We start from the raw sequence: 41148 nt of genomic DNA, 5'->3' as shown, positions 1-41148 counted from the left end.
AACGGCGTGGAAGACTACGACGGCATGGACGTCGGACCGGTCGAGATCTGACCGCCCGTCGGGGGGGGGCCCCCCCCCCCCCCCCCCCCCCCGGGGGGGGGGGGGGGGGGGGGGGGCGCCCCCCCCCCACCGCGCCCTTCACGGTCAGCCCGAAATCGCCAACCGCTCCTGGTGGTAGCGGCGCACGGCCGCAAACCAGAGCACAGCCGCCAGGCCAAATCCGGCCGCCAGGTACACGCCCCACATCTGCGCACTGATGCTTTCCTGGCGGATGATCTTGAGCAGCATCTGGTTCTGCGCCAGGAACGGCACGGCGAACTGCCACAGCTCGCTCTTCAGCGGGTACACCATCAACGCATAGCTGGGCAGCATCGGCAGCAGCATCAGCCAGGTCATGTGGCTCTGCGCTTCCTTCATGCTCTTGGCCGCTGCCGAGAGGAAGGTCAGCAGCGAGGTGCCGATGAACAGCATCGGCGTCATGATCAGCAGCATCTGCACCATCGGCAGAAAGCCCATGTTGAGCTGGCGCCCGGGCCCGGTGGTGGACAGTTGCGCGCTGAGCTTGAACGCGAGCAGCGTGAGCAGCAGCGAGGCCATGCCCACCGCGCAGGCGGCGGTGATCTTGCCGCTGACGATGGCGCTGCGCGATGCCGGCGTGGCCAGCAACGGCTCCAGCGACTGCCGCTCGCGCTCACCAGCGGTGGTGTCCATCACCAGGTAGGCACCGCCCAGGAATGACGTGATGATCAGCAGCAGCGGCAGCAGCACCGACAGCAGGAGACCACGCTTGGCTTCGACTGTGGCCATGTCTTGGGTGGCGATGTCCAGCGGTCGTGCGACCTGGGCATCGATACCACGGGCAAGCAGACGCAACGCGCCCACCTGCTGGCTGTACCCGCCCAATGCGGCTTCCAGCCGCGAGCTGGGAATGTCGGCACTGCGACGCGTGCTGTCCTTGACGATCTCCACCAGCGCCGGGCGGCCTTCCTGCCAGTCCTTGGCGAATCCGGGCGAGATGCGCAGGGCGACGTCGATCTTCTGGTCGCGGATGGCGGTGGTGAGGTCGTCCGGTGCGGCCACCGTGTTGAGTCCCTGGGACGCCAGGAATCGCACCAGATTCGGGGCATGTTCGGCACCGATCGTGGCGATCTCCAGCGGTTTGTCGATCTGCGATTTGACCCGGCTTTCGGCCAGTTTGCCCATGCCCAGGAACAGCAGCGGGTACAGCAGCGGTCCCAGCAGCAGGGTCAGCGCAAGCGTGCGACGGTCGCGCGAGAGGTCGCGCAGTTCCTTGCGCATCACGATCCACAACGTAGCAAACGAACTCATGCGTGCAACCCCTCTTCCGAACCGATCGCCTTGACGAAGGCATCTTCCAGGTTGGTTTCCCCGGTCTGTGCGCGCAGCTCATCGGCGCTGCCGGCCGCCATGACCGTCCCCTTGGCGATGATCACAATGTGATCGCAGAGCGCGGCCACCTCCTGCATGATGTGGCTGGAGAAGATCACGCAGCGGCCCTCTTCGCGCAGGCCGCGCAGGAATCCGCGCAGTGCCCGGGTGGTCATCACATCCAGCCCGTTGGTGGGTTCGTCGAGGATGACGTTGCGGGGGTCGTGTACCAGCGCGCGTGCGATGGCGGTCTTGGTGCGCTGGCCCTGCGAGAAACCGTCGGTCTGACGGTCCAGGATGTCTTCCATGTCCAGCGCCTGCGACAGCACCCTGGTACGGTCGCGGATCTGCGCGGCACTCATGCCGTGCAGCTGGCCGAAGTAGGCGATGTTCTCGCGGGCGGTCAGACGTTTGTAGACACCGCGCGCATCGGGCAGCACGCCCAGCTGGCGGCGCACGGCCACCGGGTCCTTGGCCGCATCGATGCCATCGACCATCACCCGGCCCTGGTCCGGCGTCATCAGCGTGTACAGCATGCGCATGGTGGTGGTCTTGCCGGCGCCGTTGGGGCCGAGCAGGCCGGTAATGCGGCCATCCGCGGCGTGGAAACCGACGTTCTCGACGGCCTTGATCAGCCCGGTCTTGGTCTTGAAGGCTTTGTGCAGGTTGTCGGCGACGATCATGGTTCCCATCCGTTGAACGAGGTGAAGGCCGGCACCGGGCTCAGGGTGTCCAGGCAGCTGGCGTCGAGTGCCTTGGCATCGGCGCTGTCCACGAACTGGCCGAGCAGGCGTGGCATGCAGCCGGCGTTGATGGTGCCGTGGCCCTGGCCCTTGGCGAGCAGGTGACGGCCGTTGGGCAGTTGCTTGAGCACCTGCTCGGCGTAGCGCGGCGGCGTGACCGGATCGAACTGGCCCGACAGCAGCAGCACCGGCAGCGACGAGGCGAAGGGCGCTGTGAAGTCCTTCGGGCGGGTGCCCACGTTCCACACCGGGCAGGCCGCGAAGAACATCCGCGACACCTCCGGGCCCAGCAGGCGATCGGCAGCCGCCGGTTCCTGGTAGCGGTCGGCGTCTTCGGCACAGATCACCGACCACTGCATGCCGCGGTTCATCTGCACGCCGAGGCTGCGCCCGGCCAGCCGGCTGAGCGACATCAGCGGCGCGTAGCGGCCATGCCCCGCCTCGTCCAGCACCACCGGCAGCAGCGATGACAGCTCGGGCATGTACGAGAAGGCGAAAGCCAGGCCGGTGACGGTGTCGGCGGTCAGCACGTCAGTCTTGACCTCGGCAGTGCCCGGATCGCGGTACTCCACCTCGACCGGCGCCTTGGCGAGGGTGGTCATAACGTTGCGCAGCTGGGTCCGGGTATCCACCGGGAAACGCCTGGCGCAGGCAGCGTCCTTGCGGCACTGGGCCGACTGCAGCGCGATGGCATCTTCGAAGGTATTGGCGAAGTCCCCGCCGACCACCAGGTCGTTGGGCGCCACGCCGTCGATCACCACGGTGCGGGTGTGCTGCGGGTAGCGCGCGGCGTAATGCTGCGCGACGCGGGTGCCGTAGGAACCACCGACCAGGTTGACCTTGTCCACGCCCAGCGCGGCGCGCACGGCGTCGAGATCGCCGATGGCCTCGGTGGTGGTGTAGAAGCGCGTGTCGGCACGGTCCTTCAGTGATGCGGCACAGCGCTGCGCGTAGTCGGCGATCAGGGCCGGCGTGGGCGCTGCCGTTTCGTCCAGCGGCAGCTCCTTGCCGTCCGCGCCCAGGCACGTCAGCGGGTTGGACTTGCCCGTGCCGCGCTGGTCGATCAGGAAGATGTCACGCTGCTTGCGTACCTCGCGCAGGGCCTGGTTGATCGGTGCGGCCACTTCGGTGGCGGCCTGGCCGGGGCCACCGGCGAGGAAGAACACCGGATCGGTCTTGCCGGCGCCCTGGTTGGCCACTTCCAGCCAGGCGATGTGCACGCCGATCCTGCGGCCGTCCGGTGCCGCCGGATTCTCCGGCACCTGCAACGTCGCGCACTGGGCTTCGACATTGGCACTGGCCTGCGCGCTGTTCAGCGTGCAGGGCTTGAACGCCAGCGTGCCGTAAGTACGGCTGGCGCCGGTGCCGCCCGACGCGCTTTCCGGTGCGGGCGCATTGCAGCCGGCGCACAAGGCCACGGCCAGCGCCCCGGCCAGCCTCAACTGTTTCCTGGACATCTTCCTTGCTTCCCCTTGTTGAAAGTCATGCCACCACGACGAACCCGCGCGGCGGATGTGACCCAACTTACACGGACGCCGCGCCGGCGGCGACGGCCACAGGGCATGCCTCCCCGTCGGCCCGGGCGCCAACGGCCCGGTCGCGGCCCTCGGCCTTGGCCTGGTAGAGCGCGGCGTCGGCGGCAGCCAGCAGCCCGGCCAGATCGCCCTGGCCGGGGTCGGCCGCCACCCCGATGCTGGCGGTGACCGGCACTGCCGTGCTGCCCACCGAGGCGGGCGCCGCCTGCAGCCGGTCGCGCAGGCGATTGGCCCACGCCAGCGCCTGCTGGGGGGTGGCATCGGGCAGCAGCAGCACGAACTCCTCGCCGCCGTAACGTCCCAGCAGATGCGGTCGGTCTGCCACGGCGGTGGCCAGCACACCGGCGACGTTGCGCAGGACCCGGTCGCCGGCCAGATGGCCCCAGCGGTCATTGACCTGTTTGAAGTGGTCCACATCCAGCAGCAGCAACGCCAGCGGCCGCTGCTGCTGCCGGCATGCCGCCTGCAGCGCGCTGCCATCGGCCAGCACCGCGCTGCGGTTGAGCAGACCGGTCAGCCCGTCGGTGCGCGCCAGCCGGCGCAGATCGACCAGCATCCGCTCGACCAGCAGCAGGACCAGCGCGAAACAGCGGGCCAACTCCAGCATCACGCCCGCGATGTAGGTCAGGAACATCGGCGAGCCGGTGCGCAGGATGTCCTCGCCCGCGTCGGGCGCCACCGGCAGGAACAGCCGGACCAGATACACCGCTCCTTCGGTGGCGAACACGGCCGCAGCCAGGCGGCAACTGGTGCGCTGGGCGTCGGGCGCGCGGCGCAGCAGCAGCCAGGCCATCCAGCCGTTGAGGAGCACGGCGAACAGGCTGAACACGTCCAGCCGGATGGCCAGGCTGGGGAACGGGATGAGGAAAACGGCGATGCCGGCCATGAACAGGGCGGCCAGGGCCAGCGGCTGCCAGAGCGGCAACCGGTAGTCGAGATGGCGGGCCACGCCGCACAGCATCAGCACGCCGGAAGCGGCGATGGTCGCGTTGCCGAGCAGGATCGCCGGCACCTGTGGCAGTTGGGCGCGCAGCCCCAACAAGGTAACGCTCACGGCCAGCAGCCACAGGCTCAGCGTCCACAGACGCAGCACCGGCTGGCCGCGCAGCACCACCAGCATCAGCGAAAACCCGATCGCGATGCCCACGCACAGCAGGTACCCGATGATGGCGACGGTAGGGAAATCCAGGGACATGCAGCCTCGCGCGCCAGAGCGGCGCGCGCATCTTAGCGTGAACCCGCTCGGACCCGGTGTTACTTGCTGCTGACGTACTTCTCGCGGCGTACCTGCGGGGTCGGCAGGCCGGCTTCCTTCAATGCCTCGAAAGTGGCATCAACCATGTCCGGGTTGCCGCACAGGTAGGCGATGTCGGTGGCCGGGTTGGGCGCGAACTCGGCCAGGTGCTGCTGGACATAGCCGTGGCGGACGTCCGGGTGCGGATGCTCCGGCAGCTCGCGCGACAGGCACGGCACGTAGCGGAAGCCGGGGTGCGCGGCGGCAAACGCGTAGAAGTCGTCGCTGTAGAGCAGCTCGGTCGGGGTCCGCGCGCCCTGCAGCAGCACCACCTCCACGCTGCGCTCGCGCATGGCGGTGGCCAGCAGGGGCAGCATCGAGCGGTACGGGGTGACCCCGGTGCCGGTGGCGATCAGCAGGTAGCGGGCGTTGTGGTCACCCGGCATCAGGCAGAACCGCCCGAACGGACCGCTGGCGGTGACATGGCCGCCGATGTCCAGGCCCTCGAAGAGGGCCGTGGCGGCCCCGCCGGGGACGAAACTGACGGCGATGTCGACCGCATCGCCGGCGCCCAGGGCATGGTCGTGGATGGTCGCCAGCGAATAGCTGCGCTTGGTGGCGGTGCCATCGGCGTACTCGAAGTGGACCTGGATGAACTGGCCGGGCTGGAAATCCAGCGGCTGGCCGTCATCACGCAGGAACTGGTAGTGGCCGACGGTGGGCGCCAGCATCCGCCGGTCGACCAATTTGAGAGGAAATTGAACAGGCACGTGTTCGGGACAGTGTGTAGCCGGGGCAAGCCCTCGGGGCCTTCTATAATAGCCGCTCCCCGCCCCTATCCAGCGCCGCCCCTGGGCGCGAAGGCAAGAGCTTGGCTTCCCAGAACACTCCCGCGTCCCCGACCGCCCCCGCCCTGCGGGTGCGCGACCTCCGCAAAACGTACGACAACGGCACCCAGGCGCTGAAAGGCGTTTCGCTGGACGTCGCCCCGGGCGACTTCTTCGCGCTGCTGGGCCCCAACGGCGCCGGCAAATCGACCCTGATCGGCATCATCAGCTCGCTGGTGAACCTCAGCGAAGGCCAGGTCGAGGTGTTCGGCAGCGATCTGGTGCGCGCGCGCAGCGCCACCATGCGGCTGATCGGCCTGGTTCCCCAGGAGATCAACTTCAACCTGTTCGAGAAGCCCTTCGACATCCTGGTGAACTACGCCGGTTTCTACGGCGTGGCCCGTGCCGAGGCCGAGAAGATGGCCGAGGAAGAGCTCAAGCGCGCCCACCTGTGGGAGAAGGCGCAGGTAATGAGCCGTACGCTGTCCGGCGGCATGAAGCGCCGGCTGATGATCGCCCGCGCGATGATGACGCGCCCGCGCCTGCTGATCCTGGATGAGCCGACCGCCGGCGTGGACATCGAGATCCGCCGCGACATGTGGCGTGTGCTCAAGGAGATCAATGCCGCCGGCACCACCATCATCCTCACCACGCACTACCTGGAAGAAGCCGAGCACCTGTGCCGCAACCTGGCCATCATCAACCACGGCCGGATCGTCACCCAGGGCCCGATGCGCGAGCTGCTCGCCAAGCTGGACGTGGAGGGCTTCCTGTTCGATATCGACGGCACGCTGCCCGCGCAGCTTCCGGTGATCGAGGGCGCCACCCTGATCGCCACCGACGGCCACACGCTGGACGTGGACATGCCGCGCGCAATGGACCTGAACCGGGTGTTTGAAGCGTTGAACGCCGCCGGTATCCGGGTGCGCTCGATGCGGACCAAGAGCAACCGCCTGGAGGAGCTGTTCGTGCGCCTCACCGGCAACCAGGAGAACGCAGCATGAGCAGCACCCCCACGCCCGTCCTGACCGACGGCCAGCGCAACCGCATCGCGCTGATGACCATCGTGCGCCGCGAAGTGGCGCGCATCCTGCGCATCTGGGGCCAGACCCTGGTGCCGCCGGCGATCACCATGACCCTGTACTTCCTGATCTTCGGCGGCCTGATCGGCTCGCGCGTGGGCGAGATGGGCGGCTACAGCTACATGCAGTTCATCGTGCCGGGCCTGGTGATGATGAGCGTGATCCAGAACAGCTACGGCAACATCAGCTCGTCATTCTTCGGTGCCAAGTTCGGCCGCCACGTGGAAGAACTGCTGGTCAGCCCGATGCCGAACTGGGTGATCCTGTGGGGCTACGTGTCCGGTGCGGTCCTGCGCGGCCTGATGGTCGGCATCATCGTGCTGATCATCGCCATGTTCTTCACCCCGGTGCGCATCCCGCATCCGCTGGTGACGCTGACCACCGTGCTGCTGGGTGCGACGATCTTCTCGCTGGCCGGCTTCATCAATGCCGTGTACGCCAAGAAGTTCGACGACGTGGCGATCGTGCCGACCTTCATCCTGACCCCGCTGACCTACCTGGGCGGCGTGTTCTACTCGGTGAAGCTGCTGCCGACGTGGGCCGAGGCGGCCACCCATGCCAACCCGATCTTCTACATGGTCAACGCCTTCCGCTATGGCCTGCTGGGCACCAGCGACGTACCGCTGTGGGTGGCCTACGCGCTGATGATCGGCTTCGTGGTGGTCCTGACCGCCCTGGCGCTGTGGCTGCTGCGTCGTGGCGTCGGCATGCGCAGTTGAGTAGCGCCGGCCGCTGGCCGGCTCCCCAAAAGAACAAGGAACAGTGACGATGCGCATTCTGGTGTTGGGCGCCGGTGGTACCGGCGGTTACTTCGGGGGCCGGCTGGCCCAGGCCGGGGTGGACGTGACCTTCCTGGTGCGCCCGGCGCGCGCGGCGCAGTTGGACCGCGACGGCCTGGTGATCCGCAGCCCGCTCGGCGATGCGGCGTTCCCGGTGCGGCACGTCACTGCCGAGGCGCTGCCCGCGCTGGCTGCGGCGCAGCCGTTCGATCTGGTGCTGCTCAGCTGCAAGGCCTACGACCTGGACAGTTCGATCGAGGCGATTGCACCGGCGATGTCCTCGCGTACCACGGTGCTGCCGATCCTCAACGGACTGCGCCACTACGCCGCGCTGGATGCCCGCTTCGGGCGCGATGCGGTGCTGGGCGGACTGTGCTTCATCAGCGCGACCAAGGCCGCCGATGGGGCGGTCGTGCACCTGGCACCCCCGGCCAAGCTCACGTTCGGCGAGCGCGACGGCACCGGCAGCAGCGCGCGCGTGCTCGCCCTCGCGGCCGCCTGCGTGCAGGCCAACGTGGATCACGTGGCCAGTGATGCCATCGGTCAGGAGCAGTGGATCAAGTACACGTTCCTGACCACGTTGGCGGCGTCCACCTGCCTGATGCGCGCCGATGTCGGCACGATCGTGGCCACCGATGATGGCGCCGCGATCGTGCGCGGCATGTACGACGAGTGCCTGGCCGTGGCCGACGCGGCCGGAGAGCCGATCCCGGACAAGGCCCGCGACGCAGCGCTGGGGGCCATCACCCAGGCCGGGTCGACGCTGAAGGCCTCGATGCTGCGTGATCTGGAGGCCGGCCAGCAGGTGGAGGCCGGGCAGATCGTGGGCGACATGCTCGCCCGCGCGCGCGCCGCCGGGCAGTTGGCACCGCTGCTGGCGGTGGCGTACGCGCACCTGCAGGCCTACCAGCGCCTGCGCGACGCCTGAGCATGTACACCGCCGGGCCGGCGCGCGTGCTGGTGCTGGGCATGGGCTACAGCGGGCGGCACCTGGCCGCCCTGCTGCAGGCCAAGGGCATCGCCTGCAGCGGCACCGCGCGCGACCCCGGCACGGCCCCCGATGACGGGCTGACGCGGTATCGGCTGGCCGACGGTGTCCCGGTCGATGAGGCGCTGCACGCGGCAATCCGGCGCGCGGACGCGATCGTATGCAGTGTGCCGCCGGCGGATGCGGGCGACCCGGCGCTGCGCGTGCTCGCCGATGCACTGCACGACAGTCCCGCGCTGCGCTGGGTGGGCTACCTGTCCTCGACGGCGGTCTACGCCGACCGCGACGGGGACTGGGTTGACGAACACACCTGTGCCGATGCGGACAACGACACCGCCGTCCGGCGATTGCGCGCCGAGCAGCAGTGGCGCGCGTTCGCACAGGCACGCGGCATCACCTCGGCGGTGTTCCGCCTGCCCGCCCTGTACGGCCGTGGGCGCAACGCACTGGTGCAGCTGGCACAGGGCAAGGCGCGGCACGTGGTACGGCCCGGGCTGGTATTCAACCGGCTGCATGTGGAGGATCTGGCCGGTGCGGTGCTGGCGGCGATGCAGCGGCCGCATGGCCACGCGCTGTATCTGCCCGCCGACGATGCACCGGCCCCGCCGCAGGACGTGCTCGCGCATGCCGCGCTGCTGAGTGGCTTGCCGCTGCCCGCCGCGCAGGCCTGGGATGACCCGGCCATCCCCGCCTCGCTGCGACGCTTCTATGCCAGCAATAAACGCATCGACAGCCGCGGCACACGCGCGGCCCTTCAGTGGCGCCCCCGCTTCGCGACCTACCGCGAGGGTCTGGCCGACGCCTGGGCAAACGGCGACGGCCACCGGTAGCTCACGGCCATTGCGCCTCAGGCCACGTCAGGCAACCGGAAGAACGCGCGCGTGGCCGCCGTCGCATGGGCGGCCGTGGTCTCTACCGCTTCGCCCCGATCACGCGCCAGCTCTTCGACAATGTGCGACAGGAACATCGGCTCGTTGCGACGGTCCTTGGGCATCGGCTTGAGCGAGCGCGGCAGCAGGTACGGCGCGTCGGTTTCGATCATCAGGCGGTTGGCCGGGATGTGCTTCACCAGCTCGCGCAGGTGGCCGCCACGACGTTCATCGCACAACCAGCCGGTGATGCCGATGTACCAGTCCTGGTCCAGGTAGTCGAACAGTTCCTGGCGCTCGCCGGTAAAGCAGTGCACCACCGCCGCGCCCAGTCGGCCGTCGAAGTTCTTCATCTGCGCCATGAAATCGGTGTGCGCATCGCGCTGGTGCAGAAACAGCGGCTTGCGCGCCCCATCGGCAGCGACCACGTCGGCAGCCAACTGCAACTGGCGCTCGAAGGCACGGTGCTGGGCCGGGCGCGGGGCGAAGTCACGGAAGTAATCCAGGCCGCACTCGCCCACCGCCACCACCTCGGCATGCGCATGCAGCGCGCGCATCTCCGCATCGCATTCGTCGGTGTACTCCACCGCGTGGTGCGGGTGTACGCCCGCGGTGGCATACAGGACGCCGGGATGCTGACGTGCCAGTTCCAGCGCCATCGGCGAGTGCTCGCGGCTGGCACCGGTGATCACCATCTGCACCACCCCGGCCTCGCGGGCGCGCGCCAGCACGGCGTCGCGGTCGCGGTCGAAGGAGTCGTGGGTGAGGTTGGCGCCGATATCGATCAGGTGCATGGGGCTGCTGCGGGACGGGAAACCCCGTCATTGTAGCGGCTTGCCCGGCGCGCTCACGTCTGCACCAGGTCGTGGCGCTCCCCGTGGGCGGGAAGGCTAGACGATAGGCACGGCAGGCACAGCAGCGCATGGCGGCACAGAGTGGCTCGGCGGTGCGCGCTCAGTCGGCCGGCGCGGGTGCCAGCAGAATCTCCGCCAATTCGCGCGACAGCCCCGCCAGCCGCACCTGGCCGCCATGCGGCTGCACCGTGATGAAGGGCGCGGCACCGCGAACGAAGCGGTCGTTGCCAGGCGTCGACGTCGGGCCAGCCGTACCCGGCAGCTGCAGATACCACACCTGCGCGCAGATGGCTTCCAGCACGGGCTCCGGTTCGGGATAGAGGCCACCGCGCCCGCTGACCTTCGCCGTGCGCAGCAGGGTCAGCAGATGGGCCAGAAGATCGCGGCGCCGCTCACCGGGCACGTCCAGGGCGTCGGCAAATGCCTCGGGCGCGGTGCTCATCGCCATCAGCGCGGCACTGGCGCGCGATGCCGGCACTACCGTGGCGTCCACGGACCGGCCCGCATCCACCTGCGCCTGCCAGAGGGCGTCACTGGCTGCGCTCAGGTAGGGCTGCATGTCCTGCGCGAAGCGCTGCTGCCAGACGTCGAACTGGCGCTGCGCGGCGGCCCGGTCCCATTCCGGCAGCGGACAGCGCGCGGGCCGGTCATGGCGCTCCCAGTGCGTTGGCAGGCCAAGCGAGGCGCAGGCCATGCACACCATCCCACCAGTTGCGTCCTGCACGAAACGCAGGTGGCGAGCGCTGTCGTTTCCGCAGCGGTCGGCGTCATCGAGCAGCAACTGGAATCCATCGGCCTGCCGGCACAAGGCCAGGAGATTCCTGCGGCGGTCCAGGGTGCTGCCTGTCAGCGCGTTGGTCATGATGTAGGCGACGTCGTCGCCCAGCTGCACGCTGGGATACACCGCCTCGCGCAGCGTGCCGTCGGCCACCGCGCGCCGGATCGCGGCGTCATCGCTCAACCCCGCCGGCAAATAGCGCGCCTGGATCTGGGCACGCACCAGCATGGCCCAGTGATTGCCATCATACGGCGCGTCCAGCGGAGCGCCGGCATCCACCGGTTCCGAGGCCATCGTCGTGAACGATGCGGCTGCACACCAGACCAGCACCCACAGCACGCGCGCAGCACCAGACATCCAGATCTACCGTGGTTCCAGGGCGGCACAGGGAACCACGCCGGCCGCGCGCTGGCAATGCGCAGCGTTGCGGACGCCGTATCCTACGCCGATGAGCACCCCGATTTTCCCGATTACCGCACTGCTGCCGCAGGTCCTGAACGAACTGGAGGCGCGCACGCGCCTGGTGCTGGAAGCGCCGCCCGGCGCGGGCAAGACCACCCAGGTGCCGCTGGCGCTGCTGGACGCGCCGTGGCTGCAGGGCCGGAAGATCATCATGCTCGAGCCGCGCCGGGTGGCCGCGCGCAGTGCCGCGCAGTTCATGGCGCGCCAGCGCGGCGAAGAGGTCGGTGGAACGGTGGGCTACCGCATCCGGTTCGAGAACAAGGTGTCCGCACGCACCCGGGTGGAGGTGGTCACCGAAGGCATCCTGACCCGCATGCTGCAGGACGATCCGATGCTGGAGGGGGTCGGCGCGGTGCTGTTCGACGAGTTTCATGAGCGCCACCTCGCCGCCGACCTCGGTCTGGCCCTGGCGCTGGATGTGCAGGCGCAGCTGCGTGAGGACCTGCGCATCGTCGTGATGTCGGCCACGCTGGATGGCGAGCGGCTGGCACAGTTCCTCGACGCGCCGCGCCTGAGCAGCGAGGGACGCAGCTACCCGGTGGCGATCAGCCATTTCCCCGCCCGCCGCGACGAGGCCCTGGAGGCGCAGGCCCGGCGCGCGGTGGAACAGGCGCTGGCCACCCACCCGGGCGACGTGCTGGTGTTCCTGCCCGGCCAACGCGAAATCACACGCACCCAGGCCGCGCTCGAACAGGTGCTGCCCGCCGATATCCAGGTGCTGCCCTTGCACGGCGAGCTGCCGGTGGAACAGCAGAGCCGCGTGCTGCAGCCCGATCCGCACGGTCAACGCCGCGTGGTGCTGGCGACCAATGTGGCCGAATCGTCGGTGACCCTCCCCGGCGTGCGCGTGGTGATCGACGCCGGTCTGGCGCGCGAACCGCGCTACGACCCCAACAGCGGCTTCGCGCGGCTGGACGTGGTCAGCATCGCGCAGGCGTCGGCCGATCAGCGCGCCGGCCGCGCCGGACGTGTGGCGGAGGGATGGGCCTGGCGGCTGTGGCCGCAGTCACAGCGATTGGACGCGCAGCGGCGACCGGAGATCGCCCAGGTCGAGCTGGCTTCACTGGCGCTGGAGCTGGCGGCCTGGGGCAGCGACGACCTTCGCTTCGTCGATACACCACCGGTCGGCGCGCTGGCCGCCGCGCGCGAGCTGCTGCAGCGGCTGGGCGCGATCAGCGACAGCGGCGCACTCACCGCGCCCGGCCGGCGCATGCTGGCGCTGGGCACGCATCCGCGCCTGGCAGCCATGCTGTTGGCCGCCGGCAACGGCGAGGAGCAGGCACTGGCCTGCGACCTGGCCGCGCTGGTGGAAGCGCGCGACCCGCTGCGCCAGGGCGGCGATGCACTGGCCGCACGCTGGCGTGCGCTGGCTGCCTTCCGCCAGGGGCGCGCACCGCACGACGCCAACCGCGGCGCGCTGGCCGCCATCGACGCGGCCGGCAAGCAATGGCGGCGGCGGCTGCGCTGCGACACATCGCCCCCCACCTCGGTCGAGGCACACCGCCTCGGCGATCTGCTGGCGCATGCATTCCCCGACCGCATCGCGGCGCGTCACCCGACCGATCCGCTGCGCTACCTGCTCGCCAACGGCCGCAGTGCCCGCCTGTTCGATCCCAGCGACCTGCGCGGCGAACCGTGGCTGGTAGCGGTGGAACTGCGCTACGAAGCGCGCGACGCGCTGCTGCTGCGTGCTGCGCCGGTCGATGAGAACCGCCTGCGCCGGGACTTCCCCGAGCGGTTCAGGCAGGAAGACGTGGTGCGCTGGGACGCCGAGAAGCGGGCACTGGTGGCCCGCCGCGAAACCCGCTTCGACCGCATCGTGCTCGACAGCCGTTCAGCCGGCCGCGTGGATCCGGCGCTGGCCGCGCAGGCCCTGACCGAGGCGGTGGCCGAACTCGGCCTGGCGGCGTTGCCGTGGACCGACGGCCTGCGCCAGTGGCAGGCACGCGTGCTGGGCCTGCGCAGCTGGATGCCGGCGCTGGAGCTGCCCGACGTGTCCGACGCCGCCCTGATGGCTACGTTGCCGCGCTGGCTGACGCCCGCCTTCGCGGGCCGGACCCGGCTGGACGCGCTGGACGAAGCCACCCTCGGCGAAGCCCTGAAGTCGGCACTGCCGTGGGCCCAGCGCCAGCTGGTTGATCGCCACGCGCCGGTGCGCATGTCCGTGCCATCGGGCATGGAGCGCGCGATCCACTACGCCGTCGACGCCGACGGCAGCACCCCACAGGCACCGGTGCTGGCGGTGAAACTGCAGGAGCTGTTCGGCCTGGCCGACACGCCGCGGATTGCCGACAACCGCGTCGCACTGACCCTGCACCTGCTGTCGCCCGGTGGCCGGCCGCTGCAGGTGACCCAGGACCTGCGCAACTTCTGGGCCACTACCTACGCAGAGGTGAAGAAGGAGATGAAAGGGCGCTACCCCAGGCATCCGTGGCCGGACGACCCGTGGACGGCCACCGCGACGCATCGGGCCAAACCGCGCGGCACGTGACGCCGGGCGTAACGCGCCGTGCGCATTCATGGCTGCCGGCTGACCGGCGCTCCGGGTGCGGCGACATCGCCGCACGCAAGCCGCTACAGTCGTGATCCGGTTGTGCGGAGCGGATAACACGCCCTACACGGCCCACGCGCGACACTGGACAGGAACCGAGGCAAAGGACCCCCCATGAGCAGATTGACCGTGATTACCGACCGCGCCCTCGAGCGCGCCCTGGACCTGGCAAGCAGTGCCGGCGACGGCCTCAAACATGCCGGTACCAACCTGCGCCACTTCGGTCCGCAGGCCACCGACTGGATCAAGACCGGCGCCGCACTGGGCGCGGTCAAGACCGGTAGCAGGGTGGCCGCGAAGGTGGTGCGCCGCAATCCGGCCGTAACCATCGCCGCCGCCGCCGTCGGTGTCGGCCTGCTGGGCTACGCGCTGTACCGCAAGCAGCAGAAGAAGAAGCTCGCCAACGGCGGCGTGGTCGACGGCCAGGCGCAGCGCATCAGCGCACGCAACCGCCGCAACGACACCGTGGTCGACGAGCACAGCGATATCGGCAGCGATGCCTGATCGCGCTGCGGCATCTGCGTGACATGGAAACCGCCGGCATTGCCGGCGGTTTTTTTCTGGATCCTCGCCCAGCGGATGTCAATCGATCCGCCGCCACTGCCCGGGTTGCAGGCCGTCCAGCGCGTGTGCGCCCATCGCCACCCGTACCAGCCGCAGCGTGGGCAGACCCACCGCAGCAGTCATCCGCCGCACCTGGCGGTTCCGCCCTTCGCGCAGGGTGATCGCCAGCCACGCATCGGGCACCGTTTTGCGGAACCGTACCGGCGGTGTGCGGGGCCACAGCGACGGCGGTGGTTCCAGGCGTTCCACGCCGGCCGGCAAGGTGGGCCCGTCGTTGAGCTGCACGCCCGCGCGCAGCGCCTGCAGCTGCGCATCGGTGGCGGTGCCTTCGACCTGCACCCAGTAGGTTTTGTCCGCCTTGTGGCGCGGATCGGTGAGGGCATGCGCCAGACCGCCATCGTCGGTGAGCAGCAGGAGGCCTTCGCTGTCGTAGTCCAGGCGACCGGCGGCATACACGTCCGGCGGCAGCCCGAATCCGGCCAGCGTCGCGCGCGGCGGCTGGCTGCGGTCGGTGAACTGGCACAGGACGTTGAACGGTTTGTTGAAGGCGATCAGCATGGCGGAGACGACAACGGGGGACGGAACATTGTCCCATCCCCCGGGGCCGTGCGACGCGCGGCCGCCCCGGCCCGTTACCTGGCGGGTTTGACGAAGCGAAGGGTCATGCGGTCGCTCTCGCCGATGGCCTGATACTTCGCATCGTCGGCGGCCTCATGGTTGTTGGACGGGGGCAGCGTCCACACCCCGTTGGGATGGTCCTTGGTGTCGCGCGGGTTGGCATTGATCTCGCTGCTGCCGGCCAGCGTGAAGCCGGCGGCCTCGGCCATCGCGATCACCTGCTTCTGCCCGACGTAGCCGCTCTTGTCATCGGCCGGCACATCGGCCGTGGCGCGGTGTTCAACCACGCCCAGCACGCCACCGGGCTTGAGCACGCTGTAGAAGCCCTTGAACATGCCTTCGGCCTGGTTCGCACTGCGCCAGTTGTGCACATTGCGGAAGGTGAGCACCACATCAGCCGAATCGGGCGCGCCGAACTGCGGCGCGGTCGGATCGTAGGCCACCACGCGGGTCTTGCCGTACAGCGCGGCGTTGGCGGCAAACTTCTTTTCCAGGCCATCACGGCTGCGCTGCTGGTAATCGCGGCCGCGGCCTTCGGCGACCGCCATCGGATCGACCACCGCCGCCACGTAAGTGCCGTTGTCGCGCAGCAGCGGGGCCAGGATCTCCGAGTACCAGCCGCCCCCCGGGGTGATCTCGATGACGGTCTTGCCCGGTGCCACGCCGAAGAACGACAGCGTCTGCGCCGGATGGCGCCACGGATCGCGCTTGACGTTGGCCGGGTCGCGCCAGCTTCCCTGCACAGCGGTCTGCACGGCGGGGGTGATCGCGATCTGCGCATTGGGGCCGGCTGGCTTGGTTGCCAGCGCCGGTGCGGACAGCAGCAGCGCGGACAGGGTGAACAGGCAGGCAGTGGTCAGCGAACGGGTTTTCATCGGCGGTTTCCTGGCGGCGGGTTGCGGCGAGACTAGCAGCCACGGCGCCCCAGGTGTTCACAAAACGTTAGTGCGATGCAGCACGACGGAACACTGTTTTGTGCCTGCTGCCGCAACGCGGTCATCGGCATCGACTTATCCTGTCGCTCTGGCTTTCAGAAGGATGACATCGCCCATGACTGCACTGCGGGACCTCGGCCGCTCCGGCCTCTCCGTCCACCCCATCGCCTTCGGCGGCAACGTGTTCGGCTGGAGCGCCGACGAGAAGACCTCATTCGATCTGCTGGACGCTTTCGTCGATGCCGGCTTCAATCTGGTTGATACCGCCGACGCTTACTCGGCGTGGGTGCCGGGCAATGCCGGCGGCGAATCGGAATCCATCCTCGGCCGTTGGTTCAAGCGCAGCGGCAAGCGCGATCAGGTGGTGCTGGCCACCAAGGTGGCCAAGTGGGCCGAGCGGCCGGGCCTGTCCGCGGACAACATCGCCGCGGCGGTGGAGGATTCGCTCCGTCGGCTGCAGACCGATGTGATCGATCTCTACCAGGCACACGAAGACGACCAATCCACGCCGCTGGAGACCACCCTGGCCGCGTTCGGCCGGCTGATCGACCAGGGCAAGGTGCGCGCCATCGGCGCCTCCAACTACAGCGCGTCGCGGCTGCGCGATGCGCTGGCCGTGTCGGCCGACTACGCGCTGCCGCGCTATGAAACGCTGCAGCCGGAGTACAACCTGTATGACCGGGGCGGCTATGAAGCCGAGCTGGAACCGCTGGTCCGCGAGCAGCAGATCGGCGTGATCAGCTATTACTCGCTGGCCAGTGGCTTTCTCAGCGGCAAGTACCGGCGTGCCGACGATGCGGCAAAGAGCAGCGCACGCGGCCGCAGCGTGGTCGACAGGTACCTCAATCCGCGTGGCCTGCGCATTCTCACCGCGCTGGACGACATCGCCGGCACGCACGGTGCCAGCCCATCGCAGGTGGCGCTTGCATGGCTGATCGCACGGCCGGGCATCACCGCGCCGATCGTCAGTGCCACCAGCGTCGAACAACTCAAGGACGTGCTGGCAGCCGCACAGGTGACGCTATCCGCGCAGGATATCGCGCAGCTCGACGCGGCCAGCGCCGAGGACTGAAGCGCGCCGTGGTGCCGTGACCAGACAGCCGCCGCGAGGCGGCTGTTTCTTTTTCCGACACGCGCCCGCAGTACCCGTGAATCTCCGGGTTAATAAAACAGGTTCAATAACCGCTTGCGCGCAGATTCAAACCCGGGTAATGTTCGCGCCCATCGCCGCAGCGTGCGGCATCCCATCCCTTCAACCGAGCCCGTCATGCACCGTTGTTTCCCCGCCATCGCCGACCGACTGCCAAGCGCGACCCACGCGCTGCGTCCGTGCGATGTCGCGGGCAAGGCACTGACGCTGGCCATCGACTGATCTTCCTGCACGGAGATCGGTCCCCGATCTCCGAGGCATGCCAACGCCCTCGGATGCTGCATCCGGGGGCGTTTTCGTTTGCGTTGGCATCGCTTCAACACAGGATCACCATGCCGTATTCCCCCATCGTCCACACCCGGGCAAGGACTGCCTGACCACACGGACGTGTTGCCGAGAGGCGCGAGAGCGCTGTGCCCTGGTGTGGGGCACGGGCGACGGGTGATTATGTGCATGACATATTGATATCGGCTTGTCCGATATTGATGCATCGGTTTGTTCGATTATCTCAACGGTGCAGGCTTTCGCCTGCCTGGTGCGCGCGACCGTGTCGTGGCGTATGCCGGGATGATCGACACCGGTGCGACATCGGCCTGCTGGTGCGGGCAGCGGCGAAGGCCGCGCAGGTCGGTTCGATTCCGGCATGTCATTGGATGGCTCATCGGTAGAGCCGCAGGTTCGCCCTGCGTGTTGCGGGTTCGAATCCCGCTCCAGACCCTTGCAATCGGGCGCAGGCCCACTCGGGATCCCCCGCCCTGTCGCGGCACCGCATTGCATCGCGGTGCCGCGGCCGGGCAACGCTTCCGCCGCCGGGCCAGCGCCCTGGACGCGCAACGACCCGACGCTCCGCCATGCCAACCGTGGTGGCGTGCGTCGCGGCACGACGCCGACAGCGCCCTGGCGCCGCGTCGCCGGCGTCGCGGGGCTCCCACCTTCTTCCGCCCCACGGGGCACCCCGCGCGTCGTGGCCGGTATCCGGGTGGCGGGCGGTCACCGCACCGGATGCCACCACCAGAGCCCACAGGAGAATGCCCATGTTCTGGACCAGGAAGGTCGTGATCGGCGAAAGCGAGCGCGGCCTGGTGTATCGCAACCGTCAGTTCGAGGCCGTGCTCGGCCCCGGTACCCACCGCTGGTTCGATCCGCGCGGCGAGCGTGAGGTCGTGCTGCACGACATCCGCACACCGCGCTACGCCGGCACCGATGCCGACCTGCTGATGGCCCGTCACGACGCGGATCTGCAGCAGTCGTTCGTGCTGGCCGACATCGGCCCGCGCGAAATCGGCCTGGTGTACGCCCAGGAGCGCCTGTGCGACGTGTTGCCGCCGGACGCACGCCAGCTTTACTGGCGTGGGCTGGTCCCGGTACGGGTGGAGACCGTGGCGCTGGAGACGGTACCGGTGGTGCCGGCGGACATCGTGCTGCGGCTGCGCCAGATCGGCCTGCTGTCGCGTTACACGGTGACTACCCATGTGCCGGAGCAGCACGCCGCGCTGGTGTTCATCGATGGCCAGCTGGCGCGTACGCTGGGCCCCGGCCCCGTGTCGTTCTGGAACCTGCAGAGCAGCGTGGTGGTGGATGTAGTGGATCTGCGCCTGCAGGCCGTCGAGGTGGGCGGCCAGGAGCTGCTGACGCGCGACAAGGTCTCGCTGCGCGTGAACCTGTCGGCCAGCACGCGTGTGGTCGACCCGGTGGCCGCACGGACCGGGGTAGCCAAGGTAGGCGAGCAGGTCTATCGCGAGCTGCAGTTCGCATTGCGCCAGGCTGTATCGGCGCGTTCGCTGGACGAGCTGCTGGCCGACAAGGCCGCACTGGACGCCGACATCCTGGTGCGCGTGCGTGCGCAGGTGGCGGGCCTGGGCACCGACGTGCTCGGCGTCGGCGTCAAGGACGTGATCCTGCCCGGCGACATGCGCGAGATCTTCAATGCCGTGGTGCAGGCCGAGAAGGAAGCGCAGGCCAATGTGGTACGCCGACGCGAGGAGGCCAACGCCACCCGTTCGCTGCTCAACACCGCCAGGCTGATCGAGGACAGCCCGGTACTGATGCGGCTCAAGGAGCTGGAGGCGCTGGAAAAGGTCACCGCCAAGATCGACAAGCTCACCGTGTTCGGCGGCCTGGATGGCGTGCTGAAGCAGCTGGTGACGATGAAGCCAAAGGAATGATCCATGAACATGCAACACACATTCGAGTATCTGCACGCCGAAGGCGGCACCACCCCGATCAAGGGCTGGGTACGCGGCGTACCGGTGGACGCATTGGCCCGCGAACAGCTGGCCAACATTGCCGCACTACCGTTCGTTGGCCCGTGGGTGGCGGTGATGCCCGACGTGCACGTGGGCAAGGGCGCCACGGTGGGGTCGGTGATCCCGACGCGCGGCGCGATCATCCCCGCTGCTGTCGGCGTGGACATCGGCTGCGGCATGGCGGCGGTGCGCACCACCCTGCGCGCCAAGGACCTGCCCGACAACCTGGCCCAGCTGCGCAGCAGCATCGAGCGCAGCGTGCCGGTCGGCAACGGCCGTGGCGGTGAACACCGCCGGTTGCCCGACAGTATCCGCACCCGGATCGAACGCTCCGGTCTGGTGACGCGGCTGGACGCGATCAAGCAGCGTCATCGGCGCATCCGCACCGACAAGCTGGAGAACCAGATCGGCACGCTGGGCGGCGGCAACCACTTCATCGAGATCTGCCTGGATGAAACCGGCGCGGTGTGGGTGATGCTGCATAGTGGCTCACGTGGCACCGGCAACCTGATCGGCACGTACTTCATCGAACAGGCGCGTGAGCAGCTGGCCCGGCGGGTGCTTGGCTTCCACCTGCCGGACCGGGACCTGGCGTTCTTCATGGAGGGCGAAGCGCTGTTCGACGACTACGTCGAGGCGGTATCGTGGGCGCAGGACTACGCCCGCGAGAACCGCGAGGCGATGATGGCGCGGGTGCTGGCCGAGATGCGCCACCGGTTGCCGACGTTCCAGCTGGAGGCGTTGGCGGTGAACTGTCACCACAACTACGTGCAGCGCGAGACCCACGGCGGCGAACCCCTGCTGATCACCCGCAAGGGCGCAGTAAGTGCACGTGCAGGTGAGCTGGGAATCATTCCCGGCAGCATGGGCGACTGCAGCTACATCGTGCGCGGCAAGGGCAACGCGGAGAGCTTCCACAGCTGCAGCCACGGTGCCGGACGCGTACTGAGCCGGACGGCCGCGCGGCAGCAGATCACGCTGGCGCAGCACCGCGAGGCGACCGCCCATGTGGAATGCCGCAAGGACGCGGCGGTCATCGACGAATCGCCGGCCGCCTACAAGTCGATCGAGGCGGTGATGGCAGCGCAGCGCGACCTGGTGGAGGTGGTGCACACCCTGCGCCAGGTGGTGTGCATCAAGGGATGACCGCGCTGTCCTCGGCCACCAGTGCGTGATGAAGGCTGATACCCGCGCGCACCCCTTCGGCATTGGCCAGGGTGATGTTGCCGACCACGGTGGCATCACCCGCCGCGTACACGCCGGGCACCGTGGTCTGCTTCTGCGCATCCACCCGTACCAGCACGCCGACGGGGCTCTCATCCAGCGCGCAGCCGAGCTGCTCGACCAGCGGTGAGCCCATGTGCTGACGGGCGGTCACGAACAGCGCGCGCAGATCGATGCGGCGGCCGTCGGCGAGCACGGCTGCGCTGAGCTGCGGGGCCTCGCCGTCCAGCCCCACGACCTGCGTATGCTCGACAGTAACGCCACGTCGCTGCAACCGGGCCGCGTCGTCCTCGTCCAGCGTCATGCCGTGCGCGAACAAGGTCACCTGGCCCCACTCGGCGAGCAGCCCGGCCATCGTGCTGGACATCGGATGCCCGCCCAGCAGGCCGATCGCCCCGCCGCCGATCTCGTAGCCGTGGCAGTACGGGCAATGCAGAACGCTGTGGCCCCAGCGCTCGGCCAGCCCGGGCAGTGCGGGCAGTTCGTCGCGGATACCGGTGGCCAGCAGCAGCTTGCGCGCAGCCCAGGTCTCGCCACCGGTGGTATGGACGGCGAAGCCATCGGCGGTGCGCGAGGCGCTGTCCACCGTGTCGCTGAGCCAGCGCACGGTCGGGTAGTCCAGCAGTTGCACCTTGGCCCGGCGCAGCAGCTCGCTGCCGGCGATGCCATCCAGGCCAAGCACACCGTGCGAGTGGGCGGCGAAGCGGTTGCGCGGCAGGCCGCCGTCGATCACCAGCACCTCGCGGCGGGCACGCGCGAGCATCAGCGCGGCGGACAGACCGGCAAAACTGCCACCGATGATCACGGCATCAAACGTCATGGGAACCTCCAGCAGCATGGTGGGCCAGGTGGCGGGCGAAGGCCGCGCCGAGGGTGTCCAGGGTGGTGGCGCGCAGGCGCGTTTCGAGCAGCGCCTGGGCTTGCCGGTAACTGTCGTCCAGCGCCGCGTTCACCACCTGCTGGACCGGGCAGCCGCGGCCGCCTTCACGCGCACCGGTGTGCAGCAGCGGGGGCGCGCCGACGGCGACATAGACGTCGTGCAGGGTGATGCTGGCCGGGTCGCACGCCAGTTGGCTGCCGCCGCCGTGACCGCGCACGTTGCTGACCAGCCCCCCCTTCTGCAGCGCCGCCAGCAGACGCCGGATCACCACGGGGTGGGTCGGCAGGCAGGTGGCGAGTTGTTCGGAGGTACGTGGGCCGTCCTGACCGACCAGGTGGGCCATCACGTGCAGGGCGTCGGAGAACTGGTTGCTGGATTTCATGTAACTACGATAGTTACATATTTGCGGGCTGTCCAGTGGCGCTGTTCCATTCATCACTTCGACAGAGACGTCACAAAGAATTCACATCCTTGAATGGAACGGTAAGCGTGACGGACCTCCCACTTCAGAAGGTCCCGACACGCTCCGATACCGCATCGCCCTTCCCTACTTCCTGACGTCCATGTCCATGTTGTCCGCCGCACCCGCGCGTGCCCTGAGCCTGCAGTTCAAGTTGCTGGGCGCACTGTCGCTTGGCCTGTTCATCGTTGTGGTGTGCGCCCTGGCCGGACTCGGCTCGGCCTGGTTGAACCTGTCCACCGAGGTACCCGCCGAGGTCGCCCGCAATGCACGCGCCGACACGCTGCAACGCGAGTTCCGCCTGCAGGTGCAGGAATGGAAGAACGTGCTGATCCGCGGCAGCGACGCGGCCCTGCGCGAACGCCATCTGGCCGCCTTCGATGCCCAAGGCCGCAAGGCACAGGCCCTGGCGCAGGCGCTGGCCGGCGCCGACGATGCGGACACCGCACGCCTGGCCGGCACGTTCCTGGCCCAGCACACCGCCCTGCAGCAGGCCTACCACGGCGCTCTGGAGGCGTTTGCCGCCAGCGGCTACAGCCCGCTGGACGGCGATGCGCTGGTGCGCGGCAAGGACCGCGCGCCCGGGGCCACCCTGGATGCGCTGGGTGAGCGCACCGCCGTGGTGGCCGAGCGCGCGGTGCAGGCGCGCTCGGAACAGGCCCGGCGCACGCTCGTGGTATGCGCGGCGCTGACCGCGCTGGCGGCACTGGTGTTGATGGGGATACTGGCGATCTGGCTGCGTCGTGCGGTGATCGCACCGGTGCTGGCGGTGGAAGCGGCCGCGCGTGCGGTGGCACGTGGCGATCTGGAGCACACCGTGCAGGTCCGCAGCGGCGATGAGATCGGCCGTCTTGGCCAGGCCATGAGCGCGGTCACCCGCACCCTGAAAGACGTGCTGGCCGCCCAGGCCACGATGGCCGCGCGCCATGACGCCGGCCAGATCAGCTATCGCATGGACGATGCCGCCTTCCCCGGCGGCTATGGGCAGATGGTGCGCGACGTCAACGCGCTGGTCGATGCGCATATCCGGGTCAAGCTGCGTGCGATCGAGATCATGGGGCGCTATGCCGTGGGCGACCTGGCGCTGGACATGGAACGGCTGCCCGGCGAAAAGGCGGTGATCACCCAGGCGCTGGACACGGCCAAGGCCAATCTCGGCGCGATCAACGCCGAGATCAAGCGCCTGGCCCGCGCGGCGGCGGCGGGCGACTTCAGCCAACGCGGTGATGAAGCGCGCTATGCGCACGATTTCCGCGAGATGGTGGCCGGCCTCAACCAGCTGATGCAGACCACCGAACAGGATCTGGGCCAGGTGTCGGCGGTGCTGCAGGCGATCGCGCGCGGCGATCTTGGCGCCCGCATGCAGGGCGACTTCCACGGGGTGTTCGCACGCATGCGCGACGACGTGGCGCGCACCAGTGGCCAGCTCACCGGCATCGTCGGCGACATCAAGCAGGCCGCACAGGCGATCCAGACCGCAGCCAGTGAGATCGCCGCCGGCAACAGCGATCTGTCGCAGCGCACCGAACAGCAGGCCGCGAACCTGGAGGAAACCGCCGCGTCGATGGAAGAGCTGACCTCGACCGTGCGCCAGAACGCCGAGCACGCCCGCCAGGCCAACCAGCTCGCCATCGGTGCACACGCAGTGGCCACGCAGGGCGGTGAGGTGGTCGGGCAGGTGGTACTCACGATGGGGGCCATCGAAGCCTCGTCGCGCCGCATCGCCGACATCATCAGCGTCATTGACGGGATCGCCTTCCAGACCAACATCCTGGCGCTCAATGCCGCCGTCGAAGCCGCGCGCGCCGGCGACCAGGGCCGCGGCTTTGCGGTGGTGGCCAGCGAAGTGCGCACGCTGGCGCAACGGTCGGCCGCCGCCGCCAAGGAGATCAAGGGTCTGATCGATGCCTCCGTCGGGGACGTGGCGACCGGAGCCGCCCTGGTGCGCCAGGCGGGCCAGACCATGCAGGAGATCGTGGGCGGCGTGCAACGGGTGACCGACATCATGGCCGAGATTTCCGCGGCCTCGCAGGAGCAGTCGGCCGGCATCGAGCAGGTCAACCAGACCGTGGTGCACATGGACGAAGCGACGCAGCAGAACGCAGCCCTGGTGGAGGAAGCGTCGGCGGCCGCACGCAGCATGGAAGAGCAGGCAATCGTGCTGAACGCGGCGGTGGACGTGTTCGTGCTGGACACCCGACGGGCGGCCGGCCCGGGCGTGCCGCAGGCGGCGTAACGGGTGGCGCGTGCCGGCCCGCGGCCGGCACTACACGTAGGGGGGGCCGACCATCGCGGCGGCGAGGTGGTCGAGGAAGGAGCTGATCCGCGCCGACACGGCGGTGTTGCGGTAGTACACCGCGTGGATGGGCTGGCGCACCTCCACCGTGAGCGTGGGCAGCACCTGCACCAGCGTCCCGTCCGCACGGTCGCGATGGGTCATGAAGTCGGACAGGCAGACGATGCCCACGCCTTCCAGCGCCAGCCGGCGCAGGGTTTCGCCACTGGATACCGCCACTGCCGGCCTTACATGCAGCAGCGCGTCGGTATCGCCCGGCAACGGCCAATGGTTGAGCGAATCCGGTTCGTTGAAGCCCAGCAGCGTGTGCGCCTGCAGGTCGGCCACGCGGGCCGGTGTGCCGTGCTGCTGCAGGTACGCCGGGCTGGCCAGCACCCGCAACCGGCTGTGCGCCAGCGGACGCGCATGCAGCGTGGAATCGGCCAGCGGTCCGATCCGTAGGGCGACATCGGTGCGGCGTTCCAGCAGGTCGATGTAGCGTTCGCTGCTGTTGAGTTCCAGTGCCACCTCCGGGTAGCGCGCGCGATAGCTGGCAACCAGCGGGGCGATCACGTGCAGCACGAAGGGCATCGCCGCATCCACCCGCAACCGCCCGGCCGGCCGCTCGCGGCGCGCGGCGATCTGCTCTTCGGCCGCCTCCACCGAGGCGACGATGGCGCGGGCCTGGGCCAGGAACGCCTCGCCTTCCTCGGTGAGCTGCAGGCGGCGGGTGGTCCGGGTCAGCAGGGTGGTACCGAGCTTCTCTTCCAACCGTCCCAGCGCGCGGCTGACCCCGGAGGGCGTCTGCGCCAGCTGTTCGGCCGCGGCGGTGATCGAACCGCTGTCGATCACCGCGATGAAGGCCTGCATTTCGTCGAGGGTGGTTTTCATCGGACGGGCACTCAACGGACGAGGCCCATTATTGACCATGAGGCAATAGTCATTGGCGTGAAGACCGCTTTTTCGGCACGAGTGCGGCGCGCAGACTGCGCAGCCTCTCTTCCCACCGGTAATCGACCATGTCCCGTGGCATCCCCCTCGCCCTGCTGGCGCTTACGCTTGGCGCGTATGCCATCGGCACCACCGAATTCGTCATCGTCGGGCTGATCCCGACCATCGCCGCCGACCTCGGCGTCTCCCTGCCCTCGGCCGGCCTGCTGGTCTCCCTGTACGCCCTGGGCGTGGCGATTGGCGCCCCGGTGCTGACCGCACTCACCGGCCGGGTGCCGCGCAAAACCCTGCTGGTGGCGCTGATGGTGCTGTTCACCCTGGGCAATGTGATCGCCTGGATGGCGCCCGGCTATGGGTCGCTGATCGTGGCGCGCGTGCTCACCGGCCTGGCCCACGGCGTGTTCTTCTCGATCGGCTCGATCATCGCCACGTCGGTGGTGCCCAAGGAAAAGGCCGCCAGTGCGATCGCGATCATGTTCACCGGCCTCACCGTCGCCCTGGTCACCGGCGTGCCGCTGGGCACCTTCATCGGCCAGCATCTGGGTTGGCGCGCCACCTTCCTGGCCGTGGCGGCGCTGGGCGTGATCGCCCTGATCGGCAGCCTGCTGTTCGTGCCGCGCAACCTGCAGCGCAGCGCACCGGCCACGTTCGGCCAGCAGCTGTCGGTGCTGGCCCAGCCGCGCCTGCTGCTGGTGTATGCGATCACCGCGCTGGGCTACGGCGGCACCTTCCTGTCGTTCACGTACCTGGCCTCGATCCTGCAGGACGTCACCGGCTTCTCGGCCAATGCGGTCAGCGGCGTGCTGCTGGTGTACGGCGTGTCGGTGGCGATCGGCAACCTGTGGGGCGGCCGCCTGGCCGACCGCCGCGGGCCGATTCCGGCGCTGAAGCTGATCTTCGCTCTGCTGGCCGCCGTGCTGTTCATGCTGACCTTCACCGCCTACAACACCTGGCTGGTGCTGCTGACCGTGCTGGCGCTGGGTGCGGTGGCTTTCGGCAACGTGCCGGGGCTGCAGGTGTACGTGGTCAAGCAGGCGCAGCGCTTCGCCCCCCAGGCGGCTGACGTCGCCTCGGGCCTGAACATCGCCGCCTTCAACGTCGGTATCGCGCTCGGTGCCTCGCTGGGCGGCCTGGTGGTCGATCACATCGGCCTCATGCACACCCCGTGGCTGGGTGCGCTGGTGGTGATGGGTGCCTTCGGGCTGACCGCGCTGAGCGGCCGGCTGGACCGCCGCGACGGTGTCGCCGACCGTGCCGACGGCATCGCCGTCACCGCACATTGATCGCTCGCGCAGCGGACCTGCCGTCTGCTGCGCATCATTCAACGGTGCACGGCGTAGCCTGCATCGCATCCGCACGAAGGAGTTTCCATGAGCATTCCCGCATTCGGCCTCGGCACGTTCCGCCTGAAGGGCCAGACCGTCATCGACTCGGTCCGCAACGCGCTCGACGTGGGCTACCGCGCCATCGATACCGCGCAGATCTACGACAACGAAGCCGAGGTGGGCCAGGCCATCGCCGACGCCGGCCTGGCCCGCGACGAGCTGTTCCTCACCACCAAGATCTGGATCGCCAACGTCGCCCACGACACCTTGCTGGAAAGCCTGCGCGAAAGCCTGCGCAAGCTGCGCACCGACCACGTCGAGCTGACGCTGATCCATTGGCCCTCGCCCAAGGACGCCGTGCCGATGGCCGAGTACCTGGGCGCGCTGGCCGAGGCGAAGGCGCTGGGCCTGACCCGGCAGATCGGCATCTCCAACTTCACCATCGCGCAGACCCGCCAGGCGATCGGGATTCTCGGTGCCGACGCCATCGCCACCAACCAGATCGAAGTGCATCCCTACCTGCAGAACCGCGCGTTGATCGCGTTCCTGAAGGATCAGGGGATCCATGTCACCGCCTACATGAGCCTGGCCTACGGCGAGGTGCTGAAGGACCCGGTGATCCAGGCCATCGCCGACCGCCACCAGGCCACCCCGGCCCAGGTCGCGCTGGCCTGGGCACTGCAGCAGGGCTACGCGGTGATCCCCTCCTCCACCAGGCGCGAGAACCTGGCCAGCAACCTGCTGGCGGCGGACCTGCACCTGGGCGAGGCGGACATGGCGCAGATCGCGACGCTGGACCGTGGCCAGCGCCTGGCCAACCCCGACGGGATCGCGCCGGACTGGGATTGACCGGCAGCGCCTAGCGGAGCAACCAGCCGCGCAGCGCGTCGCTCACCTCATCCGGCTGCTCCATTGGCGCCAGGTGCCCGCAGGCGGGTACCACCACCAGGGTGGAGCCTGGCACCAGGGCGTGCATCTCCTCACTGATGGCCAGCGGCGTGATGCGGTCGTTGGCACCGCACACGATCAGCAGCGGATCGCGGTAGCGGGCCAGCACGTCGTGACCATCGACGCGATCCAGCGCGCTTTGACGCAGGAACACCGCCGCCCCCAGCCGGGCGGTCATGTCGCGCACGCGCTGCACCAGCACATAGTCGTCCAGCCGCGAGGCATCGATGTAGCTGCGCATCAGTGTGTCGCCGAAGCCGTGGAAAGTGCCGGGCAGGCGCACGCTGGCGCGCTGCGACCGGCGCTGGGCAGCGCGTTCCGGCGAATCGGCATGGATCGAGGTATCGATCAACGCCAGCCGCAGCACACGCTCCGGCGCAGTCCGCAGGATCTGCTGGGCCACGAAGCCGCCCAGCGAGAACCCGGCCAGGGCGAAGCGGTCCGGCGCCTGCGCCAGGACGTCGTCCACGACCGCCTGCATCGTCTCGCCACGGGTCTGGTCGCCCACCGTGCAGTCGGCGATGTCGGACAGCGCGGCGATCTGCCCGCGCCAGAGTTCAGCGTCGTTGAGCAGGCCTGGGAGCAGCAGCAGGGGGATGCGGTCCGTCATCCGGACATTGTCGCTGCTGCCTGTTGGCAGACCAAGGGTGGCGTGGCAGTGAGCCAGCACTTCACCGGCCATTTTTCTTACAGCCGATGGAGGTGTCTACCTACATCATTATCAGAGATCCCCGACGTCCGGCGCACCGCGCGCTATTGCGAACATGGCCCCCAACATCGCGTGGGCAGCAGGGGTGCCTGCTCATCGCGCCGGATCGCCGCCACAGGGGACTTGCATGAACCGTCTCACTTTCACGCTCGCCAGCGGGCTGCTCGGTATTGGGCTGTGTACCGCAAGCCACGCCCAGAACTATCTGGAAGAAGTGTCCGACTACGCGCAGAAGGTGCAGGCACGACGCACCGCCGCGCTGGACGCCAGTGAGGCATTTGGGGAGCAGATCTCCTACCTGGATGGCGGAACGCGGTTCTCGGCCACCGATATCTCCATTCCCGGCAACAACGCCTTGAAGGTGGAGCTCACCCGCAGCCGGCAGATCGATGAGCGCTACTTTATTTCCGGCTCGCGCCTGTTCGATTTCGGGTCGCTCTACGACTGGCAGCTGGAGGCCCCGTTCCTGGAGGGCACCTTCACCAGTCACGGCTGGACGATGGCGGCCGAGGGCAACCCCTCGCGCAATGCCCGGTGCAGCCTGCAACAGGCGCCCTACAGCGCCATTCTGGGTGACTTCTACATCGAGAAGATGTGGTCGGGCTACAACCTGCATCTGCCCGGACAACCCGCACGGCTGATGCTGAAGGCGGCCGCAGCCATTCCGATGCCGGCAGATGGTCAGACCTATCCGTGGGCCGCCGATGGGGACATCCGCATCCGCTGCCTGCCCCAGCTCAAGAATGGTGCGCCCGGTGAAGGGTTCCTTGCCGTCATGCCGGATGGAACGCGTTACTACTTCGACACGATGATCACCCGGCAGATGCCGAATTTCCGCCTGCGCACATATCACACCGTCCCCCAGTACAAGGTGTACCTGGCCGCATCGCGTGTCGAGGACCAGCAGGGCAACTGGGTCACGTACACCTACGTCAACGACAACCTTGCCTCCATACAGTCCAACGACGGCCGCAGGATCGACCTGGCCTACCAGAATGGACGCATGGTCAGCGCCACGACCGCAGGGCGCACGTGGCAGTACCAGTATCGCGAACCGACCAGCACGACCGATGGCGGCCTGGCGGCAGTGATCCTTCCCGATGCCACCCGTTGGAGCTACGACTGGGTGGGCAGCGTTCGACCGGCCTGGATGGCACCGCCACAGGAGGGAACCACGCCCTGCGATACCATCATCGGCGAGGTTACCGGGCCCTACGCCTACACCGTCACGCATCCCGGCGGCGCCCGCGCCACGTTCTCGTTCGCATACAAAACCATCTTCCGCTCCACGCTGGATGCCTGCTACTCGCCGGTGCAGCCCAACTACTACTCCGTCTGGTCGCTGACCGATCGAGTGGTCACCGGCGCCGGGCTCGGTGAAATGCGCACACAGCTGTCGATCACCGGCGGATACCCCTCCACACCGCTCCGCTGGTCGACGGTGACCCACCCCGATGGCTCGACCACCCGCTACGGGTTCGGCCACACGTTCCTCGTCGATGAAGGCAAGATCATTGAACGCCAGACCGCCGGGAGCGATGGCGTTGTACTGGAAAGCACCAGCTCGCGGTATCTGAGCTCGCCGCCGGCCGGAGCGCACTACCCGGCGCGTGTTGGAAACAGCCTGCATTTCATGCAGTACGCAGACGGTCTGGTCCAGCCGCTTGCCGAGCGCCTCACTGTGCGGGAGAGCACGCAGTACCGGCGCGCCAGCGACGGGTGGGACGCGTTTGCGAGGCCGACGCTGACCACCCAAAGCGGCCCCTCGGGCGTGATGCGCGAGCGACGGCAATACCTGGACAACCCGGCCCGTTGGATCCTCGGTGCGGTGGCATCGACACACAACGAGGATTCCGGGCAGGTCGTGTCTGCGGCGACGTATGACGATCTGCTGCGTCCGCTGGAGAAGTTCAGCTTTGGACTGCTGCAGGTGAGCTTCACCTACAACGGCGATGGCACGGTGGCAACCGCCACCGATCCCACCGGCCGCATGACCCGGCTTCAGCAGTGGAAGCGTGGCATTCCGCAGCACGTGATCAACCCCGACGGGACCACACGCGGCGCCACCGTCGACGACAACGGCTGGGTGGGCGCCGCGCGGGACGAGAACAATCTCCAGACCAGCTACGCCTACGACTCGATGGGCAGGCTCTCCATGATCACCCTCCCGGCCGATGTCGGCACGGCCTGGAATGCCACCTCCATGACCTTCTCGCGCCTGCCAACAGCCGAGCTGGGCATACCGGCCGGCCATTGGAAGGAAACCGAAGCGACAGGCAACCGGCGCAAGGTGACCTACTACGACGCGTTGCTGAGGCCGGTCCTGGAAGAGGAATACGACGCTGCAGACAGGGCGGGAACCCTGTCCCAGATCCTACGGCGGTACGACCATGCCAATCGGCTGATCTACGAATCGTATCCCGGTCGCTATCGCTGAGGTATGGAGACCCCAATGCGCGCACATGCCCTCCTCCGTTTCCTCCTGCTGCTGACGGCACTCACCGCCTCCAACGCCGCCGCGCAGGCAACCATCAACCTGACCGGGCCGGCCACGACGACGTACGTCGCGCCTGCAAACTTCGATCTCCAGGTGAGCTATTCGGTGTCCTCCGGGCCCAAGGCGGAGTTCATCGAGAACACCGTGATCACCCAGAACGGGGTGACCATCAGTGTCATCCCGCAGGGGACCATCCCTGTACGTGGGCTTCCGCCCGGTCGCTATGAGTACATGTACCGCGCGATCGCCACCCGGATTCTGCCCGATGGCGACATGACCCACCGTCCGATGTCCAGCGGCCCCGTCGTCATCACAGTCAACAATCCACCGGAGCCGATCGATGCCGCCGCGCCGGGCACGATTTCTTCGGTCGGACCTCCGGTAACCGGGCGGCCCATGACAATGTCCATCCAGATGATCAACACCGGCGAAACAACCTGGCGCGCCGGAAGCTACTTCCTCGATTTCGTGAACGGAGGTGACAGCTACGTCTGGGACTTCACCCCGCAGGGCATTTCCCACGACGTGGCCCCCGGCCAGTCGTATACCTTCCAGTTCAACATCACCGCAAAGATTTTCAATACGCACGGATTCAACTACTACTTCCAGTTCCAGATGCGCCGGAACACGGTCGCCTTCGGCCTGCCAACGCAGGTGTTCTCCGTATACATCATCAATCCGATCAACGCCTCACAGTTTGATTCGCAGGAGGTACCCACAACGATGGAGGTGGGCAAGTCCTATCCCGTCACCATCCGGATGCGGAACACCGGCGACTATGTGTGGAGCGCCAGCCAGGCGTATTCGCTCGGCGCGCAGAACCCGCATGACAACACCCTGTGGGGTACCCACCGGATACAGACGGCAGACGTGCCCTTGGGCGCGATCGGAGAGTTCAAGGCGACCGTGGTCGCACCGGCGCAGCCGGGCGTCTACAACTTCCAGTGGCGCATGGTGCGCGATGGCGTGGAATGGTTCGGCGTGCTCACGCCAAACGTCGCCATCACGGTGAGCGAACCGCCCCCGCCTCCGCCTCCGCCGCTGCGGGGAACCACCTACACCTACGATGCGCTGGGCAGGTTGACCGGTACCTCTGCGGACAGTGAACAGGGCCCGCTGGTCACCGCCCAGATCTATCTGGCGGGAAACCGGGTCCAGCGTTCCGATGCACGCAACAACGTGACAACGACGACCTACCAGGCCTATTCGGATCCGGCGACAGATCGGGAAACGCTGATCGAAGAACCCGAGTCCCGCATTACCCGGATTGATCGCACCCCCTACGGCGTCATTACCCGCATCGCGCGGGATTCAAGAAACGGCGCTCCGCTTCAGCGCCATTACGTGTACGACGCCCACTATCGCCTCTGCAAAAGCATTGAACCCGAGACCGGGGCGACCGCTGTCGGCCTGGATGCAGCCGGGCGCATCCTGTGGACCGCCAGCGGGCTGGCGCTTCCTTCAACAAGCAGCTGTGATCAACAGGCTGCCGCAGGCTCCCCGCGCGCGATCACCCGCTCTTATGATGCGAACGGTCGGCTGTCGGCGATCGTGTCGCCGGATGGACTGGGCAACCAGAACATCGCGTACACCCCTGACGGGCTGATCAACACTATTTCCTCCAGTAACGGCGGTGGTATCTCGGCGGTATCGACCTTTACCTACAACAGCCGCCGGTCGCTGGCATCGGAGACGTCGAGCATCAGCAACGAGTCGGATTGGACCATGTCGTATACCTACGATGCCAATGGCTCCCTGGCCGGTTATACCCTTCCGTCCGGTCTCCACATCGACCACCATCCCGATGCGCTCGGCAGGTCGCGGGCCATTACCGACAGCGCCGGACGGACACTTGTCTCGGGGGTCAAGCGTGGTGCGACCGGAACCGTCGCAGAGTTCATCTACGGAAACGGCATTCGCCATCAGCGAACCTTGAATGAGCGATTGTTGCCCAGCCAGGTGAGCGACGCCGGCGTCATGCGGCTCGCCTATGCGTACGACAAGGGCGGCAATGTCAGCTCCATGATGGATCTGGACGGACAGAGCGGCCTCAATCGCCAGATGAGCTATGACGGTGTGGATCGGATACTGAACGTCGTGTCGCCTGAGGCCGGGGTCAACCAGTCATTCTCCTACGATGACTTCGACAACCTCACGCGCCTGACGACCGCAGGAGCCACGCCGTTCAACTACTACTACGATGCCTCGAATCGTCTGACCAACATCCGGACCGACGAGGGCGCGACCATCATTGGCCTTGCGTACGATGCGCAGGGCAACATGATCAACAAGAACGGGCGGACCTTCACGTTCGATGCGAACAACCGGCTCATCGCGTCGGCCGGTTCGACCACCTATGCCTACGACGCCGCGGGCAGGCGAGTCCAGCGCCGGGCAGCGGATGGCCAGGACACGAACCGGTACTTCTATACCCGTTCCGGAAAGCTTGCCGTCCAGTTCGAGTCGAAGGCGCTTCGCCACACTTCGCATGTCTACCTGGATGGCATTGCGGTTGCCGCGATCGAGACCGCCCAGGACGGCACTGCCTCGATCAAATACGTCCACAACGACATCCTCGGAAGTCCCATTGCCTACAGCTCTGCCCAGGGAACCGTGCTCCAGCGTCTCCAGTACACCACCTTCGGCATGTCGGCCGGGGTAAGCGATGGCAAGCCCGGCTTCACCGGTCATGTGGAGGACGCAGATTCAGGCACGGTGTACATGCAACAGCGCTATTACGATCCGCAGATCGCACTGTTCCTGTCGCCGGACCCCGTGCCGACCTTCATGAACCCGGTCGCCATGCTCAACAGGTACCGCTACGCCGACAGCAACCCCTACCGCTACCATGATCCGGATGGACGCTGCACCGGGTCTCACCTGGCCAACAAGGATGGGACCTGCATGAGCACCGGCGAGTTCACCACGATGGCCACCACAGTGAATGGCGGCGGCAACGCGGCGCGGGGCGCAACGCAGACCGGCGGCAGGGCGCGGGTCGGGTGGCCGGTGGGACGCAATGACCCGGAATGGACGCGGGATCCGAAGCTGCGGGAAGAGACCGAGCGCGCCTGGGAGGATTCCAGGCCGAATGCGCCCGAAGTGCGCTCGGGAAGGCCGGGCTCCACCAAACGCGAGAACGGCGGCTGGGTGGTCCTGACCATTGGCGAGCGTCAGCCCTGGCTCTATCGACTGCCTGCCGGCAGCCGTGACAGGATGAGTCAGGAATCCACGATCAAGCCGGACCCGTTCCTCTGCGGCTGTACGGTGCTTGGCTTCTTCCACACGCATCCCAATACGCGCGCGGAGGGGTATGATCCGTTCGGCAACCCGGGCGACGCCACGTTCATGCAGCAGATGGGCGTACCGGGTCTGATCCGAAGCCACGAGGGCTATGAATTCATACCTGTTCGGAGGGGCGAGTGATGTCCAGAGTACCGACGTTCGCGCTGTGCCTTTGTCTTGCTGTCATATCCCCTGCGTGCAACGCCTCGGACAAGGATGCGCTGCAGACACTGCCTGATATGGTGAAGGCCAATGTGCTGGAGGCACAGAAATACCCGGAGTGCGTACGCGTCGTGAACGCGTACGTCCGGCGTACGCGGTCGTGGACACCGGCGGATTATCTGGTGTCCGTCTCACCGCCGTTGGCCGGTGGCCGCGGCTTTGCCGTCCTGCATCAGGACGATCTTGCAGATCCACTGGGCAGGAATGAACGCAAGTCGTTCAGTGTGGAGCTGGACACCACGTGCAGCAAGGTGATCGAGGAGTTCCAGTTCCAGTAGAGGCGGCCGTTTCAACGCTGCCGGGCGGTGCTCACACCGGTACCTGGGGCACCTGTACATCCTGCACCGGCAGCGTCACCACCATCACCGTCGAGTCGTCCGGGTCCAGCCGGGTCTTGAAGCCCAGGCTCTGGCACATCGCCAACATGGTGCTGTTCTCGCGCAGCACCTGGCCTTCGACGACGTTCAGGCCCAGCCACTGGGCGTACTCGATCATGATCGTCATCAGCCGCCAGCCGATGCCGTGGCCCTTGAGATCGGAACGGATCAGGATGCCGTACTCGCCGCGGTCGTAATCGGCATCGGCGTGCAGGCGCACTGCGCCGAGCATGTCGCCGCTGCGCGGGTCGATGGCGACCAGGGCAATCGAGCGCGCGTAGTCGAGCTGGGTCAGGCGCGCGATGAACTCATGGCTGAAGTGCTTGACCGACTGGAAGAAGCGCAGGCGCAGGTCGTCGTCGGTGACGCGGGCGAAGAACGCGCGGAACAGCGCGTCGTCTTCGGGACGCACCGGACGCACGAACGCGGGTGCCCCATCGGACAGGGTGATCGTGCGTTCCCACTCCTTGGGATACGGGAACACGGCAAAGCGCGGGTGGCCGCGGCCCTTGTGCAGTTTGCGCGAGGGGGCAATCGCCACGCGCGCGTCCAGCGCGATCACGCCATCGCGGTCGGCCAGCAGCGGATTGATGTCCAGCGTGCGGATCTCGGGGATGTCGGCGGCCAGCTGCGCCAGCTTGACCAGCACCAGTGCCACGGCGCGTTCATCGGCGGCGGGTACGTCGCGGTACGCCTTGAGGATGCGCGACACCCGGGTGCGGCCGATCAGTTCGTGCGACAGGCGCAGATCCAGCGGCGGCAGCGCCAGCGCCTTGTCGTCGATCACCTCGACGGCGGTACCGCCGCGGCCGAACACCACCACCGGACCGAAGGTGGGGTCGTCGGCGATGCCGGCGATCAGCTCGCGCGCCTTCGGGCGCACGATGGTGGGCTGTACCAGCACGCCGTCGATGCGCGCCTCGGGGCGCAGGCGATGGGCGCGCTCCAGGATCGAGGTGGCGGCAGCATGCACCGACTGCAGGGTGCCCAGGTTCAGGCGCACGCCGTCCACATCGGATTTGTGCGGGATGTCGGCCGAGAACACCTTCACGGCCACGGTGGCGCCCTGCTCCAGCAGCGGTTGGGCCAGGTCCATCGCCTCGTGCGCGTCGCGCGCCTGCATCACCGGTGCGGAGGGGATGCCGTAGGCGGTGAGCAGCTGGTGGGTGGCGATCGGATCGAGCCACTGCTGCCCGGCGGCGAGCGCGGTGTCGACCAGCGCCCGCGCCGCCGCCGTGTCCACCACGAAATCCTCGGGCAGGCTGGGCGGGGTTTCCATCAGCGCGGCCTGCGCGTCGCGGTAGCGCACCAGGTGCTGGAAGCCTCGCACGGCGTCTGCTTCGGTGGGATAGGTGGGCACCCGCGCGGCATTGAGCGTGGCGGTCGCACGGTCGTCGTTGCCCAGCCAGACCGCGAACACGGGCTTGTCGCGGTGGTGGCGGGGGCGCAGCCCCAGGGTACGGGTGAGCGCCTGCGCGGCATCGGCCGAGGAGGTGAAGGCGGTGGGCACGTTGACCACCAGCAGCGCGTCGTTGCCGGTGTCGGACATCAGCGCCTCGATGGCGGCCGCGTAACGCTCGCCATCGGCGTCGACCACGATGTCCACCGGATTGCCGCGCGACCAGCCTTCGGGCAGCACGGCATCGAGCTGGGCGACGGTGGCCGGGGACAGCTCGGCCAGGCTGCCGCGCAGCGCCAGCAGCTGGTCCACCGCCAGCCGCCCTACCCCGCCGCCGTTGCTGAGGATGGCCAGCCGACGGCCGGGGAAGGTGCCGAGCCGGCCGAGGGTTTCGGCGGCGGTGAACAGTTCGTCCAACGCGCTCACCCGAAGCAGCCCGGCGCGACTGAAAGCGGCCCCGTACACGGCATCGGTGCTGGCCAGTGCCTGCACATGGGTGTCGGCATCGGGGTCGATGCGGATGTGGCGGCCGGACTTCACCACCACCACCGGTTTGGCACGCGCGGCCGCGCGCGCGGCCGACATGAACTTGCGGGCGTCGCGGATGTGTTCGACGTAGAGCAGGATGGCGCGGGTGCGGTAGTCGGTGGCGAAGTAATCAAGCAGATCGCCGAAGTCGACATCCAGGGTATCGCCGAGCGAGACCACGGCCGAGAAACCGACCGAGCGTGCCACGCCCCACTCCACCAGTGCCGCGGCGATGGCACTGGACTCGGAGATCAGCGCCAGATCGCCGGCCTGCGGAAAGTGGGCGGCGATGCTGGCATTGAGGCGCGCATGCGGCGCGATCACGCCCAGGCAGTGGGGCCCGAGGATACGCAGGCCCTTGGCGCGCGCAGCCGCTTCGACCTGCGCGGCGAGCGAGCCGGGGCCCTGGCCGAGGTTGGCGGTAAGAATGATGGCGGCGGCCACGCCGCGTGCGGCGGCCGTGGCCACCACCTGCGGCACGATGCTGGCCGGCGCGGTGATGACGACCAGTTCCGGTACCCAGTCGAGGTCCTTGAGCCGCTTGACGGTGCGGATGCCGTCGATCTCGCCGTAGCGCGGATTGATCCAGGCGACCTTGCCGGGAAACCCGGTGGCGCGCAGGTTGCGCATGACGGCACGGCCGGCGGACCGCTCGCGCGGGCTGCCGCCGATCACGGCGACCGACTGCGGGCGGAACACGGATTGCAGGTGGTAGGTGCTCATGGGGTCGAACTGTCACCGGGACACGTGGCTACACGGTACACGCGTGCCGGCGATGTGGGGATGATCTGGCGCAATGACAGGCGCCGGGCGTGGCCCGGCGCCTGCCTGTCGCTGCGGTTACAGCAGCGTTCCGCTCAGGATCATCGCGGCGATGCTGAAATAGATCACCAGGCCGGTCACATCGACCAGCGTGGCCACAAATGGCGCCGATGCGCTGGCCGGGTCGAAACCGAGCCGCTTGAGGATGAAGGGCAGCATCGAGCCGGACAGCGAGCCGAAGGTGACGATGCCGACCAGCGCCGCACCGATGGTCAGCGCCAGCAGCGCCCAGTGCTCGCCGTAGTCGTGCAGGCCCAGCAGCTGCCAGCTCACAATGCGGATGATGGCCAGCACGCCAAGGATGGCACCCAGGGTGACACCCGTGGGGATCTCGCGCAGCGCAACCCGCCACCAGTCGCGCAGGCGCAGTTCGCGCAGGGCCAGGCTGCGGATCAGCAGCGAGGTGGCCTGCGAGCCGGAGTTGCCGCCGGAGCTCATGATCAGTGGAATGAACAGGGTCAGCACCACGGCGCGGGCCAGCTCGTCTTCGTAGTGCTGCATCGCGCTGGCGGTGAGCATTTCGCCGAGGAACAGCACGCTGAGCCAGCCGGCACGCTTGCGCAGCATTTCGAAGAAGCCGATCTGCATGTACGGCTTTTCCAGCGCTTCCATGCCGCCGAACTTGTGCGCGTCTTCGGTGGACTCCTCGATCAGCGCGTCCAGAATGTCATCCACGGTGACGATGCCCAGCACGTGGCGCTGCGCATCCACCACGGGGATGGCGAGCAGGTCGTGACGGCGGATCAGCTGTGCCACTTCCTCCTGGTCGAGCATGGCGTCCACGCTCACTGGGGGATTGACCTGCGCCACGTCGAGAATGGGTTCATCGGGGAGGCCGGTGATCAGCCGGCGCATGGTCACCACCTGCACCAGGACGCGGGTCTGCGGGTCCAGCACGTAGATGGCGTAGACGGTCTCGCGGGTGCGCTCGACTTGGCGGATGTGCTGCAGGGTGCGGCCCACGGTCCAGTCCGAGGGCACGCTGACGAACTCGGTGGTCATCAATGCGCCGGCGGTGTGCGCGGGGTAGCTCAGCAGCTGCTGGATCGACTGGCGCGCCTCCGGTGCCAGCAGCGGGATCAGCCGGGCGCGGTCATCGGCGTCCAGCTCATGGACGATGTCAGTCGCGCGGTCGTCGGCCATCAGCCCGAGCAGCGCGGCGGCACGGGCCACCGGCATCGCGGCGACCAGATCGCCGCCGCGGTTGAGCTCGGGCTGTTCAAGCATCTTCACCGCACGCGGCAACGGCAACGCCGCCAGCGTGTCGGCGGCGCGCGACAGCTCCAGAGTGTTGAGGAATTCCACCGCATCGGCGGTGTTGAAGGCATCGAGGGGCGCGCTCAGGGAGGCGGCATCAGCCACCGGGCGCAGCAGGTCTTTCTGGTTCATCGTATTCGCCTGTCGGGGTCGCATTGCGCAACGCCAACGCTGGCGAACCGACCCGTGTCAGGCGGTAGCCATCGCTGGCGTCGAGCAAGGTCGACTTCTACTGTCGCTGGACATGGGTTGGGGACTCCGGATGGGTGTACTGCCGACGGCGCGGACGCGCCAGCAGCGGCGGGCAGTCTGGACCTCCCCGGCGGCGAGGTCAACCCGGCGCCGGCGGGCCGTTGCGGCGGGATTGTCGTTGCCGTCGCGCGCGCGTCGCATAATGGCCGCACGGCCGGCGGCCGCGGGGCTCGATCCACCGGGGCCTCGATCCACCGGGGCAAGTTCCCCTGAACCACGCGGGTCATCAATGTCATGAGCAGGTCCTCCCATGCATAGCGGCGCGCTCGAGCTGGCCCTGGTCCTGCTGCTGGCTGCGGTGATTGCCGTGCCGGTGTTCAAAAAGCTGGGGCTGGGTGCCGTGCTCGGCTACCTCGCCGCCGGTGTCGTGCTCGGCCCGGACGGGCTGGGCTTCGTGCAGGACGCCGACCGCATCCTGGGCGCGGCCGAGATCGGCGTGGTGATGCTGCTGTTCGTGATCGGCCTGGAGCTGTCCCCGGCGCGGCTGAAGGTGATGCGGCGCTCGGTGTTCGGGGCCGGTGCCCTGCAGGTTGCGCTGAGCGCGCTGGTGCTCGGCGGCCTGCTGCTGCTCGACCACTTCCACTGGAAGAGCGCGTTGATCGTGGGGATTGCGCTGGCGCTGTCGTCCACCGCGGTGGGCCTGCAGCTGCTGTCCGAGCACAAAGCGATCAACAGCGACTACGGCCGCCTGGGCTTTGCGATCCTGCTGTTCCAGGACCTCATCGCCATTCCGCTGCTGGCCGCCATTCCGCTGCTCGGCGGCGCGCGCAACGACACCCTGCAGTGGAACGACGTGGCCGTGGCGCTCGGTGCGCTGGCGGTGGTGATCCTGTGCGGGCGTCCGGTGCTGCGCCGGCTGTTCAACATCATCGCGCGCACGCGCAGCCCGGAAGTGTTCACCGCGATGGCGCTGCTGGTCGTGCTGGGCACGGCGTGGTTCATGCAGGAAGCCGGGCTGAGCCCCAGCCTGGGTGCCTTCCTGGCCGGCGTGCTGCTGTCCGACTCGGAGTTCCGGCATGAACTGGAATCGCAGATCGAACCGTTCAAGGGACTGCTGCTGGGCCTGTTCTTCATCGCCGTGGGCATGGGTATCGACCTGGACCGCATCGTCGCCGAACCGGCGATGATCGCTGCCGGCGTGGCCATCCTGCTGTTGGTGAAGTTCGGCCTGCTGCTCATCATCGGCAAGCTTGCCAAGCTGCGTACGCGGCACGCGGTACTGCTGGGCAGTGTGCTGTGGCTGGGCGGCGAGTTCGCCTTCGTGGTGTTCAACGAAGCGCAGCGCGCGCACCTGCTGGGCAGCGCCAACCATGATCGGCTGGTCGCGATCGTGGGCCTGTCGATGGCAATCACGCCGCTGCTGATGATCGCCCTGCTGCGCCTGCTCGGGCGCGACGATGCCCCCAAGGCGAGCGCGCGTCCGGCCGATACGGTGGATACCGAAGGCAGCCAGCCGCAGGTGATGATCGCCGGCATGGGCCGCTTCGGCCAGGTGGTGGCGCGCCTGCTGACCGCGCAGAAGATCCCGTTCGTGGCACTGGAATCCAACCCCGACACGGTCTCGGACCTGCGCCGGTTCGGCAACAAGCTCTACTACGGCGATCCGACCCGGCCGGAGATGCTGCGCGCGGCCGGCGGCGAGTTCATCCGCGTCTACGTGGTGACCCTGGACGATCCGGACGCGAACATGCGCGCCACGCGCCTGATCCGGCGCATGTATCCCAATGCCGTGGTGCTGGTGCGCGCACGCAACCGCCAGCATGCGTGGCGGTTGATGGACATGTCCGCCGAACCGTTCCGCGAGGTGTTCGGCACCAGCCTGGAGCTGAGCGAGCGCATGCTGATTGCACTGGGCATTCCGGCCGATACCGCGCGCAGCCACGTGCAGCGGTTCCGCGAGCACGACGAGAAACTGCTGCGCGACCAGTACCTGGTCTACGACGACGAAGCGGCGGTCATCCAGACCTCGCGCGATGCGCGCGCGGACCTGATGCACCTGTTCGAAGCGGATGCCGGACGCGACCGCACGCCCGACAACGACCGACGCGGGTAAACGCCCGCGTCGGGGTCAGCCGTTGTCGCGCAGGAAGCGGGCCATCGACGACACGCCCGGCACCAGCGGTTCGAACTCGC

Annotated in this window: 32 protein-coding genes and 1 tRNA gene (1 of these 33 running past the window's edge); 17 read left to right on the top strand and 16 right to left on the bottom strand. The window is 68.1% G+C overall.

Features of this window, described 5'->3' with window-relative positions:
• Positions 1-144: 144 nt before the first annotated feature.
• The 5 genes from ACPEH8_RS17315 to ACPEH8_RS17295 form a co-directional block, all read right to left on the bottom strand.
• Positions 145-1329, bottom strand: coding sequence for an ABC transporter permease (locus ACPEH8_RS17315; RefSeq protein WP_423667643.1), 1185 nt, complete (start codon positions 1327-1329; stop codon positions 145-147).
• The gene (locus ACPEH8_RS17310; protein WP_136006043.1) at positions 1326-2072 is read right to left on the bottom strand and encodes an ATP-binding cassette domain-containing protein; all 747 of its coding nucleotides are present in this window, start codon (positions 2070-2072) and stop codon (positions 1326-1328) included. Before ACPEH8_RS17310 ends, ACPEH8_RS17315 begins: the two co-directional genes overlap by 4 nt.
• Positions 2069-3589: an alpha/beta hydrolase gene (locus tag ACPEH8_RS17305; protein WP_423667640.1), complete on the bottom strand. Its 1521-nt coding sequence runs from the start codon at positions 3587-3589 to the stop codon at positions 2069-2071. The genes ACPEH8_RS17310 and ACPEH8_RS17305 overlap by 4 nt, the downstream gene beginning before the upstream one ends.
• 67 nt (positions 3590-3656) lie before the next feature.
• A complete protein-coding gene (locus ACPEH8_RS17300; protein WP_136006046.1) occupies positions 3657-4862 on the bottom strand; it encodes a GGDEF domain-containing protein in 1206 nt (401 codons plus the stop codon).
• Positions 4863-4921: 59 nt separating this feature from the next.
• On the bottom strand, positions 4922-5671 hold the full coding sequence (locus ACPEH8_RS17295; RefSeq protein ID WP_153165092.1) for a ferredoxin--NADP reductase: 750 nt from the start codon (positions 5669-5671) through the stop codon (positions 4922-4924).
• Between the two features lie 101 nt (positions 5672-5772).
• Between ACPEH8_RS17295 and ACPEH8_RS17290 the strand changes: the two genes are divergently transcribed.
• The 4 genes from ACPEH8_RS17290 to ACPEH8_RS17275 are packed head-to-tail and all read left to right on the top strand — an operon-like array spanning position 5773 to position 9407.
• On the top strand, positions 5773-6732 hold the full coding sequence (locus ACPEH8_RS17290; protein ID WP_017355683.1) for an ABC transporter ATP-binding protein: 960 nt from the start codon (positions 5773-5775) through the stop codon (positions 6730-6732).
• Positions 6729-7529, top strand: coding sequence for an ABC transporter permease (locus tag ACPEH8_RS17285; protein WP_017355682.1), 801 nt, complete (start codon positions 6729-6731; stop codon positions 7527-7529). Before ACPEH8_RS17290 ends, ACPEH8_RS17285 begins: the two co-directional genes overlap by 4 nt.
• A gap of 43 nt (positions 7530-7572) precedes the next feature.
• Complete coding sequence (gene panE / locus ACPEH8_RS17280; RefSeq protein ID WP_423667637.1) at positions 7573-8517, top strand: 2-dehydropantoate 2-reductase; 945 nt, start codon at positions 7573-7575, stop codon at positions 8515-8517.
• Between the two features lie 2 nt (positions 8518-8519).
• On the top strand, positions 8520-9407 hold the full coding sequence (locus tag ACPEH8_RS17275) for an NAD-dependent epimerase/dehydratase family protein (RefSeq protein WP_423667634.1): 888 nt from the start codon (positions 8520-8522) through the stop codon (positions 9405-9407).
• Between the two features lie 17 nt (positions 9408-9424).
• Here the strand turns inward: ACPEH8_RS17275 and ACPEH8_RS17270 are convergent, their stop codons facing one another.
• Positions 9425-10240, bottom strand: coding sequence for a TatD family hydrolase (locus ACPEH8_RS17270; protein WP_017355679.1), 816 nt, complete (start codon positions 10238-10240; stop codon positions 9425-9427).
• A gap of 160 nt (positions 10241-10400) precedes the next feature.
• On the bottom strand, positions 10401-11435 hold the full coding sequence (locus tag ACPEH8_RS17265) for a hypothetical protein (protein ID WP_262072170.1): 1035 nt from the start codon (positions 11433-11435) through the stop codon (positions 10401-10403).
• Positions 11436-11526: 91 nt separating this feature from the next.
• On the opposite strand from ACPEH8_RS17265, the gene hrpB reads away from it, so the two are divergent.
• Positions 11527-14031 carry an ATP-dependent helicase HrpB gene (hrpB, locus tag ACPEH8_RS17260; protein ID WP_153165097.1) on the top strand — a complete coding sequence of 835 codons (2505 nt, stop codon included), beginning with the start codon at positions 11527-11529 and terminating at the stop codon, positions 14029-14031.
• Positions 14032-14205: 174 nt separating this feature from the next.
• A complete protein-coding gene (locus tag ACPEH8_RS17255; protein ID WP_017354753.1) occupies positions 14206-14595 on the top strand; it encodes a hypothetical protein in 390 nt (129 codons plus the stop codon).
• 78 nt (positions 14596-14673) lie between these two features.
• On the opposite strand, the gene ACPEH8_RS17250 is transcribed toward ACPEH8_RS17255, so the two are convergent.
• Complete coding sequence (locus ACPEH8_RS17250; RefSeq protein WP_153165098.1) at positions 14674-15213, bottom strand: pseudouridine synthase; 540 nt, start codon at positions 15211-15213, stop codon at positions 14674-14676.
• Positions 15214-15287: 74 nt separating this feature from the next.
• Entirely contained in the window at positions 15288-16148 is an 861-nt protein-coding gene (locus ACPEH8_RS17245; protein ID WP_017354755.1) for a class I SAM-dependent methyltransferase, read from the bottom strand.
• Positions 16149-16323: 175 nt separating this feature from the next.
• On the opposite strand from ACPEH8_RS17245, the gene ACPEH8_RS17240 reads away from it, so the two are divergent.
• The 4 genes from ACPEH8_RS17240 (at position 16324) to ACPEH8_RS17225 (ending at position 20750) form a co-directional block, all read left to right on the top strand.
• Positions 16324-17280 (top strand): aldo/keto reductase, encoded by a 957-nt coding sequence (locus ACPEH8_RS17240; RefSeq protein WP_136006060.1) that lies wholly within the window; start codon positions 16324-16326, stop codon positions 17278-17280.
• Between the two features lie 723 nt (positions 17281-18003).
• Positions 18004-18075 (top strand) — tRNA-Arg (locus tag ACPEH8_RS17235).
• A gap of 317 nt (positions 18076-18392) precedes the next feature.
• A complete protein-coding gene (locus tag ACPEH8_RS17230) occupies positions 18393-19523 on the top strand; it encodes a slipin family protein (protein ID WP_017354758.1) in 1131 nt (376 codons plus the stop codon).
• A gap of 3 nt (positions 19524-19526) precedes the next feature.
• On the top strand, positions 19527-20750 hold the full coding sequence (locus tag ACPEH8_RS17225; RefSeq protein WP_017354759.1) for an RtcB family protein: 1224 nt from the start codon (positions 19527-19529) through the stop codon (positions 20748-20750).
• Here ACPEH8_RS17225 and ACPEH8_RS17220 read toward each other — a convergent pair.
• Complete coding sequence (locus tag ACPEH8_RS17220) at positions 20740-21648, bottom strand: NAD(P)/FAD-dependent oxidoreductase (RefSeq protein WP_017354760.1); 909 nt, start codon at positions 21646-21648, stop codon at positions 20740-20742. The genes ACPEH8_RS17225 and ACPEH8_RS17220 overlap by 11 nt on opposite strands.
• On the bottom strand, positions 21638-22090 hold the full coding sequence (locus ACPEH8_RS17215) for an Rrf2 family transcriptional regulator (protein ID WP_153165100.1): 453 nt from the start codon (positions 22088-22090) through the stop codon (positions 21638-21640). The genes ACPEH8_RS17220 and ACPEH8_RS17215 overlap by 11 nt, the downstream gene beginning before the upstream one ends.
• Before the next feature lie 181 nt (positions 22091-22271).
• Here ACPEH8_RS17215 and ACPEH8_RS17210 point away from each other — a divergent pair, with 181 nt between their 5' ends.
• Positions 22272-24404: a methyl-accepting chemotaxis protein gene (locus tag ACPEH8_RS17210; RefSeq protein ID WP_153165101.1), complete on the top strand. Its 2133-nt coding sequence runs from the start codon at positions 22272-22274 to the stop codon at positions 24402-24404.
• A gap of 30 nt (positions 24405-24434) precedes the next feature.
• Here ACPEH8_RS17210 and ACPEH8_RS17205 read toward each other — a convergent pair whose 3' ends face one another.
• The gene (locus ACPEH8_RS17205) at positions 24435-25334 is read right to left on the bottom strand and encodes a LysR substrate-binding domain-containing protein (protein ID WP_017354763.1); all 900 of its coding nucleotides are present in this window, start codon (positions 25332-25334) and stop codon (positions 24435-24437) included.
• A gap of 128 nt (positions 25335-25462) precedes the next feature.
• On the opposite strand from ACPEH8_RS17205, the gene ACPEH8_RS17200 reads away from it, so the two are divergent.
• The gene (locus ACPEH8_RS17200) at positions 25463-26677 is read left to right on the top strand and encodes an MFS transporter (protein WP_017354764.1); all 1215 of its coding nucleotides are present in this window, start codon (positions 25463-25465) and stop codon (positions 26675-26677) included.
• An 87-nt stretch (positions 26678-26764) separates the two neighbouring features.
• A complete protein-coding gene (dkgB, locus tag ACPEH8_RS17195) occupies positions 26765-27568 on the top strand; it encodes a 2,5-didehydrogluconate reductase DkgB (protein ID WP_136006068.1) in 804 nt (267 codons plus the stop codon).
• A gap of 10 nt (positions 27569-27578) precedes the next feature.
• Here dkgB and ACPEH8_RS17190 read toward each other — a convergent pair whose 3' ends face one another.
• Positions 27579-28277 carry an alpha/beta fold hydrolase gene (locus ACPEH8_RS17190; RefSeq protein WP_136006070.1) on the bottom strand — a complete coding sequence of 233 codons (699 nt, stop codon included), beginning with the start codon at positions 28275-28277 and terminating at the stop codon, positions 27579-27581.
• 226 nt (positions 28278-28503) lie between these two features.
• Here ACPEH8_RS17190 and ACPEH8_RS17185 point away from each other — a divergent pair, with 226 nt between their 5' ends.
• The 3 genes from ACPEH8_RS17185 to ACPEH8_RS17175 are packed head-to-tail and all read left to right on the top strand — an operon-like array spanning position 28504 to position 34658.
• Positions 28504-30813, top strand: a complete 2310-nt coding sequence (locus ACPEH8_RS17185) for a hypothetical protein (protein ID WP_153165103.1) — start codon at positions 28504-28506, stop codon at positions 30811-30813.
• Between the two features lie 15 nt (positions 30814-30828).
• Positions 30829-34299, top strand: a complete 3471-nt coding sequence (locus ACPEH8_RS17180; RefSeq protein ID WP_423667631.1) for an RHS repeat domain-containing protein — start codon at positions 30829-30831, stop codon at positions 34297-34299.
• Positions 34299-34658, top strand: coding sequence for a hypothetical protein (locus ACPEH8_RS17175; RefSeq protein WP_136006075.1), 360 nt, complete (start codon positions 34299-34301; stop codon positions 34656-34658). Before ACPEH8_RS17180 ends, ACPEH8_RS17175 begins: the two co-directional genes overlap by 1 nt.
• Positions 34659-34689: 31 nt before the next feature.
• Here the strand turns inward: ACPEH8_RS17175 and ACPEH8_RS17170 are convergent, their stop codons facing one another.
• Positions 34690-37407: a bifunctional acetate--CoA ligase family protein/GNAT family N-acetyltransferase gene (locus tag ACPEH8_RS17170; protein ID WP_153165105.1), complete on the bottom strand. Its 2718-nt coding sequence runs from the start codon at positions 37405-37407 to the stop codon at positions 34690-34692.
• Between the two features lie 117 nt (positions 37408-37524).
• Complete coding sequence (gene mgtE, locus ACPEH8_RS17165) at positions 37525-38895, bottom strand: magnesium transporter (RefSeq protein ID WP_017354769.1); 1371 nt, start codon at positions 38893-38895, stop codon at positions 37525-37527.
• A gap of 370 nt (positions 38896-39265) precedes the next feature.
• On the opposite strand from mgtE, the gene ACPEH8_RS17160 reads away from it, so the two are divergent.
• A complete protein-coding gene (locus ACPEH8_RS17160) occupies positions 39266-41068 on the top strand; it encodes a monovalent cation:proton antiporter-2 (CPA2) family protein (RefSeq protein ID WP_423667628.1) in 1803 nt (600 codons plus the stop codon).
• Between the two features lie 15 nt (positions 41069-41083).
• Here the strand turns inward: ACPEH8_RS17160 and ACPEH8_RS17155 are convergent, their stop codons facing one another.
• A protein-coding gene (locus tag ACPEH8_RS17155; protein WP_136006083.1) for an ankyrin repeat domain-containing protein crosses the window boundary here: on the bottom strand, positions 41084-41148 show its 3' end. The gene runs 3274 nt beyond the window's last position; 65 of the gene's 3339 nt are visible here — the last part of the coding sequence; its start codon lies beyond the right edge, outside the window; it ends in the stop codon at positions 41084-41086.

It is taken from the genome of Stenotrophomonas sp. NPDC077461, assembly GCF_049545475.1.
Lineage (GTDB): Bacteria > Pseudomonadota > Gammaproteobacteria > Xanthomonadales > Xanthomonadaceae > Stenotrophomonas > Stenotrophomonas nematodicola.
This window is presented reverse-complemented; position numbering and strand designations above follow the sequence as displayed.

Coding starts and splice junctions, on each gene's coding strand:
- ACPEH8_RS17315 (WP_423667643.1), bottom strand. CDS start 1,329: ATGAGTTCGTTTGCTACGTTGTGGATCGTGATGCGCAAGGAACTGCGC.
- ACPEH8_RS17310 (WP_136006043.1), bottom strand. CDS start 2,072: ATGATCGTCGCCGACAACCTGCACAAAGCCTTCAAGACCAAGACCGGG.
- ACPEH8_RS17305 (WP_423667640.1), bottom strand. CDS start 3,589: ATGTCCAGGAAACAGTTGAGGCTGGCCGGGGCGCTGGCCGTGGCCTTG.
- ACPEH8_RS17300 (WP_136006046.1), bottom strand. CDS start 4,862: ATGTCCCTGGATTTCCCTACCGTCGCCATCATCGGGTACCTGCTGTGC.
- ACPEH8_RS17285 (WP_017355682.1), top strand. CDS start 6,729: ATGAGCAGCACCCCCACGCCCGTCCTGACCGACGGCCAGCGCAACCGC.
- ACPEH8_RS17275 (WP_423667634.1), top strand. CDS start 8,520: ATGTACACCGCCGGGCCGGCGCGCGTGCTGGTGCTGGGCATGGGCTAC.
- ACPEH8_RS17270 (WP_017355679.1), bottom strand. CDS start 10,240: ATGCACCTGATCGATATCGGCGCCAACCTCACCCACGACTCCTTCGAC.
- ACPEH8_RS17265 (WP_262072170.1), bottom strand. CDS start 11,435: ATGTCTGGTGCTGCGCGCGTGCTGTGGGTGCTGGTCTGGTGTGCAGCC.
- hrpB (WP_153165097.1), top strand. CDS start 11,527: ATGAGCACCCCGATTTTCCCGATTACCGCACTGCTGCCGCAGGTCCTG.
- ACPEH8_RS17255 (WP_017354753.1), top strand. CDS start 14,206: ATGAGCAGATTGACCGTGATTACCGACCGCGCCCTCGAGCGCGCCCTG.
- ACPEH8_RS17250 (WP_153165098.1), bottom strand. CDS start 15,213: ATGCTGATCGCCTTCAACAAACCGTTCAACGTCCTGTGCCAGTTCACC.
- ACPEH8_RS17245 (WP_017354755.1), bottom strand. CDS start 16,148: ATGAAAACCCGTTCGCTGACCACTGCCTGCCTGTTCACCCTGTCCGCG.
- ACPEH8_RS17240 (WP_136006060.1), top strand. CDS start 16,324: ATGACTGCACTGCGGGACCTCGGCCGCTCCGGCCTCTCCGTCCACCCC.
- ACPEH8_RS17230 (WP_017354758.1), top strand. CDS start 18,393: ATGTTCTGGACCAGGAAGGTCGTGATCGGCGAAAGCGAGCGCGGCCTG.
- ACPEH8_RS17225 (WP_017354759.1), top strand. CDS start 19,527: ATGAACATGCAACACACATTCGAGTATCTGCACGCCGAAGGCGGCACC.
- ACPEH8_RS17220 (WP_017354760.1), bottom strand. CDS start 21,648: ATGACGTTTGATGCCGTGATCATCGGTGGCAGTTTTGCCGGTCTGTCC.
- ACPEH8_RS17215 (WP_153165100.1), bottom strand. CDS start 22,090: ATGAAATCCAGCAACCAGTTCTCCGACGCCCTGCACGTGATGGCCCAC.
- ACPEH8_RS17210 (WP_153165101.1), top strand. CDS start 22,272: ATGTCCATGTTGTCCGCCGCACCCGCGCGTGCCCTGAGCCTGCAGTTC.
- ACPEH8_RS17205 (WP_017354763.1), bottom strand. CDS start 25,334: ATGAAAACCACCCTCGACGAAATGCAGGCCTTCATCGCGGTGATCGAC.
- ACPEH8_RS17200 (WP_017354764.1), top strand. CDS start 25,463: ATGTCCCGTGGCATCCCCCTCGCCCTGCTGGCGCTTACGCTTGGCGCG.
- dkgB (WP_136006068.1), top strand. CDS start 26,765: ATGAGCATTCCCGCATTCGGCCTCGGCACGTTCCGCCTGAAGGGCCAG.
- ACPEH8_RS17190 (WP_136006070.1), bottom strand. CDS start 28,277: ATGACGGACCGCATCCCCCTGCTGCTGCTCCCAGGCCTGCTCAACGAC.
- ACPEH8_RS17185 (WP_153165103.1), top strand. CDS start 28,504: ATGAACCGTCTCACTTTCACGCTCGCCAGCGGGCTGCTCGGTATTGGG.
- ACPEH8_RS17180 (WP_423667631.1), top strand. CDS start 30,829: ATGCGCGCACATGCCCTCCTCCGTTTCCTCCTGCTGCTGACGGCACTC.
- ACPEH8_RS17175 (WP_136006075.1), top strand. CDS start 34,299: ATGTCCAGAGTACCGACGTTCGCGCTGTGCCTTTGTCTTGCTGTCATA.
- ACPEH8_RS17170 (WP_153165105.1), bottom strand. CDS start 37,407: ATGAGCACCTACCACCTGCAATCCGTGTTCCGCCCGCAGTCGGTCGCC.
- mgtE (WP_017354769.1), bottom strand. CDS start 38,895: ATGAACCAGAAAGACCTGCTGCGCCCGGTGGCTGATGCCGCCTCCCTG.
- ACPEH8_RS17160 (WP_423667628.1), top strand. CDS start 39,266: ATGCATAGCGGCGCGCTCGAGCTGGCCCTGGTCCTGCTGCTGGCTGCG.